Source organism: Vibrio sp. 10N.261.55.A7, from assembly GCF_002877365.1.
Taxonomy (GTDB): Bacteria; Pseudomonadota; Gammaproteobacteria; order Enterobacterales; family Vibrionaceae; genus Vibrio.
On the sequence record NZ_MCWZ01000026.1, the window covers coordinates 1 to 57,023 of the forward strand.

The 57,023-nt window shown below is 44.0% G+C and carries 36 protein-coding genes; 18 read left to right on the forward strand and 18 right to left on the reverse strand.

All coding sequences use genetic code 11. From position 1 onward, the window contains the following. A partial coding sequence (locus BCU12_RS02875; protein WP_241909732.1) for a phospholipase D-like domain-containing protein occupies positions 1-409 on the forward strand: 409 nt, incomplete at its 5' end. Between the two features lie 58 nt (positions 410-467). Here the strand turns inward: BCU12_RS02875 and BCU12_RS02880 are convergent. The 5 genes from BCU12_RS02880 to BCU12_RS02900 all read right to left on the reverse strand — a co-directional run bounded on the left by BCU12_RS02880 (position 468) and on the right by BCU12_RS02900 (position 6,221). Continuing rightward, complete coding sequence (locus BCU12_RS02880; RefSeq protein WP_102402887.1) at positions 468-1,007, reverse strand: DUF3332 family protein; 540 nt, start codon at positions 1,005-1,007, stop codon at positions 468-470. A 553-nt stretch (positions 1,008-1,560) separates the two neighbouring features. After that, on the reverse strand, positions 1,561-2,841 hold the full coding sequence (locus tag BCU12_RS02885; RefSeq protein WP_102402888.1) for a carbohydrate porin: 1,281 nt from the start codon (positions 2,839-2,841) through the stop codon (positions 1,561-1,563). Between the two features lie 89 nt (positions 2,842-2,930). Continuing rightward, a complete protein-coding gene (locus tag BCU12_RS02890) occupies positions 2,931-3,560 on the reverse strand; it encodes a DUF3299 domain-containing protein (RefSeq protein ID WP_102402889.1) in 630 nt (209 codons plus the stop codon). A 62-nt stretch (positions 3,561-3,622) separates the two neighbouring features. Continuing rightward, positions 3,623-5,002 carry an amidohydrolase family protein gene (locus tag BCU12_RS02895; RefSeq protein WP_102402890.1) on the reverse strand — a complete coding sequence of 460 codons (1,380 nt, stop codon included), beginning with the start codon at positions 5,000-5,002 and terminating at the stop codon, positions 3,623-3,625. 211 nt (positions 5,003-5,213) lie between these two features. Beyond that, complete coding sequence (locus BCU12_RS02900; RefSeq protein WP_241909733.1) at positions 5,214-6,221, reverse strand: helix-turn-helix transcriptional regulator; 1,008 nt, start codon at positions 6,219-6,221, stop codon at positions 5,214-5,216. Positions 6,222-6,401: 180 nt separating this feature from the next. Between BCU12_RS02900 and BCU12_RS02905 the strand changes: the two genes are divergently transcribed. Next, positions 6,402-7,424 (forward strand): two-component system response regulator, encoded by a 1,023-nt coding sequence (locus BCU12_RS02905; RefSeq protein WP_102402918.1) that lies wholly within the window; start codon positions 6,402-6,404, stop codon positions 7,422-7,424. A gap of 6 nt (positions 7,425-7,430) precedes the next feature. Further along, positions 7,431-12,338, forward strand: a complete 4,908-nt coding sequence (locus BCU12_RS02910; RefSeq protein ID WP_133153800.1) for a transporter substrate-binding domain-containing protein — start codon at positions 7,431-7,433, stop codon at positions 12,336-12,338. Positions 12,339-12,551: 213 nt separating this feature from the next. Here the strand turns inward: BCU12_RS02910 and BCU12_RS02915 are convergent, their stop codons facing one another. Then, on the reverse strand, positions 12,552-13,142 hold the full coding sequence (locus BCU12_RS02915; RefSeq protein WP_102402891.1) for an NAD(P)H-dependent oxidoreductase: 591 nt from the start codon (positions 13,140-13,142) through the stop codon (positions 12,552-12,554). 135 nt (positions 13,143-13,277) lie between these two features. Between BCU12_RS02915 and BCU12_RS02920 the strand changes: the two genes are divergently transcribed. Together BCU12_RS02920 and BCU12_RS02925 are read left to right on the forward strand one after the other, a co-directional pair. Next, on the forward strand, positions 13,278-14,144 hold the full coding sequence (locus tag BCU12_RS02920) for a LysR family transcriptional regulator (protein WP_102402892.1): 867 nt from the start codon (positions 13,278-13,280) through the stop codon (positions 14,142-14,144). A gap of 165 nt (positions 14,145-14,309) precedes the next feature. Then, a complete protein-coding gene (locus tag BCU12_RS02925; protein WP_102402893.1) occupies positions 14,310-14,711 on the forward strand; it encodes a thioesterase family protein in 402 nt (133 codons plus the stop codon). Positions 14,712-14,893: 182 nt separating this feature from the next. On the opposite strand, the gene BCU12_RS02930 is transcribed toward BCU12_RS02925, so the two are convergent. After that, on the reverse strand, positions 14,894-15,724 hold the full coding sequence (locus BCU12_RS02930; protein ID WP_102402894.1) for a 4'-phosphopantetheinyl transferase superfamily protein: 831 nt from the start codon (positions 15,722-15,724) through the stop codon (positions 14,894-14,896). 702 nt (positions 15,725-16,426) lie between these two features. Between BCU12_RS02930 and BCU12_RS02935 the strand changes: the two genes are divergently transcribed. From BCU12_RS02935 to BCU12_RS02960, 6 genes are all read left to right on the forward strand, one after another. Continuing rightward, a complete protein-coding gene (locus BCU12_RS02935) occupies positions 16,427-24,262 on the forward strand; it encodes a type I polyketide synthase (RefSeq protein WP_102402895.1) in 7,836 nt (2,611 codons plus the stop codon). Beyond that, positions 24,262-26,337 (forward strand): PfaB family protein, encoded by a 2,076-nt coding sequence (locus BCU12_RS02940; protein WP_102402896.1) that lies wholly within the window; start codon positions 24,262-24,264, stop codon positions 26,335-26,337. The genes BCU12_RS02935 and BCU12_RS02940 overlap by 1 nt, the downstream gene beginning before the upstream one ends. Continuing rightward, positions 26,334-32,258 carry a beta-ketoacyl synthase N-terminal-like domain-containing protein gene (locus tag BCU12_RS02945; protein ID WP_102402897.1) on the forward strand — a complete coding sequence of 1,975 codons (5,925 nt, stop codon included), beginning with the start codon at positions 26,334-26,336 and terminating at the stop codon, positions 32,256-32,258. Before BCU12_RS02940 ends, BCU12_RS02945 begins: the two co-directional genes overlap by 4 nt. A gap of 46 nt (positions 32,259-32,304) precedes the next feature. Further along, entirely contained in the window at positions 32,305-33,942 is a 1,638-nt protein-coding gene (pfaD, locus tag BCU12_RS02950; protein ID WP_102402898.1) for an eicosapentaenoate synthase subunit PfaD, read from the forward strand. Between the two features lie 196 nt (positions 33,943-34,138). Beyond that, the gene (locus BCU12_RS02955; protein ID WP_198599238.1) at positions 34,139-34,606 is read left to right on the forward strand and encodes an ASCH domain-containing protein; all 468 of its coding nucleotides are present in this window, start codon (positions 34,139-34,141) and stop codon (positions 34,604-34,606) included. A gap of 609 nt (positions 34,607-35,215) precedes the next feature. Next, positions 35,216-37,162, forward strand: coding sequence for an alkaline phosphatase D family protein (locus BCU12_RS02960; protein ID WP_102402920.1), 1,947 nt, complete (start codon positions 35,216-35,218; stop codon positions 37,160-37,162). A gap of 23 nt (positions 37,163-37,185) precedes the next feature. Here the strand turns inward: BCU12_RS02960 and BCU12_RS02965 are convergent, their stop codons facing one another. Continuing rightward, a complete protein-coding gene (locus tag BCU12_RS02965) occupies positions 37,186-38,097 on the reverse strand; it encodes a LysR family transcriptional regulator (RefSeq protein ID WP_347231974.1) in 912 nt (303 codons plus the stop codon). 305 nt (positions 38,098-38,402) lie between these two features. On the opposite strand from BCU12_RS02965, the gene fabG reads away from it, so the two are divergent. The 3 genes from fabG (at position 38,403) to BCU12_RS02980 (ending at position 42,033) form a co-directional block, all read left to right on the forward strand. Next, positions 38,403-39,137 (forward strand): 3-oxoacyl-ACP reductase FabG, encoded by a 735-nt coding sequence (fabG, locus tag BCU12_RS02970; RefSeq protein WP_102402899.1) that lies wholly within the window; start codon positions 38,403-38,405, stop codon positions 39,135-39,137. Positions 39,138-39,168: 31 nt separating this feature from the next. Continuing rightward, positions 39,169-40,374 (forward strand): acetyl-CoA C-acetyltransferase, encoded by a 1,206-nt coding sequence (locus tag BCU12_RS02975; protein ID WP_102402900.1) that lies wholly within the window; start codon positions 39,169-39,171, stop codon positions 40,372-40,374. 96 nt (positions 40,375-40,470) lie between these two features. Further along, positions 40,471-42,033: a CoA-transferase gene (locus BCU12_RS02980; RefSeq protein ID WP_102402901.1), complete on the forward strand. Its 1,563-nt coding sequence runs from the start codon at positions 40,471-40,473 to the stop codon at positions 42,031-42,033. 141 nt (positions 42,034-42,174) lie between these two features. On the opposite strand, the gene BCU12_RS02985 is transcribed toward BCU12_RS02980, so the two are convergent. From BCU12_RS02985 to BCU12_RS03010, 6 genes are read right to left on the reverse strand one after another with little or no spacing between them, the layout of a single operon-like run. Then, positions 42,175-43,827 carry a BatD family protein gene (locus tag BCU12_RS02985; RefSeq protein WP_102402902.1) on the reverse strand — a complete coding sequence of 551 codons (1,653 nt, stop codon included), beginning with the start codon at positions 43,825-43,827 and terminating at the stop codon, positions 42,175-42,177. Positions 43,828-43,829: 2 nt separating this feature from the next. Next, entirely contained in the window at positions 43,830-45,758 is a 1,929-nt protein-coding gene (locus tag BCU12_RS02990; RefSeq protein ID WP_102402903.1) for a VWA domain-containing protein, read from the reverse strand. Beyond that, the gene (locus BCU12_RS02995) at positions 45,751-46,725 is read right to left on the reverse strand and encodes a VWA domain-containing protein (protein WP_102402904.1); all 975 of its coding nucleotides are present in this window, start codon (positions 46,723-46,725) and stop codon (positions 45,751-45,753) included. The genes BCU12_RS02990 and BCU12_RS02995 overlap by 8 nt, the downstream gene beginning before the upstream one ends. Further along, entirely contained in the window at positions 46,718-47,197 is a 480-nt protein-coding gene (locus tag BCU12_RS03000; RefSeq protein ID WP_102402905.1) for a DUF4381 domain-containing protein, read from the reverse strand. The genes BCU12_RS02995 and BCU12_RS03000 overlap by 8 nt, the downstream gene beginning before the upstream one ends. Continuing rightward, positions 47,198-48,142 (reverse strand): DUF58 domain-containing protein, encoded by a 945-nt coding sequence (locus BCU12_RS03005; RefSeq protein ID WP_102402906.1) that lies wholly within the window; start codon positions 48,140-48,142, stop codon positions 47,198-47,200. 21 nt (positions 48,143-48,163) lie between these two features. Continuing rightward, positions 48,164-49,120, reverse strand: a complete 957-nt coding sequence (locus tag BCU12_RS03010; protein WP_102402907.1) for a MoxR family ATPase — start codon at positions 49,118-49,120, stop codon at positions 48,164-48,166. Positions 49,121-49,466: 346 nt separating this feature from the next. Between BCU12_RS03010 and BCU12_RS03015 the strand changes: the two genes are divergently transcribed. Further along, a complete protein-coding gene (locus tag BCU12_RS03015; RefSeq protein ID WP_102402908.1) occupies positions 49,467-49,667 on the forward strand; it encodes a chromosome partitioning protein ParA in 201 nt (66 codons plus the stop codon). Between the two features lie 133 nt (positions 49,668-49,800). On the opposite strand, the gene BCU12_RS03020 is transcribed toward BCU12_RS03015, so the two are convergent. Beyond that, positions 49,801-49,983 carry a hypothetical protein gene (locus BCU12_RS03020; RefSeq protein WP_102402909.1) on the reverse strand — a complete coding sequence of 61 codons (183 nt, stop codon included), beginning with the start codon at positions 49,981-49,983 and terminating at the stop codon, positions 49,801-49,803. Between the two features lie 182 nt (positions 49,984-50,165). Beyond that, the gene (locus BCU12_RS03025) at positions 50,166-50,669 is read right to left on the reverse strand and encodes a hypothetical protein (protein WP_133153801.1); all 504 of its coding nucleotides are present in this window, start codon (positions 50,667-50,669) and stop codon (positions 50,166-50,168) included. Positions 50,670-51,564: 895 nt separating this feature from the next. Here BCU12_RS03025 and BCU12_RS03035 point away from each other — a divergent pair. Further along, a complete protein-coding gene (locus tag BCU12_RS03035) occupies positions 51,565-52,500 on the forward strand; it encodes a DMT family transporter (protein WP_102402912.1) in 936 nt (311 codons plus the stop codon). 160 nt (positions 52,501-52,660) lie between these two features. Here BCU12_RS03035 and pyrC read toward each other — a convergent pair whose 3' ends face one another. Then, positions 52,661-53,689, reverse strand: coding sequence for a dihydroorotase (gene pyrC, locus BCU12_RS03040; RefSeq protein WP_102402913.1), 1,029 nt, complete (start codon positions 53,687-53,689; stop codon positions 52,661-52,663). 230 nt (positions 53,690-53,919) lie between these two features. On the opposite strand from pyrC, the gene BCU12_RS03045 reads away from it, so the two are divergent. Beyond that, positions 53,920-55,068 (forward strand): YcbX family protein, encoded by a 1,149-nt coding sequence (locus BCU12_RS03045; protein ID WP_102402914.1) that lies wholly within the window; start codon positions 53,920-53,922, stop codon positions 55,066-55,068. 147 nt (positions 55,069-55,215) lie between these two features. Here BCU12_RS03045 and BCU12_RS03050 read toward each other — a convergent pair whose 3' ends face one another. Then, complete coding sequence (locus tag BCU12_RS03050; protein ID WP_102402915.1) at positions 55,216-56,121, reverse strand: DMT family transporter; 906 nt, start codon at positions 56,119-56,121, stop codon at positions 55,216-55,218. Between the two features lie 99 nt (positions 56,122-56,220). Here BCU12_RS03050 and BCU12_RS03055 point away from each other — a divergent pair, with 99 nt between their 5' ends. Further along, the gene (locus BCU12_RS03055; protein WP_102402916.1) at positions 56,221-57,009 is read left to right on the forward strand and encodes a helix-turn-helix transcriptional regulator; all 789 of its coding nucleotides are present in this window, start codon (positions 56,221-56,223) and stop codon (positions 57,007-57,009) included. Positions 57,010-57,023 lie beyond the last annotated feature (14 nt).

Here is a 57,023-nt window from a genome sequence, read left to right on the forward strand (position 1 = left end):
CTTGGATTCTGACGCTTGGCAAAGCTTGGTAAAACACCCTAGAATTCATTTTTATCAGCTCGGTAAGAAAGACGCGATTGTTTTAGGCGGGGACAAACATTACGGAAAGCTGCATGCAAAGTTTTTGATTTTTGATGAGTTTGCTTTCGTAGGTACAACGAACCTGGATTTTCGTTCTCTGCTATACAATAACGAAGTCGGGTATTTCCTTCGTGGCGCAACAGTTATAGATGACCTAAATGAAGAGTTTGAATTGTTGAAGTCATACTCAACCCGCTGGGGCAGTAAAGATTGGTTAGAAATGCGCAGAATGATAAGAGAAGTTGGGGGCTCAAAAGGGCTAACGACAAGCAATCAACGAGAGCTCTATAATTTGCTAGAGTCGACAGGGCTAAAATATCAATTTTAAATTTATAATTAAAAAAGCAGAGCCATTTTTGGCTCTGCTTTTTTATATAAAATGATCGTTACGCTTTTTCTGCTTGTAGCGTTTCCAATTGGCTCATTGTGGTTTGAGAAATAAGTTCACCATCAATATAATATGACACCTCTTCACCACTTCTAACGCCCGTTAAAACTCCGGTATCACCATTGTTGTAAGTAATATCCATTTGAATGGTATTATCATCAACTTCCTTTAATACGCCAGATTCAATCGTTCTATTATTTGAAATAGGCCCAACCGGTGCTTCTGTTAAAGAAGGATCTAGATCTTGATTTATTTCAAACTGGGTATCCACTTTAGAATCAAATAGGTGAGGTTTACCGTTGATAGGGTTCTTTCCTGTCCAGAACTCTAATGAGTTAAATACCACGTAATCGACTGCTGTCGTAACACCATAAACCGGCGCAAGCAGTAAGTTTACGCCAGCTCTTGCATAGCGGTTATCAACGACTTCTACGTTAAAAGTGACGACTTTTTCAGTGACAGCATTGCTACCAACACAGCCAGTAAGCGCAGTTGCAAGAAGAGTAAGGCCGATTGTTTTCGTTACGATATTTTTCATATTGAGTTCCAAATTTTTTGTTGAGTACGTTTCGTTTTGATGTGGCTATTATGAACTTATCAAAATCTAAGACTTACCATTTTGCGCCACTGGAGTAATATGTATTGATATTCTGTATGAAAATTAAAATGTAATATTAACTAAGTGATGCAACGTATAAATAAAATAAAAGCCTTTAGTGAAGACTAAAGGCTTTATATTTAATGGATGGATTTTAGAGACTTACAGATTGGTGTGCGTCTTTACTTAAAAATATACTGATATGTTTTAACTGTTATCCAACGAATACCGAAGAATGAGTGCTTTAAAATTCCCCAAATTACTTTGGAAATGGATATTGATAGGTCAGTTGCGACATGAAGGCAAGAGTATAAATCTGAGTGTTTGAATTCGTTAAGAGTCATAGTTCATCATGAATTAATTAAAGTAGACACATTATAGTTCCCGAAGGCGCAACTCTTTTACCATTTCCCGCCACTCGAAACTATTCTGATGCAAACCTTCTTTAATCTAAGTGCGGATAGGGTTGAAAACATCAATGGATATGTTCAACCTAGATAAACAGCCTTGCTCTTATTCCGAATACCCAAGCGTGATCTTCGGATGAGAGAGCAGGGTTATCTACATACTGAATGTCAGGGGTTATTTGTAGGTATTCAGTGAGTTGCACGTTGTAGTAAATTTCTGCTGTCGCTTGATTTTCTTCGGCACCCATATAGCGCTGTAGTGTATCCCCGTTTGTTTCTGACCAGTTTATGGCAAAGCCTAGATTACTTTTCGGTGACCCCAAGCCAAAATATCCGAAACCAACACTAAGCGATTTATCGTACAAAGCAACATCACCTTCTGAAATTCCACCTCTTACAAAAGGCATAATTTGAGGGGTGACAAATTGGCTCCACGAGAAATTAATACCCTGTCCTGATTCTCCACCGACAACGGTCCCATCTGGCTGGACGCTAGAGGAGAGGCTATGCCTTGAACCTTCATCCATATGCCATAAAGTCACGTGAAAATTATCGGTATAAATTTGCTCTTGAGATGCTGTCCAGCCAAGCTCTAATGTTGTAAATAGCGTGGTGTCGTTGAATAAAGTATCGAAACCATCAAAGATGTCGTCAGACTTCCCCTTTGCATCAGCAATCCCAGCAACGGCATAAAAATTGTCGGTAATCATGTGTCCAGCCGATATGGCTAAGATACCATCATCAGGTAAGCCCATAACGCCGGCGCCCGTGCTGAAGGCAAGGTTAGTAAAACCTGACCAAGGGCTTGCAAGCGCGTACGTATCAACATAGTCAGTGACATCTTGCCAGCCCAGAATTAACGATGTTTTTCCACCATTAAACTTTTGCTTCCAGTGAAGGTTTGTTACGCGGAAACCCTGATCATTGTAGGCTGGTGCGACCATACCCACGTATCCTAATCCTTCAGGGCCTCCACCAATATCATCAATGAAGGCGAAGTTTTTAGGTGCAGTGCTTGAATAGGCATGACGATGCTCTACTTTCCAAACAATTCCACCCGTATTTCCTGACTCTTGGCCTATTAGGTTCCAAGAGCCGTAGAATCGCGCGATACCAGATGATCGATCAACAGAGTTTCCTTTAGAGCCACTTGGAGAGGTGACACCTAACGCTAAATAATCAGCCCCAAAGGTAAGTCCTTCTTTTGCAAGGTTTTCTCTCCAGCCCTGCTTTTGGCGCGTATTTTCTGCAATAGTATTTTCTACAGAATCTGGGCTTTCAAAATTAGCACCTGCAAATGTAGGATGAGTGATTAACGAAGTTGCTATTAATAACGTTAGTAAATGAGAATGTGCCATCTTGTTCATAGTTGTACCAGTATATGTATAAACCCTCGCATATTCGGTGAGTGCAGGGGTAGAAAGAGTCATTAGGCAGTGAAAATGTAAGGTGTTATTTACTGTTCGTAATAGCGCTCGATCTTGGAACCTTTCATCGAGTAGCCCATTGTTAACTGAGTTTTCCCATCGACTAGGTACACTTCATCAGTTTGTATATCGGCTTGAATGACGCCTTCAACCCAAACGGGATATTGGATATTTTCAATCTCAAACCCTTCTGGGTAGGAGAGTCTAACGATTTGATTCGCGGGTGGTGGTGGTAGGTGGATACAGGCCCCTGCATAAGGTACCAATAAAAACTCAACTGCCTTGATCCCCTTAAATTCTATTGGAACAACAAAACCAGGCATTCTTACCCTGTTGCCTGTAATTTCGGTGTTTAGAGATTCTGCCTTTTGTTTTTCTAAGGCCATGTAGTCTTCGCGAGCTTTTAGCGTTTTTTCTACATTAATGCCTTGGCTTTCTAATGCACGTACAGCTTTGTTTAGCTCAATTTTAGACTGGTCATCGGTCTGAAATTGAAGATGTAAGACTGATGCGAGTAATTGTTTTTGATCCTCCGTGATCTCTGGTAATTGAATGGTTTCTTCTGAAACTGACGGCTTAAGAGTCTGCCATGTGACTTCTTGTATCTCAGCGATTACAGAAAACGAAAATACAGACAGGAGAATGAACAATTTTTTCATGATGAGTCCTCATTAAGGTAGCCTCGAAAGACTACCTTTACTACTTAGATTGGCGTTATCGATTACAGAGTATTTTTGTAAATCTTGCCGTCTTTCATGATGAGCTTCATCGTTTCAATACCATCACGCGCAGGAGCATCGAACCATTTTTCATTTGCACCAATGACGGACAAGTCTTCAAGAGGGTTCCCTTCAACAAGTAAGATGTCGGCATATGCACCTACCTCTATAACACCCAATGAGCCTTCAAAATATGGGTCTAAGGTTTCACCAGATAGTTTAACAATCTCTCCATTTACTGAAGTCATTGAGATTAAAGTGTAGAAATTCCCAAAGAACTTACCACTTAGGAATATGGAATGATCCGCTTGTTGCTCACAAGCCGCAACACCACCAACACAGTCCACATGGAACCCAAGTTTTGGCTTGTATTCATTAACGTTGTCGATGTAGTCACTAAATGCTGCTTGAGCTGTTTTTGCTTTTCGAGCAGATGCAGGGTTCGTATTAATGGCTTCGATTTCAAATAGGTACGGCGAAAATGCGGTCATGTTCGTTGTCATATAAACATCATTTTTCTTCATCGCTTTAGCAACATCTTTGTCAAACATGAATGCGTGCTCAAGCGTCTTAACACCCGCTTCTACATTTCTTAATAAAGACACTTTACTGTACGCATGAGACATGGCGTAAGAACCATAGGCGTCAGCCACTTCAACCGCTGCTTTTATCTCTTCTAACGAGTACGCGTTTAACTGCCAAGGGTCGAAAGAAGAAGCGACACCACCGCTCGACATCAGCTTTATTTGAGTTGCACCCTGCATGTAGTTTTGGCGTGCGCAAGTCTTGATATCACCAATGCTATCAGCAGTACAGCTCATACCTAAACGAGCTCCTGCAGATTGTGGACCATTAAATGTTTCGTTGGGCGTTGTGAAGTTTCGAAAATCAGCATGAGAACCCGTAGGCCCGATGAAAGCACCAGAAGGGTAGATTCTAGGCCCTTTTAATTCACCTGAATCAATTGTTTTCTTAAGACCTGCGGCCATGCCACCAGCGTCACGCCATGTAGTAAAGCCAGACATTAGCGCAGATTCAGCACGAGCAGCTGATCGAGCGGCTAGTTCTTCCCAGTTACGATTATTTTCAATATCGGGTAACGATGAACCATTCATTTGTAGATGCCCGTGACCTTCAATTAGGCCTGGCATTAATGTCATCCCAGAACCATCAATAACAGTTGCATCACCCGCATCAATAGCTTCTTTAGAAATCTTTTCTATTTTGTTATCGACGACAAGAACATGATGATCTTCATACAGCTTATCTTCAGTACCGTTAAAAATATCAACGTTAGTGAATAGAGTAGAAGCGGCATTTGCTGAGAAAGCGGTAGAGCATGAGATAGCAAGCACTGAAAGCTTGATTGTTGTACGTTTCATTGAGGCACCTTTGAGTTTCCATACGCGTAGACAAACTACATCGCGTAACATTCCAGACTAAATATATTGTTACGAAGCTAACCAGTGGGCCCTTTTCGTTTAACAAAGGGCTTTCACTTAATTAACATTCAATAACTTAGTAGAAATATTCGCACTTTTCCACGAATGATAATTGCCATTAGGTGACAATGGGAAGCGTCATAAGATTCATCTACCGGTTCTCATTTTTAAGCTTTTTCTTATACTCCCTTGGAGTCATATCCATCAAGCGTTTAAAGGCTCGAGTGAAATGGGCGGAATCAGAATAGCCCATTTTGCTTGCCACATCGGTTATGGGAAGTTGGTCACATTTAAGTAGCTCCAATATTTGTTCCAACATGAGCTGTTCTATAACTTTTCCGTATAAAACGCCTTCTTCTTTGAGCCGCCTTTGAAGCGTTCTCACGTTCAAATCGAGAATTTCTGCGGCAAGTTTAATAGGAAGTTTCCCCATAGAAACATAGGGCTTGATTGCGAGTTTGAATGAGCCCAAAAAAGAGTCACAGCTGGGAATTGAGGGCAATGCTGACGGTTCAGAACGTTGAGGTAGGCGCACTGGCGACGCTAGAATACTGTCTGAAATATACAGGGCAGTGGTGGGTCTGCTGCAAAAAAACTGGGCAGAGTTTAGATTTGGCAGGTTTCGGAACTCATGATCGTGGCCGCTTTGTAAACCGATCTCGGTGGGTTGCCACTTTCCATCGGTCAATGCACCAAGTAACTCGCATAGGAATAGAACAGAGAAGATCTCGCCATATTTAAACCACAACTCGTTTGCTTCTGTTTTATCTCTTACTAGCCACCATTTGCCTCCTGCTTTTTGTGTATAGACCTGAGCGTTGCTTGAAGCCTTTGATAGTACTAACGAAAACTCATCCAGTGCGTCTTTTAGCGATGTGTCTTTGGTTAAATAGGAGAGAAACATGGGCACATAGATTGATCGACAGCTATCGATAATGAGTTGTCCAAAATCTTTGTTCGTTAAGCGGCTGCCTAATATGTGTATCAGGTTTTTAAGTGTGGTTTCTGGCAGGTATTGGTAGTGCACGTTATCGTCGAAAAGATCGTTGGGTACCAGTGCTTGCCTAAGCAATGGATAAATATCATCGTCAATATGGCTAAATAGACTAACAAAGTATTGAACATCAGTGCGTCTGACGAGTGGGATGCTTCTTTCCACCTTTTCTTCCTTAATCGCCACGTTAATACCTCGTAATTTTGTGCGCAATCGCACCAAAACTATGACATAGCTAACACGTTTGTAAAGTGTCTGCTTCTCTATTCGCACATTGTAATTTTCACTTCTACACTTTATTGAATCACTTTAAATTCAAAATCTTATAGATATGGGCGAATGCAAATGAGCGAGAGAGCGACATTGTTAATCGTAGATGATACTGCTGAAAATCTGGACGTTCTTACTGGGCTTTTTAAAGATAAGTATCAAGTCAAAGCGGCAAAAAGTGGCAAGGTGGCGATTAAGTTGGCTCAAATGACACCGCAACCAGATTTGATCCTCCTAGATATCATGATGCCAGAGGTTGATGGGTATCAGGTCTGCGAAACTCTAAAGTCACAACCGCATACCGCCCATATTCCAATTATATTTGTTACCGCCAAAATCTCACCTTCAGATGAGATTAAAGGCCTATCGCTCGGCGCGGTTGACTATATCACGAAGCCAATAACGCCCGCTGTCGCCTTGCAGAGAGTACAAACTCAGTTGGCACTTTATAATCAAAAGCAAGAGTTGTATCTAAAAGTAAAAGAGCAAACAAAAGAAATAAACCATAGCAAAATAGAAATGGTTAAAAGACTCGGTAGGGCAGCCGAATACAAGGACAATGAAACAGGAATGCACGTGCTGAGAATGAGCCATTATTGCCATGTGTTGGCAGTAGCTTGTGGTATGTCGCTGGAAGACGCAGACATTCTAAGAGATGCCGCGCCAATGCATGATATCGGGAAAATAGGCATACCTGACGATGTATTGTTAAAGCCGGGTAAGCTCGACAGTGAAGAATGGGCAGTGATGCAAACACACGTCGACATTGGCGTTGACATACTCGGTGATACTGCGGGTTCAAGGCTGTTAGAGATGGCAGTGCAGGTTGCTCAGTCACACCATGAAAAATGGAATGGTAAAGGCTACCCACAAGGGTTAGTGGGTGAAGACATTCCACTTGTGGCTAGAGTGGCAACGATTGCTGACGTGTTTGATGCGCTCACATCAGAGCGTCCGTATAAAGAAGCATGGAGCGTAGAACGAGCCGTATCCTTATTGAAGGAGGAAAAAGGGCAACACTTTGATCCAAACTTGGTCGATTTGTTTATCGGAAAATTGGATGAAATATTGGAAATTAAAACCAAGTTCAAGGACTAGTTAGCTATGGTTAAGGGTTTATCTAAATGTTGCCACTGGCTAGTAGTCAGCTTCGTTTATTTGTATTTCTTTGTTTCGCTACCACTTCATGCGAATTCTCTTTCCAAACTCACCCAACAAGAGCGCGAATGGCTTCTTAGCAAAGAGACAATTAAAGTCGCACTTATTGCCGATAACTTCCCATACATGTTCAAGAATGAACGGGGCGAAGTGGATGGGATTGTCAGTGACTTTATTCGCGAGCTCGCCGCGCTAAGCGGTTCTAAAATCACGTATGTACAAGCCGATAGCTGGAAACAAGCGATGGCGATGCTAGACAGTGGTGCTATCGACATCTTCCCAGTGAGCTTTCACAATAATGAAGACGAATCAAAATACCGCTATTCCGAACAATATTTACCTTATCAGAAACAACTAATTACACGATTCGATTCTCCACTCGTGCGCAATTCTACTCAGTTCAATGACTTAACACTGGCCATTGTCTCCGGGTCAGAAACGGAAAGTTGGATTTTGCAACAGCACCCTAATATGAAAACCAAAACGTACTCATCAAAAGCTGAAGCACTAGAAGCGATTGCGCAGGGTGAAGTATTTGGACTTGTCAGTGAGTTGGTATCAACAATGGCACTCGCCAATGAAGTTGGTGTTAAAGGTCTTAAATCTAACGGCGTCATACAAGATTGGTTTACTTCATTTGCTCGATTTACCATGCGCAAAAATGATGAAACGTTAGAAAGCATAATTAACAAAGCGTTAAATGAGCTTAGTTATGAATCTCAAAACTACATTTTGAATAAGTGGCTTCAAAACAACCCTTATCGCATCAAGGTGAATGGCGCATTTGATTTTGGTAATCCGCCATATATGTACGCCGATGCCGCGACAGTTGGCCTTGAATATTCATTCTTGCAAGACGTGTTTAACAATATGGGCCTTCAAATCGGGCAGTCTCACCGAGCGTCTATCTCAACTAGACAAGACATCTTAAGTACAGATGCTGATATTGACTTTAATTCGGGGATTACGATCAAGCACAGCGGTGAACACCACTATTCCGATTCGATACTTAATCTGGATTTCGTGGTCATTTCATTAAAAGCGCGAGACCTGGATCTTTCTTCAATAGCCTTGTCTGGTTCTCTTAAGGTGGGGGCTGTGATCCAAGATGGTGAATCGCCAAGTAGGAAGGCAATTGCTTTGTTTCAAGAAGAGGTGACCACTGAGTCAACCGTTGATTTTGCTTCGTTGACGCTTGCATTCTCTGCTCTTGCAGAACAAGCCGTCGATGTCATTATTGTGGAAGAAAGAGTTGCGGAATGGTACTTAGAACATGAAAGCAAGGTGAACCGGAACGTTATAGAAGTTCATCCCAAATACACATACTCTTTCCCCATTTTTCTTGAATTTAGAGACGCAAAACTAAGAGATCGTTTTAATGCCTCGTTACGCAGCATTCAAGCAAACAAACCTGAAATTAGACAGCTCTACAAGAACCACATAGAAACCGACCTGAGACCGCAACTTGAACGTGCCGACATCATTGCCGAAATCATGGCGATGTACCTGTATAAAGATGATCTTGAAAGCTTAAAGTCGACCGTTGATTTGTTTGATGTGTCGCAGGACATTGTTGCAATAGAAGTCTTCGGGAACAAGAAAGAGAGGAAACTATACAGCGCCGTTAATCTTGGAAATGGACTTGTTGACGATGAAAACTTCAATACATCAACTTACACACAAGTAACTAAAGACAGTGTCTATGCCGCAGAGAACGGAGACATTAAAGTAGGAGTTGTTACGTTTTATTTTGACTTCACGCATAAAGGAATGAACTACGCCTATCTTCCATCGTTGGAGTTATTTAGTCATCTAGAGGCAAGCGAGCAAGACTATATATCGAAGATTTACGAATCTTACCAGCTAACGGGACAGATCCTCAATCTAACTCCATCGGAGCTCCAATGGATAAAAGACAACCCTATTCAGAAAATTGCCGTTGATCCAAGTGCTTTACCTTATGAAGGCTTTGACTCTTCAAAAGCGTACATTGGAATAATGGCTGAATTTGTCGAAATCATTAAATCAAAAACAGGGTTAGTGATCGAACCTGTGTTAGTTGAATCATGGGATGAGTCCGTTGACCTTATAGATAGTAACCAAGTCACCATCATTTCTGCTGCAGTAGAAAACGATTCATTTGGTCGTACTTATAGAAGCAGTCGAGCACTGGTTACAAGCCCCATTGCGATAGCGTCAAAAGCAAAGACCAGTGGGCTGTTGCTTGATGATTTGTCTGGATGGAAAGTGGGTGTTTTAGAGGGGGGCTCCAACACTGAGAAGCTTCGTGTGAACTACCCCAATATTGGTTGGGTAAAAGTGGCTAGCACAACCGAAGGCTTGAAACGGGTAGATTCCGGTGATATCGACGCAGTTCTAGATACTGTTCATGTGCTGAATTATTTGATTAATACAGCGGGTTACCATGACATAAGAATAGTCGGACGATCCGACTTCTCAGTATCACCAACGTTTCATGTGTCACGCCATACTCCATTACTGCATTCAATAGTTGATAAAGCCATTCATTCAATTGGTCCAGAAGAGAAAAAAGAGGCGATCTCAAAGTGGTCGGCGCCAAAGTTCATTGATAATACGAACTACTCGTTAATTTATATGGTGATAGGGTTTTCTGTCCTATTTGTTTTGATTAGTTTTATTTGGAATAGACGGTTACAAACGCAGGTTGAAATAACTAAGAAAGCACAGGGTGAAGCGTTGCATCTTCAGGAGCAATTATTTGGTGTTCTAAACGCTTCGCCGATAGCTGCAGCAATTGTACAGAATGATAATGTGCAGTATTGCAATGAGCGCGCGTTGGAACTGTTCAAATTAGAACAAAACAAGCTAGGTGATGTGAATGTCGAAGACATTTATTTTGACCAAGCTGATCGTAGTGACATCTATGAAGAATTGGTTCAGAACAAAAGCATCATTAATAAAGAGCTAACGCTGAAAAACATGAATGCGGAGACGTTTACTGCGCTAACCAGTTACTACCTAATTAAACACGAAAGTCATGTCGCGACATTATTCTGGGCTTACGACATCTCAGAACTTAAAGCGCTTAATTTACAGCTTGAAGACGCAATGGTCAGAGCGGATTCGGCGAATCAAGCGAAATCGGATTTCTTGGCAAATATGAGCCATGAAATCAGAACCCCTATGAATGCGATCTTGGGCATGTCGTATCTAGCGTTACAAGAAACACAAAGCAAACAAGCGCAATCCTATGTGCAGAAAGTCCATCGTTCGGCTGGCTTTCTATTAAACATCATCAATGACATTCTGGACTTTTCAAAAATAGAGGCAGGAAAACTCGATATAGAAAATGTCCCTTTTCAACTCTCGTCGGTTATCAATACACTAGAAGACGTTACGACGAATTCTGCAAAAGACAAGCGGCTTAAGCTGACGTTAACGGTTGACAAAGAGGTACCAGATTACTTACTGGGTGATTCCGTTCGTTTGCTACAAACGTTACTAAACTTGCTGGGAAATGCGATTAAGTTTACCCCTGAAGGGCAGGTTTCACTTTTAGTTACCCTTCTATCAACGACTTCAAATGATGTACGTTTAAGATTCGAGGTTAAAGACACTGGCATCGGCATAGGAAAGAAACAACAAAAAGAACTCTTCGAAGCGTTTTCCCAGGCTGACGCCTCTATTACAAGAAAGTATGGGGGGACAGGTCTTGGATTGAACATTAGTCAACAACTCATTCAGGGAATGGGAGGGAAAATTAACGTTCAAAGTGAAGTTGGCAAGGGAAGTTGCTTCTCGTTTGAATTGTCTTTTGAGCTTGGTTCTACACCAGAACGATTATCAACACATTCTGCGCATGATACTCAATTCGATGGTGAGAAGGCGACAAACTTGCATGTGTTACTGGTCGAAGACAATGAGCTAAACCAAGAGTTAGCGCTTGCGTTCTTAGGGAAGTTAGGTGTTAACGCGGATGTCGCAACGAATGGAGAAGCAGCTGTAGAGTTGGTTAAAAATAACGATTACGATTTTGTGTTAATGGACATTCAAATGCCGATACTGGATGGCTATAACGCCACCAAACAGATTCGTCTTTTTGATGCTGAGATAACAATTGTAGCGATGTCGGCGAACCGTTCTCACGACGTAAAAGAAAAAGCAATTCAAAGCGGTATGAACGACTTCGTTGAAAAACCAGTCGTTATAGAAAAACTGGCGCAGGTTCTAGGCGTCAATTATCAGGACAACGGGTCTAAATTTCGGGATTTACCAGATTCTCATGATGAAATGACCTTTGATATTTCTTTGGCCAAAGAACGGTGTAATCAAGATGAAGTGTTGCTGTGTAAGCTTGTGAATCGATTTTTAGATCAGATAGACAACGTAATGCCATACTTTTCTCAGGAGACCGATACGACGAAACTAGAACGTTATTCGCATAGCTTAAAGAGTAACTGTGGTTCGATAGGTGCCCAGAAGGCAAGTCGGATCTTTTCTCAGTTAGAATCAATCTATTCGCTTCGGAAAAATGAAGACATCAGTAAAATTCTTATTGAACTAAAGAGCGAGCTATCTCAATTAAAGGCTGAGTTGAATAAGTATATTGAGCAAGGCCAAGGCACTCGTTCCGTTGTTGAGCCTTGTGAAAAAGAATCCAGTGACAACGAAAGTATCGACTTAGCCCTTCCAAAAGAAGAGTTGCAAGAGCTTATCACTTTACTAGAGTCGTATGATGTTGATGCCAAGCCTGCACTTGAAAACTTGGTTGAAAGGCACCCAGGCTCGAAGCAAAAGATGGCTGAAATTGAACAGCTTCTTGAAGAGTATGACTTTGAGGCGGCACTAGAAATAGTACGTCGGTATTGCTGACGTATTGTCGTTCGAGTTGAAGGTCGCTGATCGTTATCTTTGGAAGCTTTATTCACTCATAATTGGGGTAAAAGTACACGTCCAACTCTACTTACCATCAGAGATTGATGTAAATACTTTCAATCAATACGTTGTGTACTCTTTTGAGAAGAAATAGACAGAACCCATATCAATTTTTACAGGTCTGACTATTGAGCTTTAGGTGCTATGTCATTAATTCACAACATCTTTAAGCTGTTTTTTGGCTATGTTAATCGCGGAACTCTTAGTTTCATCTCCCATAGCTGTGCCTTCTGCATGAATAAACTGAACGTCTGTGATACCAATGAAAGCAAGAAACTGCTTTATATAAGGTGTTAGGAAGTCTCGATCCGTGTCTTTATGGTGTCCGCCCATAGTCAGTACAACAACTGCTTTTTTGTTAACGAGGATCCCTTTTGGTCCTTCATCTGTGTAACTGAACGTTTTACCAACGCGAGCAATATGGTCGAACCAAGATTTTAGAGTAGAGGGAATGCCATAGTTATACATAGGAACGGCCAATACAAGGCAGTCTGCATCTTCTACTTCAGCAATGAGCTCATCTGAAACATCCAAGGCCTGTTTTTGAAGTAATGTCAGGTTTACTGAGTTGTCAGAATAGAAAGCGTTAAGCGTAGATTCATCATAGTGACTGATGGGTGAAGCTGAAAGGTCACGCTCAACAACGTTTGCCGACTGTTCGTTGATCCACTCTTTTGCAAGGAGTGTAGAAGTAGAATGTTGACCTGAAGCACTGGTGTAAATCGCGAGTAAGTTTTTCATGAATTTACCTATTTGGTTCCGTTATGGTTGCGTTAAAATCAATATAGTGATTTCATGAATGCAATTAAATACCCATTTCTGCATTACGAAAATGCAAATTTGCAAAGTCGGCTGGAAAGGGCAAGAGGATAGGAAATGGACTGGAATGACTTGCGTTATGTGATAGCAATAGCTGAGCAGGGGAATTTAAAAGCCGCAGCAAGTTCCTTAGGTGTAAACCATAGTACCGCTTGGCGCAGGGTACAAGCACTTGAACAACAGTTAGGTTGCCAGATTTTCATTGCGGATCGTCAAGGCTATCGATTGACCGATACAGGAATTGAAGTTTTAGAAAGTGCGAGAAAAGTGGCGCTGCATGTTGAAACGATCCAACTAAGAACGAGTATCAATAAACAAGATATGGAAGGGCTTATTCGTATCACCGCGCCAAACACTGTCGCGTCTCGTTCAATACCGCGAATGATCGCGATGTTTAACCAAATATACCCACTCATAGAGTTCCAAATAATTGAGGATGTTGGTGACCTTGACCTTGGCAAGAGAGAAGCAGATTTGGCGATAAGAGCAAACGTAGCAGCACCAAACAATTTGATTGCAAGGAAACTAAAAAAAGCACCCTGGGGCTTCTTTGCACACCCAGACATAATACCCAAGAAACCAATGGATCTTGAGCTACTTAAACAGCAACCACTGATTGGTTACAGTGGGCTAGATACACGCGCTGTCAGGTGGCTTCGCCAACATGTATCAAGTGGTCCATATAGCATTACCTGCAATCATGTCGAGACGGCGAAGGGTTGTGCGTTGAATAAGCTCGGTTTTGCGCTGCTACCTTCGTTAATGTCTACCGAATTAGAAGAAGTGTATCGCTTACCTGATGAGTGCAGCGGTTTCATGTGGTTATTGGCGCACCCAGAGATGCGTAATGTGGTTCGGGTAAAAGCTTTTTGGGATTTCCTATTGGAGCAGAACAATAAAGATCAATTCTTAGGTCACACATAAGATATTTTGGCATAAGTTCAATCGCTTATATCGTACAGCTGATTAAGGTCATACCAGAACGATATTCTGCCTGTTTGGTTGAAGTGGTTATCTTATTTCCTGTACAGTGCCGAGAAATAGTCGGCATTAATTTAGTGCTGATCGACAGAATGAGATAGCCCGACCATGAGCAAGATTTTTCATCACCCCGTACAAATCTATTATGAAGACACCGATCACTCTGGTGTTGTTTATCACCCTAACTTTCTTAAATACTTTGAGCGTGCAAGAGAACATGTATTGGGGAGTGATAAACTTGCCCAGTTATGGAATGAGCATGGACTGGGCTTCGCGGTATACAAGGCAAACATGACTTTTCAAGACGGCGTAGAGTTTGCTGAGATTTGTGATATTCGCACATCTTTTTCATTAGATGGTGAGTATAAGACTTTATGGCGACAAGAAGTTTGGCGTAAAGACGGTAAAAGGGCGGCCGTTATTGGTGACATTGAAATGGTGTGCCTAGACAAAGATAAACGCCTTCATCCTGTCCCAGAAAAAATCCTTCAAGCGATGATCGCGGGATAGAGACTTGTTACGTTTTAGTGCCGTTGTAGCCTAATGACCCGTTCAATACTAATGAGCGGGTCAATGCTAATGAACGGCTCAATACTAATATACAGTTCAATACTAATAGAAGAGCGGTACTAAAAAACTCAATCCCGCTGACGCTGTTGGTTACCTAGGACTATATTTAATCTATGTAAAACCTAAGTAAAAGCCGCAGTCTTAATCTTTAATACTACATCATTGTCAGCCCCACCTACGGTTACCGCAAAACGAAACGTTTCATTCAATCTTCCCAGGAAACACTGCCATCGCAGTTGGGGATTTTTGCTAGAGAGACTCGACACTTGGGTTGATCCTATAGAATGGATTGATATTCCCTTATCGATACAAACTTCGCTAGGGTAACTGGCGACCAAAGCTTCATTGATAACATGAAGGTATGATTGTTCTTGATTGCTGAAGTCAAAGTAAAAGCTTTTTAACGACGTTGCGAGCCCTTGCCCCGTTGCTTTTATATAAGACTCTTTTAACGCCCACAAATCGAAAAATCGTTCTCTTTGCTCGACGTGATTCAGTGTCTTTAAAGCGTCTATCTCATCTTGGGTGAAATAGTGGTTCATGATGGCGTGAATGTCAGTTGTTTCACGTGAATGCTCAATGTCTACACCCAATAAAACGTTTTGATCCGAGCTCTTGCAAACAGCAATGATCAAGCGGTCTTGACTGTGGCTGATATTAAAGACGATACCTGTTTGAGCAAACTGTGTTGAACAAAGAACGGGCTTTCCCTTGTCGCCATACTCAAATCTCCAATAGTCTGGACTATGTATTGAATATCGGGACAAAACTGAGCGTAGATAATGACGAGTGTAGAGCGCTTTCAATTGGGCTGCAGGTTGTCGATAGCGCTCAACTTTGGTTACTTCGTCATCCGTTAAGGTCGTTTTGAGTAAAGCAACACGAATAGGGCAATCGTCTAACTCTCCCAGATGACACAACCATAAATCGACACTTAGATGACTGCTTAACATGTTACGTTTACCTACTTACAGGGAGACAGAGTAGGGCGATCTTACCTGTGTACCGCATAAGGTGAAAGGTCAAAATGGGGCGATCTTGGAATTGTTTTTGAGGGCATTGTCTTTATGTCTAGGTCATCGGTTTAATTCGAAGATCAATCGGTAACTATTTGAGTAATAACTCTATTATTTCGGTGACTTGTAAATATCTGACCTAGATCTCATTATTGTCTTATTTAGTGTATTTACTCTATTTATGTGTTTTTATGCATTGTTTATCAATGGTTTAGAGTTTTAAGGTTGTCAATTAAGAAAGTCCATAGAAGTTTAACTGGTCTGAAGAGATCGCACAGGGAGGTTAGAGGATTGTATCGGCCTGTCACCTCGGGTAGCCTGCTCAACCATTAGTCTAATTAACCATTTAACATCGCAAATATCACTTTTGATTTTTGTTTAATCTTGGACAGGGTTTAATGGATATTGCAGTCACAGATAGAGCGTTAGTATTGAAACATAAACATTGCGTATGACACACATCTTTACCTGCATGTCATTCTACCTCGTTAACCCATTTTGTAACTGGTTGCACTCTCTTTGCAGCCTGACTTCCCCGCTGTGCCTTTATAAATCTAATACAGATTTTGTTTCTATTTACCTAAAAGACCAGCATCAAAACATGATACTGCACTCTGCAGTGTCCAGTGGAGACTCACAATGAGCCAACCTGAAACAACCAAGCCTGAATCTATCGACGATACTCGTCTTAATAAACGTCTTAAAGACATGCCAATTGCGATCGTTGGTATGGCGAGTATGTTTGCTAACTCCCGTTACTTGAATAAGTTTTGGGACTTAATCAGCGAAAAAATCGATGCTATTACTGAAGTTCCTGAGACTCACTGGCGTCCAGAAGACTACTATGATGCAGACAGAGCAACGCCAGATAAGTCGTACTGTAAGCGCGGTGGTTTCATTCCTGAAGTTGATTTCAACCCAATGGAATTTGGTCTTCCGCCAAATATCCTAGAGCTAACAGATACGTCGCAGCTGCTTTCTCTGATCGTTGCAAAAGAAGTCCTTGAAGATGCAAAACTTCCAGAAGGTTACGATCGCGATAAGATTGGTATTACGCTGGGTGTTGGTGGCGGTCAAAAGATTGCACAAAGCCTTAATGCTCGTCTGCAATACCCAGTATTGAAGAAAGTATTCAAGAGCAGTGGCATCAGCGATGAAGACAGCGAAATGCTGATCAAGAAGTTCCAAGATCAGTACATCCATTGGGAAGAGAACTCGTTCCCAGGTTCACTAGGTAATGTAATCTCAGGCCGTATTGCCAACCGTTTTGACCTAGGCGGGATTAACTGTGTGGTTGACGCAGCATGTGCAGGCTCTTTAGCCGCGATGCGTATGGCGTTGAGCGAGCTTGTTGAAGGCCGCAGTGAAATGATGATCACGGGTGGTGTTTGTACTGATAACTCACCAACCATGTACATGAGCTTCTCTAAGACGCCTGCATTTACCACGAACGAAACCATTCAACCGTTCGACATCGATTCAAAAGGTATGATGATCGGTGAAGGTATCGGTATGGTTGCGCTTAAGCGTCTTGAAGATGCAGTGCGTGATGGCGACAGAATTTACTCTGTGATCAAAGGGGTAGGTTCATCTTCTGACGGTAAGTTTAAGAGTATCTATGCACCACGCCCAGAAGGCCAAGCAAAAGCGCTGAAACGTGCTTACGATGATGCTGGTTTTGCACCGCACACTCTTGGTCTACTTGAAGCGCATGGTACAGGCACAGCGGCAGGTGATGTCGCAGAATTTGGTGGTTTAAACTCGGTTTTCAGTGAAGACAACGAGCAGAAGCAACACATCGCGCTAGGTTCGGTTAAATCGCAAATCGGTCATACTAAATCGACAGCAGGTACAGCGGGCCTTATTAAAGCGGCTCTTGCACTGCATCATAAAGTATTACCACCAACGATCAATGTGTCAGCTCCGAATCCTAAGCTAGACATCGAAAACTCTCCATTCTATTTGAACACTCAAACACGTCCTTGGATGCAGCGTGTTGACGGTACGCCACGTCGTGCTGGTATCAGCTCATTCGGTTTTGGTGGAACAAACTTCCACGTCGTTTTAGAAGAGTACACTCAAGAACATGCTCGTGGTGACAAGTACCGTCAACGTCAAGTTCCGCAGTCGTTCTTATTTAGTGCTGAAACACGTAGCGCGTTAGTTGCGAATTTGAATCAGGCAAAATCAACAATTTCAGACAGCACTGATCTAAGTAAATTAGCCGAAAACTACGCACTGCGCGAAATCGATGCATCTCACGCTCGTCTTGGTTTAGTGGCAAATGATCACGCTGACCTTGAAGCAAAGCTGACGAAAGCTGTTTCAATGATTGAAGCGCAAGACAAAGCACACTGGCAGCTGCCAAACGGAACCACTTTCCGTGAATCTGCGCTAACGGGCGATCACAAGGGCAATGGCAAAGTTGCAGCACTGTTTGCTGGTCAGGGCTCTCAATACCTAAACATGGGTCGAGAGCTTGCCTGTCATTACCCTGAGATGCGTCAACAATTGGCGAAAGCGGATCAGGTATTTGGTCAGCATAAGAAGACAGCGTTGTCTCAAGTGCTTTTCCCAATCCCTACATTCACTGCAGATGCAACTAAAGCTCAAGAAGCGGTACTAACCAATACTGCGAACGCTCAAAGCGCGATTGGTACTGTCTCTATGGGTCAGTTTGAAATAATGACTCAAGCGGGCTTTAAAGCAGACATGGTTGCAGGCCACAGCTTTGGTGAGCTAAGCGCGCTCTGTGCATCGGGTGTTATCTCCCAAGATGATTACTACCAACTGGCATTTGCTCGTGGCGACGCAATGGCAGCAACACCAGAAGAAGGTGACAGCGGTACAATGTACGCTGTGATCTTGGATGCTGATAAATTGGCGGATGTTGAAAGTTGTATTGCTGCCTTTGAAGGTGTGAGCATTGCTAATTACAACGCGCCAACTCAGCTTGTTATCGCTGGCCCAACAGAGGCGGCTAAACAAGCAGCGAATGCACTAACCGAGCAAGGCTTTAAAGCGATTGCTCTTCCTGTATCTGGTGCATTCCATACACCGTTGGTTGCTCATGCTCAAAAACCATTTGCATCTGCAATCGAAAAAGTCACGTTTAGCGCACCAACAGCACCGTTGTACTCAAATGCGACAGGTAAACTGCACGGTAAAGATGGCAAAGCGATTAAGAAAGCGTTTAAGCAACATATGCTGCAATCTGTTCATTTCAGTACTCAACTTGAAGAAATGTATAACGCGGGCGCACGTGTGTTTGTTGAGTTCGGACCGAAAAATATTCTGACCAAGCTAGTAGAAAAAACCTTAGCAGATAAGAGTGGTGAGCTTTGCACAATCAGCATCAACCCAAGCCCTAAAGGCGATAGCGATCAGCAGCTACGTTTAGCCGCTGTTCAATTGTGTGTTGCGGGTATCTCTCTTGAAAATGTTGATCCATACCAAGCGGATATCGCAGAGCCAGCGGTAGCGTCGCCAATGAACATCAAGTTGAATGCGACAAACTACATCAGCCCTTCAACTCGCAAGAAAATGGACACGTCATTGTCCACTGGTCAAGTGACTGAGAAGACTGAAATCGTTGAAGTGAAAGTTGAAGTCGAAAAGATTGTGGAAAAAGAAGTGATCAAAACAGAAGTAGTAGAAGTTCCTGTTGCTGTTGCTGTGGCAGCAGAGCAGGTACCAGCGACAGCACAAGTTGCGACTCAAGCAAATCCAGTTCAGGCATTTAACGTACAAGCTACGTCGCCTGTTTCTGTTGATGAGACGTCGTTACAGTCGTTCTTTAATGCCCAACAGCAAGCCGCTGAAGTACATCAGCAATTCTTAGCGATTCCTCAACAATATGGCGATACGTTTAATACGCTAATGTCTGAGCAAGCGAAAATGGCGACAGCAGGCGTTCCAGTTCCAGAAAGCCTACAACGTTCAATGGATATGTTCCATCAACACCAAACTGAAACGCTAAAGGCTCATGCACATTATTTAGAGATGCAAGCTCAAAGTAGTAATTCAGCATTAAGCGCTCTTGGCTCTCAAAGCGTAACGCCAGTAACGGTTTCTGCTTACACGCCAACGGTTGTTGCACAAGTTGTAGCACCAGAGGCAAAAACGCAGGTAGCTCCACAAACCGCTCCTGTTAAAACACAAGCTGCACCTGTTGTCGCGCAAGCGCCTAAGTCTGTAGCTCCAGTTGTTCAACAACAAGCTCCTCAAGCAATGGCAGCCAAGACTTCAGCACCTGCAATAGTGGCTCAAGCGGCTCCTGTACAAGTACAATCGGCTGATGCTGAAAAAGTCATGCTAGAAGTGGTTGCTGAGAAGACGGGCTATCCAACCGAGATGTTAGATCTTGATATGGATATGGAAGCAGATCTTGGCATCGACTCTATCAAACGTGTTGAGATTCTTGGAACGGTTCAAGATGAAATGCCAAGCCTTCCAGAGCTTAATCCAGAAGATCTAGCCGAGTGTCGTACGCTTGGTGAAATCGTTTCTTATATGAACACCAAAATGCCTTCAGGCGTTTCTGTAGAAAACAGCATGCCAGTTCAAGCTGCCCCTGTTTCAAATGGTTTAGTTGCCGCTAGTTCTTTGAGTGCTGAAAAAGTTCAAAAAACAATGCTTGAAGTGGTTGCTGAGAAAACGGGCTACCCGACAGAGATGCTTGATCTAGAAATGGATATGGAAGCAGACCTTGGTATCGATTCAATCAAGCGTGTAGAAATTCTAGGTACCGTTCAAGACGAGCTCCCAACACTGCCTGAGCTTAACCCTGAAGATTTAGCTGAGTGTCGCACACTGGGTGAAATCGTTAACTACATGAACAGCAAGTTATCTTCTGTTCCGACTGTTGTTGCAACAGCAGTTCCTACATCAGCACCAGTAGGAAGCGCTCTTAGCGCAGAGACAGTTCAAAAGACAATGCTAGAAGTGGTTGCTGAGAAAACGGGTTATCCAACAGAAATGCTTGATCTAGCGATGGATATGGAAGCAGACCTTGGTATCGACTCTATAAAGCGTGTTGAGATTCTAGGTACCGTTCAAGATGAACTACCAACGCTTCCAGAGCTTAACCCAGAAGATCTCGCTGAATGTCGTACTCTTGGTGAAATCGTCGCTTATATGAATAGTAAAGGCATGAACAGAAAATTATCTGCTGTATCTGTAGCGGCACCTGCTGCTCAACAAGTTCAAGTAGCATCGACAGGTGGACTTAACGCAGAGACCGTTCAAAAGACAATGCTCGAAGTGGTTGCTGAAAAAACGGGTTACCCAGTTGAGATGCTTGATTTAGCTATGGACATGGAAGCAGACCTTGGTATCGACTCAATTAAGCGGGTTGAAATTCTAGGTACTGTTCAAGACGAACTGCCAACGCTTCCAGAGCTTAACCCTGAAGATCTAGCAGAGTGTCGTACACTAGGCGAAATCGTTTCTTATATGAACAGTAAGCTTGGATCACCTGCTCTTGTAGAAGAAGCGGCAGTGGCGCAAACTGAAGCTGCTCCAACAACTAGCGGTTTAAACCCTGAACATGTTCAGTCAACAATGCTAGAAGTGGTTGCAGACAAAACAGGTTACCCAGCAGAAATGCTAGACCTAGCAATGGATATGGAAGCTGACTTAGGCATCGACTCAATTAAGCGTGTTGAAATTCTAGGTACGGTTCAAGATCAACTGCCAACGCTGCCAGAGCTTAACCCTGAAGATTTAGCAGAGTGTCGTACACTTGGTGAAATCGTTACTTATATGCAAGGCAAACTGTCTGCATCAGCGCCAGCCGCTAACGTTGAAAAAACTGCAACTCCAACAGTGGCACCGATTTCTGAATCAGTAGAGCTTCCACCACATAACGAGGTAGCGCTAAAAAAGCTACCTGCGGTAGATAAACTGGTCGACTGTTTTTCAAAAGACGCGTGTGTCGTGATCACCGATGATGGTCATAATGCAGGTGTTCTAGCAGAAAAGCTGACTGCTAACGGCGTTCAAGTTGCTGTAGTACGTAGTCCACTATCTGCCGCATCTCCACTAAACAGTGAAATCGCAAGCTACACGCTAGAAAGCATTGATGATGCAGGTGTAAGCTCTGTTATCAATTCTATTGAAGCAGACCTAAAATCTTCAAACAAAGTGATTGCAGGTTTTGTTCACCTACAAGCGTTAGTGAATTCGAAAGATGAGCAGTCGACGTCAGGCGTTAACTTGAATGTCGATTCTCAACTGTCATTTTCAATCGCGTTCTTATTCGCTAAGCACCTAAACAGCCAACTTAATACCGTATCTGGTCGTAGCGTGTTCTTCACACTAAGCCGTATCGATGGTGGTTTCGGTTACCTAGATCCAGAACAGTTGGTGAATGCAGAGCTAAACCAAGCAGCACTTTCAGGTTTAACAAAAACGTTGAGCCATGAATGGTCAAACGTGTTCTGTCGTGCGCTAGATGCAACGCTAGCACTTGATGCTCGTCACTTAGCTGAAGCAATTACCGCAGAGCTTTTCGACATTGATACAAATACTGTTGAAATTGGTCTTACGTCGACAGAGAACAGCGAAGCGGCTGAAGGTGAATCGGGTCGTGCAACCTTGATTGCAGCAGCTCCAGGTGAAGCTGTAACAAAAAATACAGCAGCAAAATTGGGTAAGAGCGACAAGGTTCTTGTTACTGGCGGCGCTAAAGGCGTCACTTTCGAGTGTGCTTTAACGCTAGCTAAACAGTGTCAATCTCACTTCATCTTAGCTGGTCGTAGTAAGCATGTTACTGCAAGTGAGCTTCCACAATGGGCTCAAGGTAAGCAAGAAAGCGAGCTAAAGCCTGCAGCAATTTCACATTTACAAGCGACAGGTGATAAACCAACACCTAAGAAAGTCGACGCGTTAATTAAGCCTGTATTAAGCAGCCTTGAAATCAATGCCGCACTAGCAGCGTTTAACGAAGTTGGCGCTAGCGCTGAATACCTAAGCCTTGATGTATCGAACAGTGAGTCAGTAGTAACTACACTGGCGAACTTCAATGACATCACAGGCTTGATTCACGGTGCAGGTGTACTGGCTGATAGACATATTCAAGACAAAACGCTAGATGAACTGAACATGGTTTACGGAACGAAAGTCGGCGGATTAGAAGCAGTACTTAGCGGTCTGGATAGCAGCAAGCTGAAGTTGATTGCGATGTTCTCATCAGCAGCAGGCTTTTACGGAAATACAGGGCAAAGCGATTACGCAATGTCGAATGAAATCCTGAACAAAGCAGCTCTGCAACTTTCTGCACGTAACCCAGAAGCAAAAGTCATGAGCTTTAACTGGGGGCCGTGGGATGGTGGTATGGTCAATGCCGCACTGAAAAAAATGTTCGAAGAGCGTGGTGTTTACGTGATTCCTCTACAGGCAGGTGCTGAACTGTTTAGTTCTCAACTGCTGAGCGAAACTGGCATTCAACTTCTTGTCGGTACAAGCATGCAAGGCGCTGAAGAGGGAGCTTCTGTAAAAAAGCTTAATGCGGAGTCTGTGCAAATTGCAAAGAGTCCGCTGAAAAAAAGCATCACTGTGACACGTATCCTTGATCCAAAGGCTCTGCCTTTTATCAAGGATCACTGCATTGCCGGTAACCCAGTGTTGCCGACAGTGTGTGCAATCCAATGGATGCGTGAAACAGCGCAGCAATTGATAGGGGCGAGCGTTAGCGTTCGCAACTACAAATTGCTCAAAGGCGTAATCTTTGACACTGATGAAGCACAAGAATTAACGGTGACGCTGTCACCTGTGGTATCTAAAACGGATTTGGAAGACGGCGTGATAAAAGCGTTGATCAGTTGCCAAGGTCGTCCGCAATACCAAACTGAATTGTTGGTTGCTGATGCTCAGATAGAGAGCGATGTACCTGCTTCATTAGTTAAGCATTTTAATGTTAGTTCAGCCTCAACAGTCGCGACTGCAGAAACGTTGTACAGTGATGGAACGTTATTTCACGGACCAACACTGCAAGGTATTAAGACTGTCGAACGTTTTGATGACGAAGGCTTATTAGCTCAATGTGAAATGCCGACAATTGTTGATAGTGACTGTGGCTCTTTCATAGCAAAAAATGGGTTTGGTGATAGCCAACCATTTACAGAAGACTATCTGCTGCAAGCAATGCTAGTTTGGGCTCGTCTAAAGTACGGTTCAGCAAGTCTTCCTTCTGCAATTGGCGAGATGATCTGTTACTCACCAATGCAATCAGGTGATAAAGGCTATTTAGAACTTGAAGTGATTAAGAGTACCGCTCGTTCATTGCAAGCGAATATTGCTCTTTACCACCAAGATGGTCGATTAAGTGCGGTTATGAATGGGGCAAAAGTGACCATCAGTAAAACGCTTAATGATGCCTTCTTAGCGAATCAGCCTGAAACTAAATCGGTATCGAAAAAGACAAAAAAGTCTAAGACAGCTGAGTCCAAGAAAACACAGGAGCTCTCCTCATAGTGACTGTTCCTTCTAATAAAGCGATGCCTTTGCGCATCGCTCTTTTAGCTCAGCCTGCAAATGCCGCTGGGCTTTCTGCCGAATTATTATCCTCACTGCCTACTGTTAAAAAAATAGTGGTCGGTGATGATTTCAATCTATCGATTAATAGCGCTATTGACGCGGTGACTCAAGGTCATGTCATTGAGTTAACGACAGCAGATATTCATGGCATGCCCGCCAATAGCATCTTCATGCTAAGTGCATTGAGTGCAGCGAAAAGCAAGATTCACCCGCATGCGTATTTTTCTGGTTTCAGTGAAAACAGCGACACGAAAATCGAGAGTGTCAAAAACGCACTCTCGCATGCTCGACGCCTATCTGAAGACCTCAGCTACGATCAAGATTTCGATACAACTTCTTCTACACAGCAGTTCGCCGAATTGTTTGCAGTCGTTACCGCCATTTCAGGTCGTACACTGAAAAATCGTTATTGGTTCACTGAGCAGAATAAAGCTCGCGTAGCTTCGCTAACGTTTAACAGTGGGAGTCTGGGCTCAACAAGCCTAATTTTGACTCAAGCGACGGGGCTGAAGCCCGCCAAACCATTACTTTCTGAAGAGAGAGTGATGTTTGTGATCAGTGGGTCAACTGAAATTGAACTTACGTCAGCATTGGCTCAGTTAAAAACGAAGCTAGCTAACGAAATATCAGCTTTGAATCTTGAAGCGCAACCCCAAGCATTGATTGATCTGATGCATTCGAACCTTAAACGGTTTGAGCTTAATGACTATGACGCCAATGCACTTGGCAATATCGTTATTCAAGCCGTTTCTGTTGAGAGTGCTATAAAAGAGATAACTGCAATAGAAGGGACACTTTCTAAAGTTATCGCAGAAAAATTGCACTATAAAACGCCTGCGGGAAGCTGCTTTTCACCAACACCAAACAGCAAAGGTGGTGTCACGTTTGTTTACCCGGGTGTTGGTACTGTCTATCCGGGCCTGCTTCAAGAATTTCATCACTATTTCCCACAGCTTTTTGCGCGTTTAGAGCGTGAAGGCGATTTAGAGGAAATGCTGCAAGCGAGTAAAACTTACGCTGATGAGCCGCAAGAGCTGTCATTGAGTGAACTTGCTATAGCGGGTGTCGGCAGTAGCTATATTCTAACTCAATTGTTGTGCCAGGACTTTGGCGTGAAACCGGACTTTGCGTTAGGTTACTCCAAAGGTGAAGCATCAATGTGGGCTAGTTTGGCAGTGTGGAAAAACCCGCATGCGCTGATAGAAATGACGCAAACCAGCCCTATCTTTACCACCGCGATTTCAGGTGAGTTAACGGCTGTGCGTCAAGATTGGAAACTCGGTGATAGTGAAGATATCAAGTGGAATAGCTTTGTCGTTCGTAGCGACTCCGCTTCTATTGAAGCGCTTTTACCTGAATTTCCACGTGCTTATCTAGCCATTATTCAAGGTGATACTTGTGTACTAGCAGGCTGTGAAGAGACATGCCGTGCATTACTTAAAAAGCTAGGCAAGCGTGGAATTGCGGCTAATCGAGTCACTGCGATGCATACGACTCCAGCCTGGAGCCAGCATGAGCAGATACGTGACTTCTACACTCAGCCCGTATTTGATGAACTGCCAGAGCATATTCGCTTTATCAGTGCCGCGGAAAATCGTCCGGTGGATATAGACAGTGAAAGTATCGCACTTTCTATTGCTGATACGTTTTGCTCGACATTAGATTTTACTTCATTGATTCGTAGCGCCCGTACACAGGGTGCTCGACTATTTGTAGAAGTAGGAGCCGATCGTCAAACCAGTACCTTAATCGATAAGATCAATCGCACCGACGAAGTTTCTCACGGGTACTGCACAGTTGCCAGTAATGCGAAAGGTGGCGAAGACATTACGACACTGATCAAGTGTATCGGTCAGCTAATCACTCATCAAATTCCTCTCTCTGTTACGCCACTTATTGAAGGGCTGGAACAGCAGATAAATGACGCGAAATACCAATGCCATTTATCAACGACACAAGGATTGTCGGTAACAGGTAGTGAAGCGAATAACCATCAAGGGGAGCCAGTATGAGTTCTCAATCAAACGCTTTAAAATGCAATAAAATTGCGATTGTCGGTATTGCTAATCAGTACCCACAATCAGATACGCCAAACGACTTTTGGCAAAATTTACTCGATAAAAAAGATTCTCGGACTACGTTAAGCGCAGAAAAGCTTGGCGCGACGCCGCAAGACTATCAAGGTGTTCAAGGTGAGTCTGACCGTTTCTACTGCGATAAGGGCGGTTACATTGAAAACTTTAACTTCGATAGTTCAGGTTACCGCGTAACGGAAGAGTCGTTCCAAGGCGTCGATCAAAGCTTTTTATGGGCTTTAGATACGAGCCGAAAAGCGCTAGTCGATGCTGGCGTCAATCTAAGTTCGGATGTGTTAGAACGCACCGGGGTTATTATGGGGGCGCTTTCGTTCCCAACAACTCGTTCAAACGATCTGTTTTTACCTATGTACCACTCAGTGGTAGAGAAGGCGCTGAAAACGAAGTTATCCAACGAGAACTTCCAGTTATTGCCTACCAATGAACAGCCTCAACCTCTTAATGCAATCAACGGGGCCGCCGCCCATAACGCGTCAAAGCTGGTTGCTGATGCATTGGGTCTTGGTAATGTTCAGTTAAGCCTAGACGCAGCCTGTGCAAGTTCGGTTTATTCACTGAAGCTTGCGTGTGATTACCTCAACACTGGTAAAGCTGACATGATGTTAGCGGGTGCCGTGTCTGGCGCCGATCCATTCTTCATCAACATGGGCTTTTCAATATTCCACGCTTATCCAGATCATGGCGTATCAGTGCCATTTGATAGCAACAGCAAAGGTCTATTCGCTGGTGAAGGCGCGGGCGTGTTAGTGCTAAAACGTCTTGCTGATGCTGAGCGTGATGGCGACAATATTTATGCTGTCGTTAGTGGTATCGGCTTATCAAACGACGGTCGTGGCCAGTTTGTATTGAGCCCAAACAGCAAAGGACAAGTTCAAGCATTTGAACGTGCTTACGAAACGTCAAATCTAACGCCAGAAAGCATTGAAGTGATTGAGTGTCATGCTACGGGTACGCCACTGGGTGACAAAGTAGAACTGACCTCTATGGAGCGCTTCTTTACGGATAAGTTGCAAGGTTCAAACGTACCGTTGATTGGTTCTGCTAAATCAAACCTTGGGCATTTGCTTACAGCGGCGGGTATGCCGGGGATCATGAAAATGATCTTTGCAATGAAAGAGGGTGTTTTACCGCCAAGTATTAATCTTGAAACGCCTTTATCTTCTCCGAATGGATTATTTGGCACACAAACTTTACCGAAACAAGTTCAGTCTTGGCCAGATAAGGCAGGCAACTCAGAGCGTTGTGCAGGGGTGTCCGTCTTTGGTTTTGGTGGTTGTAACGCTCACTTATTACTTGAAGCTTATTCAGAAACTGGCGCTGCTCAGGCTCCAGTAGTATCAAAGGCACAATCAGAAACATCCGCATTGAAGATCACTGGGCTTGCTTCTCATTTTGGCTCCCTAAAGAGTGTGTGCGAGTTTGATAGTGCAATCAAATCAAACTCAAATGCCTTCATTGAACTGCCGAAGAAACGTTGGAAAGGTTTAGATCAACACAAAGAGTTGTTAAGTAAGCTTGGTTTAGATGGCGTCCCAAGCGGCGCGTACATTGATCAGTTCGACCTTGATTTCTTACGCTTTAAAGTACCGCCAAATGAAGATGATCGTTTGATCTCTCAGCAGCTTTTGTTGATGAAAGTTGCCGATGAAGCGATTCGTGACGCCAAGTTAGAAGCTGGACAGAAAGTCGCTGTATTAGTGGCGATGGAAACTGAACTGGAAATGCATCAGTTCCGTGGACGTGTAAACTTGCACAGTCAGCTAGCTGATAGCCTTGAAAACATGGGCATTGATTTAACGGAAGCGGAATACAAATCGCTAGAAACCATTGCGATGGACAGTGTGATGGATGCGGCGAAGCTGAATCAGTACACCAGTTTCATTGGCAATATCATGGCGTCTCGAATTTCATCATTGTGGGATTTCAATGGACCAGCCTTCACTATTTCCGCTGCGGAGCAATCTGTTGCCCGTTGTGTCGATGTTGCTGAAAACCTAATGTCACAAGAATCAATCGACGCCGTTGTTATTGCCGCTGTTGATCTAAGTGGTAGTGCTGAACATGTATTACTACGAAACAGCATTACGCCAGTCGCTTTAACCGCCAACGTCCCTAGTTCAAAGAATTCGGGTTGGAAAGTCGGTGAGGGCGCTGGTGCGCTCGTTCTGGTCGACCAAGCTCACGCGGAATCAACCCAATGCGAAGCCTACGGCGAGATCAGTGCGTTAGCCTTTGGTTCTAGTCAACGTGAACACGTGGTGACTGACGAGCTACTGACACGCGTAGGAGTGAGTTCTAATGAGGTTTCACTGCTTGAGCTAAACGAAGCCGCGGAAAATAAAACGGCTAGCCAACTAACGAATACGTTAACTACTGCAACACCAATTCATGCGAGTGAGCGTGTTGGACATTGTTCATCTGCATCTGGTATGGCGAGCCTTATTCATGGTTTATTGAGCCTAAATGTTCAATCGCCTGTGAATGTAAGCGCACCGAAAAGAGCGGTTGTGGCGAACATCAGTGAAGGGCAGTGTTCTCAATTACTGTTAACCCAATCAAACGCTGAATCTCAATCTTTGAATGGACGTTTAAGTAATGAATTGCCAAGTGACAGTAAGCGTCAATTAGTTAAGTCAGTAGCGCTGGGTGGACGCGATATTTATCAACACATCACGGAAACACCGTTAGCTGGTTTGAATCAGATCCAGCAAAAGTCAGCGGGTAAATCTGCGAAGAGACAAGCAACGGTCGCGACATTAGCGCAATCGAATATTGTGACGCTACAACACGCTGAAGTTCCACTGCTAGAGACGGCACAGATTAATACGCCACAAGCTGCAACGGCACAGCCTTTACATTCTTCTGCAACTTTGGCGACGACTTCGCCGAATTCGATTACAGGTAATCACAGCAATATGACTACAGTCCTATCCGCTAAAGAGAACGCACCACAGGTTTCAGCGTTCAATCAAAATCAACAATTGACTCAAGAAGTGCACAAAGCGTTTCTACAGACTCGAGCTCAAGGTCTTCAAATAGCTGATGCACTACTAAAGGCGCAATTAAATGCCGTTACAACGGGTATTGATAATGCTCAGTTAAGCAGCAGTGTTCAAACATTGGAAATTCAAAACGGCGTGGCTAGCGCTCCTGTAACACAACCCGTGAATGTACTTTCTACTCCTGAAGAAACCGCACCAGAACAAGCAGCGTCTGTTAAGCCAGCTCTTAAACCATGTATTTGGAATTACGATGACTTAGTTGAATACGCTGAAGGTGACATTGCGAATGTATTCGGCCCTGATTATGCAATTATTGATAACTACTCTCGCCGTGTAAGACTGCCAACAACCGACTACCTTTTGGTATCTCGTGTAACCAAACTGAATGCGACAGTAAACGAATACAAGCCGAGTACAATGACAACGGAATACGATATTCCTGTTGATGCGCCTTACCTTGTTGATGGTCAAATCCCTTGGGCAGTGGCCGTAGAGTCAGGTCAATGTGACTTAATGCTTATCAGCTACTTAGGTATTGATTTTGAAAACAAAGGCGAGCGCGTATATCGTCTACTTGATTGTACGTTAACCTTCTTGGGTGACTTACCTCGTGGTGGCGATACGCTACGTTACGATATTTCAATCAATAGCTTTGCTCGTAATGGCGACACACTGCTGTTCTTCTTCTCTTACGAATGTTTCGTTGGCGATAAGATGATCCTGAAAATGGATAACGGCTGTGCAGGCTTCTTCACTGATGAAGAGCTAGCTGACGGCAAAGGCGTGATTCACACTGAAGACGAAATCAAGGCACGTAAATTGGCGACTAAACAGCATTTTGATCCAATCTTACACTGCCCTAAAACTCAGTTTGATAACCAATCACTGCGTCATCTTCTTACTGCAAACATTGCGGAATGTTTTGGCCCGACCCACCAATCCGATCGTCATCAACCTTCACTGTGCTTTAGCTCTGAGAAGTTTATGATGATTGAAAAGGTTAGCCGCGTTGAACCACAAGGAGGTACATGGGGACTTGGTCTAATTGAAGGTCACAAGCAACTAGAGCCTGAGCATTGGTACTTCCCATGCCACTTTAAAGATGACTCAGTAATGGCTGGCTCATTAATGGCAGAAGGCTGTGGCCAGTTGCTCCAGTTCTACATGATGCATTTAGGTATGCACACGTTAGTGCAGAACGGTCGTTTCCAACCGTTAGAAAATGCACCACAGCAAGTGCGCTGTCGTGGTCAAGTTCTCCCTCAATCTGCTGAACTAACGTACCGTATGGAAGTCACAGAAATTGGCTTAAGCCCACGTCCATACGCGAAAGCAAACATAGATATCCTGCTTAACGGGAAAGTCATTGTTGATTTCCAAAACTTGGGTGTGATGATTCGTGAAGACGAAGAGTGTACTCGTTACATTGGTTCTAGTGATTACGTAGTCACGGATGAGACTACGATTCCTTACGCAAAAAACACTTCAACGGTTTCTAGCTCAGTAAAAGCGGTTGTTGCAGATAAATCGATAAGCCAACAAGCGTCAGTAAATGCACCGCTAATGGCGCAGATCCCAGATCTAGACACTGCTCCAAATAAAGGTGTGATTCCACTACAGCACGTTGAAGCGCCAGAAACGCCTGATTACCCGAACCGCACTGCTGATACTGTACCGTTCACGCCTTATCATATGTTTGAATTCGCAACGGGCGATATTGAAAAATGTTTCGGCCCTGACTTCTCAATCTACCGAGGTATGATCCCGCCGCGTACTCCGTGTGGCGATCTGCAACTAACAACTCGTGTTGTTGATATCAAAGGTAAGCGTGGCGACTTCAAAAAGCCATCTTCGTGTATTGCGGAATATGAAGTACCTGCGAATGCTTGGTATTTTGACGAAAACAGCCATGAGTCATTGATGCCGTACTCGGTATTAATGGAGATTTCTCTTCAGCCAAACGGTTTCATTTCAGGCTACATGGGTACAACCCTTGGTTTCCCAGGTGAAGAGCTGTTCTTCCGTAACCTCGATGGTAGCGGCAAGATGCTGCGTAATGTCGATTTACGCGGTAAAACAATCACCAACGATTCTCGTCTACTTTCTACAGTCATGATGGGTACAAACATTGTTCAGAGCTTTAGCTTCGAGCTAAGTACTGATGGCGTTCCTTTCTACGAAGGTACAGCTGTATTTGGTTACTTCAAAGGCGCGGCGTTAAAAGATCAACTTGGTCTTGATAACGGTAAAGTGACTAAGCCTTGGCATGCAGATAATAATCGCACGCCGGATGTTACTATCGATCTTCTCGATAAAACTAGCCGCTATTTCAATGCACCAGTATCAGCAACAGGTGAAAAACAGCCACATTACCAACTAGCAGGCGGTCGTTTGAACTTCATTGATAACGTTCAAATTACGAGCGATGGTGGTAAGTCTGGTCTTGGTTACCTATACGCTGAGCGAACTATCGATCCAAGTGATTGGTTCTTCCAGTTCCACTTCCATCAAGATCCAGTAATGCCAGGTTCTCTAGGTGTTGAAGCGATTATTGAACTAATGCAGACCTACGCGCTTAATAAAGATCTAGGTGCTGGCTTCCGTAATCCTAAGTTTGGTCAAATCCAATCTGAAGTGAAATGGAAGTATCGTGGTCAGATTAACCCGTTGAACAAACAGATGTCTCTTGATGTACACATCACTGCAATCAAAGATGAAGACGGCAAGAAGATCATTGTTGGTGACGCGAACCTAAGTAAAGACGGTCTTCGTATCTACGAACTAAAAGACATCGCGATCTGTCTTCAAGAAGCCGACAGTATCGAAGAAGCGTAAGCCAAGCTCATGTTGATAAGAAAAAGAATTAGGAAGAAAAACTAAAATGACGACACAAATAACAATGAACAACGAAAAGCTTTCTCCGTGGCCTTGGCAGATTGAAGAGCGCACAACGCATTTCGATACAGCAGCAATGGCGACAGCACTTAAAGACATGAGTCTTGGTTGCTACGTTATTAATCACCCGGAAAAAGGCTTAGGCGTTAGCCAGAAAGCTGAAATTACATCTGGTGATAAGGCAAGTGCAGCAAACAGTCACCCAGTAAGTGCATTTGCTCCAGCGCTGGGTACGCAAAGTTTAGGCGATGAAGATTTCCGTCGCTGTCACGGTGTTAAGTATGCGTATTACGCAGGTGCAATGGCAAACGGCATCTCTTCTGAAGAGTTGGTTATTGCTCTTGGTAAAGCGGGTATTCTATGTTCGTTTGGCGCAGCAGGGCTTATTCCTTCGCGTGTAGAGCAGGCGATTAACCGTATTCAAGCGGCACTGCCAAACGGCCCTTACATGTTTAACTTGATCCACAGTCCGAGCGAACCAGCTCTAGAGCGTGGTAGCGTAGAGCTGTTTTTGAAGCATGGCGTCCACACCGTTGAAGCGTCAGCTTTCTTGGGTTTAACACCTCAAATCGTTCAATATCGTGCTGCGGGTTTGAGCCGTGATGCAAAAGGCGAGATCGAAATCGCTAACAAAGTGATCGCGAAAGTCAGCCGTACCGAAGTAGCCAGTAAGTTTATGCAACCTGCGCCAGTTAAAATGCTACAAGGTTTGGTTGATGAAGGTCGCATTACCGCAGAGCAAATGGAGCTAGCACAGCTTGTTCCTATGGCGGACGACATTACAGCAGAAGCGGATTCTGGTGGTCACACGGATAACCGTCCACTGGTTACGCTTCTACCGACAATTCTAGCGCTTAAAGACAAGATCCAAGCTGAATACAACTTTAAGACACCACTTCGAGTAGGTTGTGGTGGTGGTATTGGTACGCCGGACGCTGCACTTGCTACGTTCAACATGGGCGCAGCATACATTGTAACGGGTTCAATCAACCAAGCGTGTGTAGAAGCAGGGGCAAGTGAGCATACTCGCAAGCTACTTGCAACAACCGAGATGGCGGACGTCACCATGGCACCAGCGGCGGACATGTTTGAAATGGGTGTTAAGCTTCAAGTCGTTAAACGTGGAACCTTGTTCCCAATGCGCGCGAACAAGCTGTATGAGATTTACACACGTTACGACTCAATCGAAGCTATCCCTGTCGCAGAACGCGAGAAGCTTGAGAAACAAGTCTTCCGCTCTACGTTAGATGATATCTGGGCCGGTACGGTTGCCCACTTCAATGAACGTGACCCTAAACAGATCGAGCGTGCTGAGGGTAATCCTAAGCGTAAAATGGCACTGATCTTCCGTTGGTACTTAGGTTTATCTAGCCGTTGGTCAAATACGGGTGAACAGGGGCGTGAGATGGATTACCAAGTTTGGGCTGGCCCTGCGCTTGGGGCGTTCAATGAATGGGCGAAAGACAGCTACTTAGATGACTACACACAACGTAATGCAGTTGATCTAGCGAAACACTTGATGCACGGCGCTGCTTATCTTGCTCGTGTGAACCTGTTGACTGCTCAAGGCATTAAACTAGACCCTGAGTTAGCGCGTTGGACTCCGAGTCAAAGAATGGCTTAATGCTTATATAGCTCGCAGCTCAGTATAAACCTTAAGGCGACCATAATTCATGGTCGCCTTTTTAATACTTTAAATTACGACTGAGCCCTTAAATGCATCTTTCTACAGTATTTTGCCAAATGATTGGCATTACCCTAGTATACGAAACATAAAGACAGAGACTAAATCTACGGACAAGATAATGCTAGATTCAAACATGGATAAAAAGAGCCAACAATACTTAGAAAGCTACCTATCATCCCTCCCTGACAACGTGGCAAAGCGCTATCACTCTTTCAGTTCAGACTACTTCTGCGCAGACGAGTACAATGCCAACGTCTGTGCTGATCTCATTCTACGAGGTGAAAAACGCGCCTCTTGTAGCATGGAGTACTGGTACAGCAATGAAGGTGAAGCAATGCCCGAAGTAGGCCACTTGCAGGTAGTAACAGATTGGAATGGTAACCCGATCTGTATCATCGAAATTACGGAGGTTTCTTTGTGCAAATATAACGAAGTAACGGCTGATTTTGCGTCCGCAGAGGGCGAGGGTGACAAAACACTGGATTGGTGGCGAAAAGCACACTGGGATTTCTTTTCAAAAGAGTGCAGTGAGTTAAATATTCAACCGAAAGAAGACATGTTACTCGTCCTAGAGCATTTCAAAGTGGTGTTCCATGACTAAGTTTGTGATTCTCTTAATTGAAAGCAATAGCAACAAGAAAAAACAACGTTGCCTGGTTCAAAGGGTACACATTCGATAAGTAGATCGATGTCAATTCGCGTAAGTGGATTGCAATGAATCAAGAGCTTAGAATTTAATACTATTCTTTTATAACCCGATCTTTAGTGGAACCTCGCTCTTACAATGAGCAGTTAACAGGTGTTTTAAAGCACCGTCAATCTTGTTACAAAATTGTGTTTACCTATCGGTGATTTCTGTTCATGTTCAGTTATATACTGAGCTGATATAACTATAGTCACTTATAGTGTGCGACTAAAAACACATTGACGCCTTGAGAGCTGAAACCGGCTGACATGTGATTTAAGCGAAGCGAATCAAGTCGTTGAGTTATACAAACGGGCAAAATTATCTTTGGGTAACAAGTAGAACGAGAATAATAACGAATTTTGGGTTTGAGGTTCAGCAATTAAAAAATAGTTTTATTGCTGGCTGGTAGACAATTGAAATCTATAATATTGTCAGTGAATTATACGCAGTAAGGTTAGTTAAATAATGCATTCGGAGTCTTCTTCAGTTAACAATTCTTTGGGTCAACACCATTCCCAGTCGATGTCCAGCGTGTCTCTTCCACTGATCCTAGCTGGCCCTATCCTCCGAAAATGCACAAAAAATGAAATTACGCTTTGGCTGTCAGTATCGTCCAAGCTCTCGGGGCAATTTGAGTTATTCAAACGAAATGAAACAACGCCATTCTTTACGCACGATCTCGAACTCGGTAAGCACATTCAAGTTGGGGAAAGGGCCTGGGTTTATCAACTCAATGTGCAAGGCGATTTTCCTACCGATACGCCACTAGAATATGAAATTTCTACCGCTGACGGAAAGCTGAATGAACTTGTCTCTGATCTCATGTACGAGTCCGAAACGAGGCCGCAATTCGAAATCAAAAGTAAAGCCGACTATGTTCTGCATGGTTCATGCAGAAACCCTCATTATCCTAGCCAAGATGCGTTAGTGACCGCCGATAGAAAAATAGCGGATCTACCGATTGAAAAGAGGCCATCGCTACTAATGATGAGCGGAGACCAAATCTACGCTGACCATGTTGCTGGGCCAACCTTAGATGCCATACAGCAGGTCATTCAACTACTTGGTTTGTATGACGAAGAGTTCGAAGATGCGCCGGTAAAAAGTGCTATCGAGCTCTATAGTAACGAGAGCAATTTTTATACTCGAGACAAGATCTTGCCTCAGTACCTTGACGGTGGAGAAGGGGTATTAAGCCGCCATGCAGGGTTCAAAAACTGGTTGACTCGTAAAGTGCCGGTATTCAGTTCGAGAGAATCTGGCAACCATCTAATTTCACTTGCTGAATTTGTTTCAATGTATCTGCTTGTTTGGTCACCCACCTTATGGCGTTTCGTCGATCATAAAGCGCTGCAGAAGAACCAATTTAAACATGGTGGAAAAGAGCTTGCCCCTAAATGGCAAAAGCTATGGCACGAAGAGCTGTCACCAATAGAGGGTTTTGTTGAGGGGTTACCTAACGTTCGTCGCTTACTAGCGCATATACCCACTTATATGATCTTCGACGATCACGACGTGACCGATGATTGGAACTTAACTCGCGGATGGGAGCAAGCGGCGTATCAGCACGCGTTCTCGAACCGTATCATTGGAAACGCGTTAATCGGGTATTGGTTATTCCAAGGGTGGGGAAACGAGCCACAGCGCTTCAGTGAGGAATTCATAGGCGATGTTAAAGGGGTATTCGACGAGAGAAGTCTCGAACAACACAAGACTTTAATAGCTAAGCTATACAAATTCGAGCAGTGGCATTACACCATAGAAACGACACCCAAAATGTTGGTGCTCGACACAAGAACCCGTCGCTGGCGATCGGAATCTAAAATGAACAAGCCGTCAGGGCTTATGGACTGGGAAGCACTGACTGAATTACAACAGTCACTCCTAAATGAACCCGCTGTTGTTATCGTTTCACCAGCCCCCATTTTTGGCGTTAAGTTTATTGAAGCTCTACAAAAGGGAATGACGACCATTGGCCAGCCGTTATTGATTGATGCTGAAAACTGGATGGCGCATCCTGGGTCTGCCAATACACTGCTCAGTATATTTACTCACTCTAAAACGCCATCGAATTTCGTTATTTTGTCTGGTGATGTTCACTATTCGTTTGCGTATGACATTCGCCTTCGTTTTAGCAAAAGCAGCCCAAGTATTTATCAGATAACGGCGAGTGGAATAAAGAACGAATTCCCTGATCCACTTTTGAAGATATGCGATGTGTTAGACCGAGCATTATATAGCCCAAGATCGCCACTTAACTGGTTTACAAAGCGAAAGAACTTAAAGGTGTACAAGCGTGACCCTAACTATTGTGGAGAACGAAGACTGGTCAACAAGAGCTCGATAGGCGAACTCTACTTAGATGAAAGCGGTAGGCCCTCTACTATCCAAATTTTACTTGCTGAAGGTGATACTGTCACTTTTCCTGAGATCAAAAACTTAAGACAGAAACTAAGCCTAAGTAGCTGATTATAAATTAAGAATGGAATTTCTTAAATTGAGCTGCGCAGTTCCTTTGTCCTCTTTATTAGAAAATCTTTGAAGTCTAGGCATCGCTCAGGCATTTGATTTCGACGTTTGTAATAAAGACTCAGTTCGAATTCGCTTTTGACGTATTCGTTTAGAATCGAAACAAGCGTGCCATTCTTAAGCTCATGACTTACCAGCTTCTTTGGAAGGTACGCGACTCCACACCCCTGCATAGCAACGGTTTTAACAAATTCGCTGTTTTCTATTTCAACGGTTTGGGCAATTTCTACCGTTGTTATCTCGCCATCCTTTTCGAACTGCCATCGGTTTCCCCCAACAAGAGTCGACGTGTAGAGACAGTTGTGATGTTGCAAGTCATCGGGGGTTTCAGGCTCGTTATATTGAGCGATATAGTCTGGAGAGCAGCAGGCCACTAACGGATATTTCAGTAATACTCGTTTACTGAGTAAGCTGTCTTTCTCTCTATGACCTTGATAGGTCGCGTGTGCTTTTATTGAAAAATCGACGTCTTTGACGTGGTCAACTTCTAAGGCCGTTTCCATGATTTTAAAGGTGGCTTTCGGATTCAAAACAAGATACTCCCCAACAATCTTACTTAAGAATCGTTGTGAAAATAGAGGAGTCGCCGCAATTCTAATGACACCACCCATGCTCTTCTCGTGGTTTTGTATCTCGGTATAAATATCAGTCGCCTCAGCACTTAGCTGACTAAAGCGTTCGAATAGCTTTTGCCCTGAATCCGTCGTTTTTATCGCTCTGGTTGAGCGCAGTAACAAACTTACTCCAAGCTCGTCTTCTAGTTCTTTAATCCAGCGACTACCAGCAGAGCTCGAAATGCCAAAATTCTTAGCACCGTCCGTTATCGATTGAGTCTTAACAACCTCGACAAAAAAAGCAGTTTTATCCAACAGCATGATAGGCCTTTGCAATCCGATATCTCAATATTGAATTTCATAATCCCATATACAGGAATTAAAAACCTGATAATGGGCTAAATGTTTGAGCTGAGTAACGCGTAAAGCCCTAAAAGAATAATGATGAAACAACGTATCTATCTGATATTTAATCATTAATTCAAGTCAATAAGACGAATTAAATCATCCGTTCGTGATTGGCATCTTTAGCATTTCAGTGTTTGAGCAGATTCGAATGAATTGCTATACCTATCTCATATCATTCGTATCTAAAACACGTAAACCTTAAGGAAGAGGCAATAACTATGTTATCCAACAAGATTTGTATAGTGACGGGCGCGGCGCAAGGGATTGGGAAAACCATCGTCGAGCGTTTTGCAAAAGAAGGGGCCGCTTGTGTTTACGCTTGCGATGTGAATGTTGGCAACATGGAAGAGTCATACTCGAAAGATAAAAACATAGCCGTCAGACAACTTAATGTCTGTGACAGGCAAGCAATACAAACATTGATTGAGACAATCACGCAAGAACACGGACGCGTTGATGTTTTGGTTAACAATGCTGGCGTAACACGAGACAACCTAATTGACCGCATGACAGAAGAAGATTGGGATATCGTCTTAGATGTAAATCTAAAAGGGGTTTTTAACATGACCCAAGCGATAGCGCCTCTCATGATAGAGAACAATTCTGGTTCAGTGATTACAATGTCTTCCGTCGTTGGAACAGATGGCAACATAGGCCAAAGCAATTACGCGGCGACGAAGGGCGGAGTGATTGCAATGACAAAAGGCTGGGCGAAGGAGTTTGCACGTAAAGGCGCGCAGGTGAGAGCCAATTGTGTGGCCCCTGGTTTTATTGAAACACCGATGACGAAAGATCTCCCGGAAAAAGTGCTGGAACATATGAAGAACAAAACGCCGCTAGCACGCATGGGAACGAGTACTGACATCGCAAACGGGGTGACATTTCTTGCGAGTGAACAGTCAAGTTTTATCACCGGACAAACATTAAAGATTGATGGCGGCTTGGTTATTTAATAGCCGTGTTTGGTTTATATAGGGATTTATAATGACTCGAGTTTTCATAGTTGGGGCAAAACGTACGCCTATTGGTCGTTTCGGTGGCAGCCTTTCAGATGTCTCTGCTGCAAAGCTTGGTGGCATTTCAATATCCGCCGCGCTTTTGCAAAGTAACGTACCAGCAAACCAAATTGACGAAGTTATCGTAGGAAATGTCCTTTCAGCTGGACAAGGTATGGGTCCAGCTCGGCAGGCTTCAGTACACGCCAATATTCCCCATGAGGTGCCAGCGTTTACTTTAAACATGATCTGCGGATCGGGTATGAAGACAATCGTGGATGCGTCTAGCAAAATAAAATGTGGTGATGCGAATATTGTTGTAGCGGCGGGTATGGAAAATATGTCTCAAGCGCCTTACATACTGGACGCTAAGAATCGCTTTGGTTCGAAAATGGGCCATCAAGAGGTGAAAGATAGCCTTATCAAAGATGGGTTAACCGATGCATTTCATGGTTATCACATGGGCGTTACCGCCGAAAATGTCGCGTCGTATCATAAGATCACTCGAGAAGAGCAAGATAGATTTGCTCTCCGTAGCCAACACCGCGCATTAGACGCAATAGAATCACAACGATTTGAAAATGAGATTGTCGCGGTGGAAATAGAAAATCGTGGTTCGACGGTGTTATTTTCACACGATGAATACCCTCGAGAGACGACGACTTTTGCAACACTGTCCAAGCTGAAGCCTGCATTCGATAAAGCAGGTACGGTCACTGCGGGGAATGCGTCTGGCATTAATGATGGCAGCGCTGCCTTTGTTCTCGCGTCTGAACATGTCATCGATGAACTGTCGTTGGAGCCTATCGCCGAGGTTATTTCTTATGGACAGGGTGGCGTTGACCCATCGGTAATGGGATTAGGACCTGTACCCGCGATCAGACAGGCGCTCAAACGGGCAAGCCTTCAACTCACTGATATGGACTTACTAGAACTCAATGAGGCATTCAGTGCTCAAGCATTAGGAGTGATGAAAGCCTTGGCCGAAGAACATGATGTAACCATGGACTGGTTTGATGACAAGACCAACCTAAACGGGGGCGCTATTGCGCTAGGTCACCCACTCGGAGCGTCTGGTGGCCGAATATTAGTAACGCTTCTCTATGAGATGATTAGACAGGATAAGAAACTGGGGTTGGCGTCACTGTGCATCGGCGGAGGTATGGGGACGGCTGTCATCTTAAAACGCCCCTAACTCTTTCTGCTCAACGTTATATCGCTGTGAGCAATTAGTGGATCCCGCATTCGTTTATTTAGTGTTTATGTAGTCAACATAGCAAAAGGTTAAACCATGTCGAAAGTTCAACAACTTACGCCCAAACAAGCCGCAGAACTCATTAACGATGGGGATAAAGTCGTGTTGGGTGGTTTCATCGGTGCCGTGGTACCCGAGGCACTTGAAAGAGCCGTTGGCGAGCGTTTTGTGACGACTGGCCATCCAAAGAATTTAGATCTTATATTTGCTGCAGGACAGGGGGATGGTAAAGGGAAAGCGGTCGATCATTTGTCCCATGAAGGCATGGTTAAACATGCCATTGGTGGGCACTGGGGACTCATACCTCGATTACAAAAACTGGCTAATGACGGGAAAATCACCGGTTTCAATCTTCCTCAGGGCATTATCTGCCAGTTATTTCGAGATTCAGCGGCAGGTAAGCCGGGTTGTATTAGCCATGTTGGTCTAGGTACTTTCGTCGACCCAAGAATAGAAGGCGGGAAAATCAACACGCAGACAAAAGAGGATCGCGTTCGTTTAATGGAAGTATCAGGGCAAGAATTTCTTTTTTATTCACGGTTAGATGGCGATGTAGCCTTGCTACGTGGAACAACGGCTGACGAAAACGGAAACATCTCAATGGAAGATGAATGTTTGGTGCTTGAAAATCTCGCGATTGCTCAACTTGTACATAACGGCGGTGGAAAGGTGATTGTTCAAGTTAAAAAGATTGTGCCTACAGGTGAACTTACTCCGCACACGGTTAGAATTCCGGGAATCTTTGTCGATGCGGTTGTTATCTCGACACCAGAGACGCACATGCAAACATTCGAAGAGCCAATGAATCCTGCGTACGTCGGGAGAGGAGCGGCGTCGGATCTTAAACGACAAGTCCCGACTCCACGACCATTAGATGCAAAAAAGATCATTGCACGAAGAGCAGCAATAGAGCTGAAAAAGGGAGCGATTGTCAATTATGGTATTGGCGCACCAGAAGTCATTGCCGAGGTGACAGACGAAGAAGGTATAAGCGATTCTATCATTAGTACCGTAGAGCCGGGTGCGATAGGCGGAACTCCATCAGGAGGACTATCGTTTGGCGCTTCTGCTTTTCCTGAGGCCATTATTACACAAGATCAAATGTTTGATTTTTATGATGGGGGCGGGTTAGATCAGGCATTTTTAGGTTTAGCCGAAACCGATACTAAGGGAGATATCAACGTATCGAAATTTGGGTCTAAAATTGCTGGTTGCGGTGGATTTATCAACATAACCCAAAACGCGAAACAAGTGTTTTTCTGCGGCACATTCACCGCTGGACGCAGTGAAATCTACGCTGAAAACGGCGCCCTAACGATCGTTGAAGATGGGCCTATCGACAAATTTATAGAACAAGTGCAACAAATCACATTTTCGTCTGACACTGCAAGGTCAAACCAAAAGCCTGTTATGTATATAACGGAAAGGGCAGTCTTCAAACTCACTGAATCTACAATCGAACTTGTTGAAATTGCCCCTGGGATTGACCTAGAAAAACATGTGTTAGCACGGATGCAATTCAGGCCAAAAATTAGCATGGTTCTCAAACTCATGGAAACAAGAATATTTGTAGAGGAGGAGATGGGGCTTACCTTATAAACCAAGTCGATAGACCAAACGTCATTTCTCTTTCACTTCTTAAAGTGGATACGCCCAGTAGAATCACTTGAAAACTTTATTGAATGATTCTATTGGGCTATATCCATCTATTTCCATTAATGAATTCTTTGAACCTTAGTCCTAGAGGCGAGATAAAGTCTCTGGGGCTGACTGCTTTCGCTTCTCTACTTTTTTCATCAATGCAAATAGCCCCTTTTTGTCGGAAGACGACAATGGTGCGGAAGCATTATTACGGCAAGAAGTTTCAATCCACTGTTTGAATTGGCCTATTTCATTTTGGTCTTGCGTTGATAATGACGAGTGTTCCTTCAACCAGTTAGATAAGTGGAACTGACTTTTAATCATATCGTTTGTATTCATAGCATGTTTAAACGCTTCGAATGAAGAGCTTTCGTTGTACTCAATAGTAGCTTCGAACTGCTGACTCATTTGGTTTCGGTTGCGCAAGATATACAACACTGACACAAACCAAAGCACGGCGAATAGGGCAGTTAGATACGGCCAAATTCCTCGGTCATGGACGACACTGACAGATTGAGGGAGAGGTTTATTAGGCGTAACGATTTGGCTATTGTTCACTCCAACCGCTTCTACAATGGAAAGAACTAGGCCATTGATCGTTGATGTTTTCTGTTTCTTCTCAGCACTGTTCCACCAGTTCACATTCACATCGGAAAGTGTCTGCTCCCCTGACTTCTGGGGAATAAGCACCTGCTTAATCGTCATTACCGTGTCACCACGATCATTTTGAGTGAACTGTGGCTTCTCTTCATAGACTCGAAATTCTGATGGACTCGCGATTGTTAAATCGGGGAATTGGTTTGGGTTGAGCCCTTCTATTTGCAGTGTCACTATTCTCGTTAGCGCGTCACCCACGCGCATCTGATGCGGTGACGAGCTGCTGATAGATTGGCCATCTTGATCTAACCACTGCTGCTCTAAGGTCAGTTTCTTGCTTGGTAACCAGCTACCGGTGTAGCTTGCAGGTTTTGGGAGCACGGTCAGTGTGAATTGCTCAGCGGCTGTATCCGCCGTAATCATCGTAGTGGTGCCTGTTCTATTGCTTCCGTGTATAACGGTGCCCGTAAACGCTGGTGCAATCAAGGTGTATTCGCCACTTTCAACGGCTTCTATGCGGTAGGTTTGGTCAACTATCGTTACCTCTACGCCATCTTTAATGGTCTGATACTGATAGGGTTCACCCTCTAGCTGTATGTTCATCCCTTTTATCGTTGGCTGGACTATCTGAGCATTTTGCAGCCTTCGAGGGTCCGCTTTAATGATCAACCTGAAATCGAGCGTAGCACTCTCTTTTGGGTAGAGTGAGTTGGTCGACAATTTGGACTCAAGCTCAATAAAATCGGATGGCTTTGGTTGGTTCTCATCCATACGAACGGTGATTTTAATCGGTTGAGTTTTTGCACCCGCTATCTCAAAGCTAGGGATCGTTAATGTCCCCAGCTTTTGTGCGGCGAGTGAAACATTCCACTCACTGCGCGTGTTTCGAACACCGTTAATACTGTTAAATGAGGTACCAAAGCTGGGCCTCCCCATGTAAAAGTCGCCCTCTAGCACACTGAAATCAATCTCATCTTGAGAGACTCTATGGTCGACAACGATTCTCATCTGGAAAACTTCGTTTTTAACCACCTGATTTTTGCTTACGCTCACAACGGCTTGCACCGCATTATTGGCCGCGAAGCTGAACGGGCTCATCATTAGTAGAATCAAGGTTACGATTGCTGATGAGTATCGAATTAGATTGGAATGCATCTTCACCATTTCTTACCTGTGTTTTGAGGAGGTTGCTTTTGTTTGGCTTGCAGGAGCATTTGCGCTTGCAGTAAACGGCTTGGGTCGCGCGCATTTTCTACTTGCTCTAACTTGCGGATATCTGGGTCAACCTGATTCTGGCTATCTTGAGTCGTCGCCATTGAGTCAGACTGACTGTCAGCATCATGGTCTTCAGTGTTGTCACGTTCAGTTTGCTCTTGTTGTGCGTGTTTTGAAGTTTGGTCTTGTTCAGAAGCACTCTCTTGATCCTCTGGAGAAAGGCTCTCTGCTGACTCCTTATCTTCTTTGGAAGAGTCAGTTCCGTTTTGCTCGCCAGATTGGCTCGATGATGCTTCGTTTTTGTCGTTGTCGTTGTCGTTACTGTTGCTATTGTCGCTATCATTCTGAGAGGATTCGGAATCGTTCGATTCACTGTTTTCATCCTGAGTACCACTCGATTGACTGCTGTCGTCTGAATCCGATTCCTTTGACTCTGAATTGTCTTCTCCGCTCTGATCATCACCATCGTCTTGCTGTTGCTGTTGCTGTTGCTGTTGCTGTTGGGCTTGTTTTACAATCTCAAGGTTTTCAGTGGCTTCCTTCACGTAGTGGCCTTGCTCGATGAGCTTCGTATAGTTGGAAATCGCTTGCTCAAAGTCTCCATTTTGAGCCTGTGCGTTGGCTCGATTGTATTGTGCACGCTCGCCCTCAACACCTTCTAGGCTTTCAATTGCGGCTTGAAAGTTCCCCGCCTGATAGTGCGCTACACCTTGCCATTCTTTATTTATAAAAGCGTCCGCCGCTTGTTGGTATTCTTTAGCGTCATACAGCGCCTTAGCGTGCTGATCACTTGTTTGCCATGGGCTTGAGTTTACGCTGGTATGCGCATTTTGGTTCTCATTTGCACTCGCATTCACATAGTTAGGTTGCAGTAATACAAAACTCAGTGTCGCCACACTGAATATTACGCCTCTTCTAAACAACATAACTGCGGGAATGAGAAGGAAAGGTAGCAACCAGAAACCACTATTCACACGCTCTTCTAGTTTTTGCTGTTGCATCGACTCGGCATCAGTCACGATTTGCGTGGTGTAGGCGGTGATTAATTCGACATCTTTGCTGTCTGCTTGAACGGCAGTAAACAAACCGTCTTGGCTACGTGCCAGAGATTTCATGTTCGAGAAATTAGATTGAGCGATCACAGTCGTGCCGTTGTTGTCACGTAATAGTGTGCCGTCCGATAGTCGAATAGGCGCGCCAGATGGGGTTGCAATGGCTAATAGGGTCAATCGCCACTGCGTGTTATCCAAAAGGTCACGAATGGCATTTTTTTCGGAGTCATCCATGTCATCAGCGACGAGGATGACATCACCTTGATTCAAACCTGAGTTAGTCATCATCTCGATAGCAAGCTGAACGCCGGCAGCCGCGTCAGCACCAGGATAGGGCATAATGTCTGGAGAAAGGTTAGGGAGTAGATTCAACAGTGTTTGGTTATCTGTCGTCATTGGGCTAACGGTATAGGCATCACCCGCGTAGGCGATTAGCCCCGTGTTTCCTTCTTGCCAGGCTTTTAGTAGATCGGTAACTTTATATCGCGCCTGCGTTAAGCGATTCGGCTTAATGTCGGTTGCGTACATAGAAAAAGACATATCCATGACGACAACGCGCCCACCTGAATTGCCATAAACAGGGCGCTCAGATGAATAAAAACTAGGCCCAGAGAGCGCGATAACAGCGCATATTAGGCTTGCTCCTATGAAGTAAATAAATCCTTTACGTCGTGGCATGCTTTCAAGCCCTATCGCTTTGGCCAAATGAGGCGCAACGAGTGATGCGTGTTGGTTATTCTTACTCAACCAGACAATTAGGCCTATCGTTGGCACAAGCGCCAATAACCAAAATGGGTATAGAAAGGTAAAACTAGACAAACCCTCTCCTTAGAACGATAACGAACAGCGAAAGAATAAGAGATAACCCTAGAGGATACGTGAACCACTCTGTTTGCGGGCGCCACGTTTGGACGGCTTCGCTAACCGGTTCGAGTCGGTTGATGGTGTCATAAATCGACGCCAAATCTTGGCTATCTCGAGCTCTAAAGTACTGCCCACCTGTCAGGTCAGCAATATTTTTCAGCGTCACTTCATCTAGGTCATGCGCGGTATTCACTTTTCGGGTCATGAAAAACTCTTTGACCACCATCTCGCCAGCGCCAACACCGACTGTGTAGATTGTGGTATCGAATTTCTTAGCAATTTCGGCGGCTTCCATTGGGTCAAGTACGCCTGCATTGTTGCCGCCATCACTGAGTAGAATCATCACCCTTTGCGGGGCATCGCTATCCACAAACGTTTTTGTTGCCACGGCAATGCCATCACCAATGGCGGTTTGAGAGCCAATGAGCCCAAGAACGGTTTCGTTGAGCTGGTCTGACACCGTGTGTCTGTCAAGTGTCAGTGGTGTTTGAAGATAGGCATGGTCAGCGTATACAACCAAACCAATACGGTCACCGTGACGTTTTTCAATGAAATCTGAGAGGACATGTTTAACCGCTGACAGACGATCAACATAGTCGTCGCCTTGGCCTTGCTTCATGTCTTTTTGTGACATTGAGCCTGATAGGTCAACAACCAGCATGAGGTCTCGGTGTTCTGGTTGATATGTCACGGGCTCGCCATACCAAACAGGGCGAGAGAGAGCCGTAATCAAACTTATCCATATCAAAGCGGATAAGATTCGCAATAATGTTTGTTTCGGCGCCATGTTGCTGGTCGAATTAGGCAAATAGGGCAACTGTATAGGCGCGGCCACTTTTACTGGAGGCGCGAAGCGGTAAATGATGAATGGAAGTGGCAGGAGGAAGACCGTCCACCACCAGACAAATTCGATGTTAGCCAAGCTTACGACCTCGTTTTGGCGGTAGTGCTTCGTTCACCCATTGGTAGCAGTGTTCGATAAGCACTTGAGGATCTTCAACGGTGTTCTTTTTATAAAGGGCTTGTTGCCATTTACTTGCGTTATCAACGAAAAGCGGCGCGTCTAATTGTGAGTCTAAGAATGCATACCACTCCCCGCCAGTAAGGTGAGCAATACGTTCACGAGGAAAATAACTCAAGGCCGCTTGTCGCATTATCTCAATAGCAGCCGACGGCGATTCGTTGTGTAGCCCGGGCTGTAACAGTTTTAGCGCTGTTTTTTTCGGCGCTAGGCGCTTCTTATTCCACTTCGCTATAGCCAAGATGAACACAATAACGAAGAGCACACCTAAGACGGTTGCCCACCATCCCCATGCCATAGGAAACCAGGAAGGCAGTGGGGGAAGCTTCATTTCGTTAAGAGCCAAAAGAGCTGAGTTCGTTGAGTCCGTCATTTAGTGTTGTCCAGAAAGTTGTTGTAATAATGGTTGATGACTAGAAATAGCGGTAAAGGAAATTCCAAGTGACTGGCAGCTTTGCTTTAGTCCGTTAAAGTGTTGATTGTATTCTTTTTCAATGTTTCTTCTGTTTGTTTTGGATGAGAAGTCGATCCATTGAGATCTATCGTTGTTTGCGACTCTCTCTACACCTCTAAATGATGTTTTTCCGTATTCCAAAGGATCAGAAAAATGCACCATGCGGAGTATGTTGTGTTGGCGAAGCCGTTTAATGAGTGGGTCGCTTGGGTCTTTTAGCCTCACAAAATCACTCAGCAAAATGATTTCACTGCCTTTTGGACAAAGGCGGTGAAGCGCTTGTAATCCTTCAGACATAGAGGTGGTGTTTAATGCACTCGAGGCATGTTTACCCTCAAGGTATTCATTGTGAATCTTAATAACTTGTTGAAGCAGTGTTAATGGCCCACGATCACGCGCCGTTGGCTTAATATCAATGAGTGTGTGGCCTGTATCAATCACGGCCCCAATTCTGTCGTTGTTCGCGATACAAAGCCAGCTCAATAAGCTTGCCATGTGCGCAACCTGAACCGATTTTAGTTGTAAGGTTGAACCGAAAAAAAGGCTAGGGCTAAGATCAATGTAAAGCACGACTGGTTTTTCACACTCTTCGGTAAACAACTTGGTGTGCGGCTTACCAGTACGCGCAGTGACACGCCAATCGATACTTCGAATGTCATCGCCAACCTGATATTGGCGAACTTCGGCAAAATCCATCCCACGACCTAGCTTACGGCTTTGATGTTGCCCCGCGATTTGTGCCCAAAGGTTTTTGGCTGGTGGCAACCAATGGATGCTCTGCTGTTTGTAATAAAGCAGTTCATCTAGGCTAAGTGTGACACCATTCGCCTTTGGAGATAATGTCGGCTGTTTATTTATTGCCATACTATTACTGCCACCGCTCGCTTAAGCACTGCCCACTAAAGACAGTAGGTGATTAATGACCTTGTTCGGGTGAATGCCTTCGGCTTGTGCTTGGTATGAAAGTAACAATCTATGACGCAACACAGGAAAAGCCATTGCCTGAACATCTTCAGGTGAGACAAAGTCGCGCCCAGATAACCAAGCGTGCGCACGAGCACAACGATCAAGGGCAATTGTCGCGCGAGGGCTAACACCCATCTCAATCCATTCAGCTAACGTTTGATCGTAGGCTTGAGGCTCTCTTGTCGCCATCACTAAACGAATAATGTATTGCTCAATACTGTCGGCCATATGGATATTCAGTACATCCTGACGCGCTGCGAAAATATCTTGTTGAGACAGAGTTTGAGGAGCCACAGGTTGTTCACCTTTTGCTTCGCCTCGGTTAAGTCTTAATATCTCAAGCTCACTTTGCGCATCTGGGTAACTAACGTCCAAATGAAGCAGGAATCGGTCTAACTGCGCTTCAGGAAGAGGGTAGGTACCTTCCTGTTCAATTGGGTTTTGTGTCGCCATCACAAGAAATAGCTCAGGTAGCTTATAAGTGTTTTTACCGGCCGTTATTTGTTTTTCAGCCATCGCTTCAAGCATTGCGGCCTGAACTTTTGCAGGAGCTCGGTTGATTTCATCCGCCAAGACCAGTGAATTGAAAATAGGGCCAGGCTGGAAGCTGAATTCGCCAGTCTCTTGGCGGAAGATATCTGTGCCTGTTAGATCCGCTGGCAATAAATCAGGCGTAAATTGGATACGGTGGAAGTCACCTTCAATGCAATCAGCTAAAGATTTTACGGCACGCGTCTTAGCGAGACCGGGAGGGCCTTCAACCAATATGTGTCCGTCCGCTAAAAGAGCGACTAACAACTGTTTGACTAGATTCGATTGACCAATAACTTGGCTTTCAAGATAGGTTTGGAGTTGTTGTATAGCTAATATGCTCATCGATAGTTCTCTCCTAATTTTTCAATTAGTGAGCCAAAATTTAAAATAGTTCCATTAACAACGCTCTTGGGGATGCTGTTTGACGCAAAATTAACCAATGAGAAGTCGTTAACAATCAGATGATTACATTATGGGGTTGTTTACGCTTGTTCCAAGCGTTTGTAAGACGAAAAACAGGGTCTATATTCCATTTTTGGTTATTGGTGGATAGTTTGGTTGGGAATTAGGCAATTTCGAATCGTTATAGTGTGGGACAAGGGTTGGGCTAGAATAACGTAGATGAAATAGGTACACTTCAACGCAGAGATTCTGAATTCAATTTGAAATATTTGGGTAGGTAAAGATTATGAGTGATTTTGAAAAAGAATTGGAGCAAATGGCTCAGCAAACAGCCGATGAACCAGAGGTAAAACTGCCTACTCTTGATGAGCAAAAAGCAGTGGTTGCTGAACTCAAAAAACTAGAAGCTGAAGGTAAATTAACGCCAGAAATACTCGAAGCGCATTTTGGTCAATTTTACGCAAAAAGTGATGCGCCAATTCACTAAAACATTACCTATTAATTTAGGTTGTTGTTATTAAATATATTAAGGTTGGTTCTTCCAACCTTTTTTCCTTTCTGTCTTTAAGGTTACGAATGGTCATCGTTACATTTCTCTAAGCCACATAGAATAAAAAAGCTCAAAACGCGTAGATGATATTCTCTAAACTGTTGAATGTGATTTGAGGTAGCCATGGAATAGCAATTGTATTGGTGGTGAACTCAACACCGACAAAGATTTTAACTACACCAATCGTAGAAAGAGGAAGTAACCCTTTTGAGCTTTTTGTAAAACCATCGTCCGCGATTTTATCTAGAGCCATTTACCAATCCTTTAAGATGAATATGTGCTAAAAAAATCTACTTGCTAGCACTGGCACACCAAATCAAGCGAGTGCTATTACAGACCATGGTGGTGATTGTGGCTAGCTTAAGGAGAGGTTGGATGTCATTTCCTTATCTAGTTCATGCTAGCCATTAATGGAGATATCAGTTTTTACAAAGTTTAGATGTCATTGCGAACTATCGTGTACATCTCACCGCCACGAGATACATGAGTAATGTACATCTCATAATCTCCATAGTAAGCAGTGAGTTTACTGATACGCTTGTTATCGTTGTTACCTCGATAGCTAACCTCATAGTCAATGTTTTTCAAGTCTAAGTCTTTCATTACCGTTTTATAGAAGATGGGACCATATGACCACTTAGTATCCAGTGGCGTCGAAACACGGCACCATTCCGATGTAGCGGAATATTGCCTTAAATACATAGCGACAGAACCATCTGAATTAATACCGACTAGGTAATCTTCATCGCCACCGACATGACCATAATTATCGATACCCATGGATTTAGCTTTGTCTACAGCAGTATTGAAACTGGGTAAGGTGTCCATACAAATGTCCATGAATGCCTCGGCACCTTCAGGGGTAGTGGTTGCAGGGGGCACTGTTGCACATCCGGTAATAGTTAACGCTAATGGGATAGCCAATAGAAACCTATTCATTCTTTATGTTTTCCTTATAATTCTTATCAATAATAAAATGGGCAAGCCTTGCTTGCCATTCATTGATCTTTTGTATGTCAAAAGTAACTGATCACCTAAATTAAAACCTTGATGCATAACCCATAAGTTGTCAGCTTGTAGTTAGAAAGTACTAATTGTGATGCTTATCAATCAAAGCTGAGTAATCTGTCTAGTTGATCCAGTCACCCACAGAATCGATACTTCCCTACACCCGCCTGCGATGTATTGTGAACGGTTTTTTCGCACAAACTTAAAACCCAAGAAATAGCCCTTAAAACAGCCAAATAAAATTTCATTCAATGATCTGTTTTGAAAGAACAATCACTCTAAACGATCTGGAAAGATTGCGAACTTGTTTGTAAGTTATTGATGAATAGTGAGTCAGATAGATTTAGTCATGTTGTATAAGGATCTAATGCAATACTTAATGATCACGTTTAACGGGCCAAAACCCTTATGGTATAAAGCATTGAAGCAAAAACTAGAGGCAACGTACTTTCTCAACATTGAAAACTGATATAACTGATATAACTGATACATTAAGGAAGAAGTAGCGAAATGGAGTGATGTTTATGGCGAACCCAATAGAACTAACTGACTATTTTTAGAACAGGTTTAATGGTGCGATTGACTCAGTTGAGGCCATCACATAAAAAAGGACAACATTAAAGCAATCGTATTCAATAAGGTGCGATGTTCGAAAAATGCATTTGCAGTTCAAGAAATATTGGTCACTCATTACTAACTTCAGATCTTTTTGTTCCAATCTAAAAATATTGTCCACCTTGTGTGGGCTTTTGTTTTTGATGGTTCTTTCGTCCTATTTCGTTGTAGAGTAGCGATAGTTTAATAAAACCATCAGTAAAGGATTTACGTGCCGATTTACCTAGCTACTGCAGTTGCGATGCTTGCTTTCGCCGCTAATTCAATTCTATGTCGCCTCGCGTTAGCTCAAGGCTCGATTGACCCTGGTTCATTCACTGTTGTTCGCATTGTTTCCGGCTTAGTTACTCTGGTTTTTATTCATTTTCTTGTGTCAGTGTTGTCTCGCGATAATTCAAAACCGACAACAGAGTCTTTAGGCAAAGAAGAACAAAAACGAAAACACGAATCGGAGCATCTATTACCAAGAACGAAGCCCAGCATTATCATGGCTATCTGGGGTGGACTCTCTTTGTTTACCTATGCGATTGGCTTTTCTTACGCCTATGTTGAATTAGCTGCGGGAACCGGGGCGCTTCTGTTGTTCGGTGCGGTGCAGATGGCAATGATAGGATTCCATATCTGGCAAGGTAATGGGCTCAACCGCTACGAAACCATTGGGCTAACAATATCGCTATTGGGTTTTGTTTTGCTGATGCTACCTTCATCTACGACCCCTGATTTATTCTCAGCGTTGCTGATGATTCTTGCAGGCGTAAGCTGGGCAATACTGACATTGTTGGGTAAACGCAATTCAGGGGTTGCTCCGAGAGTGGGGATGACAAGGAGTTTCTTGGCAGCAACTATGCTCACGATATTGGTTGCGCCTTGGCTGATTAATATCGATGAAATAACACCGTTAGGGCTCATCTGGGCGATACTGTCAGGGGCGTTTGCTTCAGGTGTTGGGTACGTGATTTGGTACTTTGCTCTTACGAAGCTTTCTGTGCTGAGGGCTTCCATCGCTCAACTCTCTGTCCCTATTATTGCGCTTGTTGCAGGGGCAATGCTGCTGGGAGAGTCACTGTCTTTAACCGTCGTCATCACCAGTTTGATGATTCTTGGCGGGATAGCTCTAGTCTTTCTCGCTAAGAATAAACAGGGTTGAACATAAATCTCTTGATTGCTGAACAAGCTTAATAAACACGGCCACAAACAAAAAACACCGCTCATTCTATAGAATTTGCGGTGTTTTATTTCTTATGAAAGCCCGCAAAACTGCGTTCAGCGCGGGTAAATAGAGTTGCTATTTAGCGTAGCGAGTTTCTCTATTTCACTTTCCATTCAATGTTTTCGCCAGCGCGAATAGGGACAACTTTGTCTTGGCCAAACGGCATAATCTCATCAACCAACCAAGACTCTTTCACCATGGTGATCGTGTCTGAATTACGTGGTTGGCCGTAAAAATCAGGGCCATTGTGGCTAACGAACGCTTCTAAGTTTTCCATCTTACCTTCAAGTTCAAACACTTCAGCGTACAGTTCAACAGCAGCGTGAGCCGTGTAAGAGCCCGCACAGCCACAAGCCGCTTCTTTTGCTTCTTTTGAGTGAGGAGCAGAATCTGTACCAATGAAGAACTTTTTGCTACCACTTGTTGCTGCTTCTATAAGGGCCTGTTGGTGTGTACCGCGCTTTAGAATAGGTAAGCAGTAGAAGTGAGGCTTAATACCGCCAACCAGCATGTGGTTACGGTTATAAAGCAAGTGGTGTGCTGTGATTGTTGCCGCAACGTTTTCATTCGCGTTTTGAACGAAAGTGGCTGCGTCAGCTGTGGTTATGTGCTCTAAAACAATCTTAAGGTTTGGAAAGTCATTCACGATTGGCGCTAGAACGGTATCTAGGAATTTCTTCTCTCGGTCGAAAATATCAACATCGTGTGTTGTCACTTCGCCGTGAATAAGAAGCAACATACCGACTTCTTGCATGGCTTCGAATACTGGGTAAATGTTCTTCGCTGAAGTCACACCTGAGTCAGAGTTGGTAGTCGCACCTGCAGGGTATAACTTAGCGGCCACAACCGCGCCTGAAGCTTTCGCTTTGCGTATTTCATCAGGTGTTGTGTTGTCTGTTAGGTATAGCGCCATGAGTGGCTCGAACTGCTCACTTGGCTTTTCTGCCATGATGCGATCGCGATAGGCTATTGCCATTTCAGTATCGGTTACAGGTGGGACTGTATTTGGCATGATGAGTGCGCGCCCATTATAACGGCTGATGTCGCGAACAGTGTCGGTAAGAACGTCGCCATCGCGTAAATGAACATGCCAGTCGTCTGGACGAGTGATAGTAATTGTTGTCATTGAAAAGCTCCCACCAATGAGTTGTTGTGTGATTGGAGCCCAGACAGAGCAATGAGGCAAACGCTTCCGTCTAGGCGACAGGATGATAGTGGAAAAGCGGAATGAATTCACCTCATTTCTTATCATTCATGCACTAACACCGATTACAGACTTGATTTGATTGTTTGATACGACCTTACTTGGTTATAATTTTGCTCCTCACTCGCGTAACAGACAATTTAAGGGAAGCAATGTCACTCGCTCATCTTTCTCAAATCAATGTATACCCAGTTAAATCGGTTGGCGGTGTCTCGCTGTCGAGTGCTTGGGTAGAGCTTCAAGGGCTAAGTTTTGACCGTCGATTTATGCTCGCGACGTCTGACGGCACGATGGTCACCGCCCGAAAATTCCCTCAAATGGTAAAAGTGAATACGAGTCTGTTACCACACGGGTTCATTTTTACTGCGGAAGGAAAGTCACCATTAACGATCAGTTATTCCGAGTTTAAGAAGCAAGAGACACTCGCGACGGTTTGGAATGACAGTTTTACCGCCTATACCACAACCGATGAAGCCGATGATTGGTTTAGTGACATTATTGGCCAGAACGTCGAGCTTCTTTACTGCGGTGAACAATCGAATCGGGTGCGTGAAAAAATTGGTCATAACGTCAGTTTTGCCGATGGCTATCCGATGCTTTTGATCAGCGAAGCCTCACTTGAAGAGCTTAACCGTCGCAGCGATGAAGTTCATTCGATGACGCAGTTTCGAACAAACCTTGTCGCCAGCGGCACGGAGCCATTTGAAGAGGATCGCTGGAAAACGATACGAGTCGGTGAGGTTATTTTCGACATCGTTAAGCCTTGCGAACGATGCATCTTAACCACAGTCGACACAGAAAAGGGCACGTTTCGAGGCTCTAAAGAGCCATTAAAGACTCTCATGACGTTTAGAGCCGATGAAAATGGCGGCGTGTTTTTTGGACAAAACTTAGTCGCTAGAAATGAGGGCGTGATAACTCAAAGCGACAAGATAGAGGTGCTGGAGTATCAAGATGGTCAACGTTATAACGAACATGATGAAGAAGAGGCCACAGCTTCCAATGCTCGCGAAACAGCAGCTGAAGCCATTAAGGTGGAAGAAAAGAGCTTAACCTTAACGGTGAATGGCAAAGCCTTTGTCGGTAATAATCAGCAAACAATACTAGAACAAGCGGAAGCACAAGGTATTGATCTGCCCAATAAGTGCCGTGCTGGCTCATGTGGTGTGTGTAAGGTTTCGCTTCTTTCTGGCAAGGTGACTCATGAAGATGTTCCAGCGTTGAGGTTGATTCAAGAGGGAGAAAGATCCGCCATCGCGTGTTCTTGTGTTCCTCAATCGAATTGTGAAGTCAGCGCGTAGCGATTCGTTCATTCCCTTACATAGAAATGAATAGCAAAAAGACGATCAAAAAAGGTAAGCAATCATTGCTTACCTTTTGTATTTGCGTTGCCTTTAACATCAACACAATAGTGCACTCTTGTCTTATTCTCTTGAAATAATCATCAACTAAACCTGAGCCTTAGACAGCGCAGAGTCTAGTGGGATTGGGAACCTTCTTTTTTTAATCTGCGAGAGAATAACGCCAAAGATCACCATCAAACCACCAATGAGGTGGTAGTTGTGAATGGTTTCATTTAATAGCCAGGTCGCCAGTGCCACTGAGATAACAGGCATGAGGTTCATGAACATCGCAGTTGAGTCTGCGCCTATCACATCGATCGCTTTGATCCACATCCAGGGCGCTAATATAGAGGCTGCGACGGCTGCATAGCCGATCAAAGGTAATGATTCTTGCGTAGGCATTAGCTGTGAACTTGTTAGCCATAATGGCGTTAACATGAGTACAGCAAAAATACCTTGGCAATAAATCAGTGTCACGTTCCCAAGTTGCATTTTCCATCGCTTCAGCAAAACGCAATACGTTGCGTAGATCACTGCCGCGAGAAGCACTAACCCATCTCCCTGAGCAATATCCTGGTTGATGAAGAAACCAATGTCCCCGTGCCCCAGCATAAACGTAAGCCCTGCTAATGAAATCACACCACCGATGATACTGAAGGCTGATATCGATTTTCCAAGCAGTGGTACACTAATGAACACAGAAATAAGTGGAACAAGCGAGATGATCAACGACATATTCGACGCCGTGGTCGTGAGCCCAGCATAGTAGCCAAGCGACTGGTTTAAGACCATGCCAAGCAAAGAAAGGAATGCAAGCTTTGAAAGATAGGGCTTAATGATTTTCCATTGACGAATTACCGTTGGTAGGCAAAAGGGGGTCATGATCAACATGGCGAAAAACCAACGATAAAAGCTCATGGCACTCGGTTCAATCGCCGTAGCAGCCATCTTATTTACGATTGAGTTACCACCCCAAATTAAGACGGTAAAAAAAGGCAATAGATAAATCATGTGAACCTCATCGCAAGTAAGTGTGTGGAATTAAGTGTGACAGGTCGGTATGATTATATGTATCGTCAAAAAGACACGTTAAGTGATAGGAAGACAAGATTGAAAAAACCGGCTCGAATACTTCACCCCTCGTTATCAATTGCCCGCGCACCATCCGATGTATTTATGAATTTCGAAGCGTTCTTATCTAATACTGAAACACGGGTGCATAGCCATCCATGGGGCCAAGTTCAGCTGATCAGTGGGGGAATACTTGAGATGGAAGCAGAGAATACTCGTTTTCTGGCACCTCCTCATCTTGCGATTTGGGTACCTGCGGGCGCTGAGCACTGTAGCTATAATCGAAAGCCCCTCGATTATTGCTCACTCAATGTCGCACAAGAACTCACTTTGGGCTTCCCAAAACAAACGAGCTTGATCAAGGTAACACCAATAGTGTCGGCCATTATTGACGATTTCCGGAGACGAAAGATTAATGTCGCTGAATCAGAGCAGGACAAACGCTTAATTCAGGTACTCTTAGATCAACTTGCCACGGAAGAAACAGAAAGGCACTTTTTACCGACAACCAACAATAAGTATTTAGCGACTATATTGGAATCGGTTGAAGAAAGCCCAACAGACACAACGTCACTCGGTGAGTGGGCAGAGCGTGTGCATACAACAGAACGGACTTTGGCACGCCATTGTCAAACCGAGCTTGGTATGAGCTTTACTGAATGGCGTTTAAGAGTGCGTTATCTCTACTCAATGGATCTGCTAAGAAAAGGGCACTCAGTAAAAGAAGTCGCGTTGACGCTCGGTTACAACCAAGCCAGCCCTTATATTTCAATGTTCAAAAAATACTCGGGTCAAACGCCAGAACAATATAAGAATCGATTGTTGTAGATTTGTACTTTCTA

What these genes read in the sequence shown, in the direction of transcription:
- BCU12_RS03005 (WP_102402906.1), bottom strand. Translation starts at nt 48,142, where the DNA reads ATGGCAATAAATAAACAGCCGACATTATCTCCAAAGGCGAATGGTGTC.
- BCU12_RS02935 (WP_102402895.1), top strand. Translation starts at nt 16,427, where the DNA reads ATGAGCCAACCTGAAACAACCAAGCCTGAATCTATCGACGATACTCGT.
- BCU12_RS02890 (WP_102402889.1), bottom strand. Translation starts at nt 3,560, where the DNA reads ATGAAAAAATTGTTCATTCTCCTGTCTGTATTTTCGTTTTCTGTAATC.
- BCU12_RS02975 (WP_102402900.1), top strand. Translation starts at nt 39,169, where the DNA reads ATGACTCGAGTTTTCATAGTTGGGGCAAAACGTACGCCTATTGGTCGT.
- BCU12_RS03020 (WP_102402909.1), bottom strand. Translation starts at nt 49,983, where the DNA reads ATGGCTCTAGATAAAATCGCGGACGATGGTTTTACAAAAAGCTCAAAA.
- BCU12_RS02945 (WP_102402897.1), top strand. Translation starts at nt 26,334, where the DNA reads ATGAGTTCTCAATCAAACGCTTTAAAATGCAATAAAATTGCGATTGTC.
- BCU12_RS03050 (WP_102402915.1), bottom strand. Translation starts at nt 56,121, where the DNA reads ATGATTTATCTATTGCCTTTTTTTACCGTCTTAATTTGGGGTGGTAAC.
- pyrC (WP_102402913.1), bottom strand. Translation starts at nt 53,689, where the DNA reads ATGACAACAATTACTATCACTCGTCCAGACGACTGGCATGTTCATTTA.
- BCU12_RS02925 (WP_102402893.1), top strand. Translation starts at nt 14,310, where the DNA reads ATGAGCAAGATTTTTCATCACCCCGTACAAATCTATTATGAAGACACC.
- BCU12_RS03010 (WP_102402907.1), bottom strand. Translation starts at nt 49,120, where the DNA reads ATGAGCATATTAGCTATACAACAACTCCAAACCTATCTTGAAAGCCAA.
- BCU12_RS02880 (WP_102402887.1), bottom strand. Translation starts at nt 1,007, where the DNA reads ATGAAAAATATCGTAACGAAAACAATCGGCCTTACTCTTCTTGCAACT.
- BCU12_RS02885 (WP_102402888.1), bottom strand. Translation starts at nt 2,841, where the DNA reads ATGAACAAGATGGCACATTCTCATTTACTAACGTTATTAATAGCAACT.
- BCU12_RS03045 (WP_102402914.1), top strand. Translation starts at nt 53,920, where the DNA reads ATGTCACTCGCTCATCTTTCTCAAATCAATGTATACCCAGTTAAATCG.
- BCU12_RS02905 (WP_102402918.1), top strand. Translation starts at nt 6,402, where the DNA reads ATGAGCGAGAGAGCGACATTGTTAATCGTAGATGATACTGCTGAAAAT.
- BCU12_RS03015 (WP_102402908.1), top strand. Translation starts at nt 49,467, where the DNA reads ATGAGTGATTTTGAAAAAGAATTGGAGCAAATGGCTCAGCAAACAGCC.
- pfaD (WP_102402898.1), top strand. Translation starts at nt 32,305, where the DNA reads ATGACGACACAAATAACAATGAACAACGAAAAGCTTTCTCCGTGGCCT.
- BCU12_RS02915 (WP_102402891.1), bottom strand. Translation starts at nt 13,142, where the DNA reads ATGAAAAACTTACTCGCGATTTACACCAGTGCTTCAGGTCAACATTCT.
- BCU12_RS03000 (WP_102402905.1), bottom strand. Translation starts at nt 47,197, where the DNA reads ATGACGGACTCAACGAACTCAGCTCTTTTGGCTCTTAACGAAATGAAG.
- BCU12_RS02980 (WP_102402901.1), top strand. Translation starts at nt 40,471, where the DNA reads ATGTCGAAAGTTCAACAACTTACGCCCAAACAAGCCGCAGAACTCATT.
- BCU12_RS03025 (WP_133153801.1), bottom strand. Translation starts at nt 50,669, where the DNA reads ATGAATAGGTTTCTATTGGCTATCCCATTAGCGTTAACTATTACCGGA.
- fabG (WP_102402899.1), top strand. Translation starts at nt 38,403, where the DNA reads ATGTTATCCAACAAGATTTGTATAGTGACGGGCGCGGCGCAAGGGATT.
- BCU12_RS02895 (WP_102402890.1), bottom strand. Translation starts at nt 5,002, where the DNA reads ATGAAACGTACAACAATCAAGCTTTCAGTGCTTGCTATCTCATGCTCT.
- BCU12_RS02920 (WP_102402892.1), top strand. Translation starts at nt 13,278, where the DNA reads ATGGACTGGAATGACTTGCGTTATGTGATAGCAATAGCTGAGCAGGGG.
- BCU12_RS02985 (WP_102402902.1), bottom strand. Translation starts at nt 43,827, where the DNA reads ATGCATTCCAATCTAATTCGATACTCATCAGCAATCGTAACCTTGATT.
- BCU12_RS02965 (WP_347231974.1), bottom strand. Translation starts at nt 38,097, where the DNA reads ATGCTGTTGGATAAAACTGCTTTTTTTGTCGAGGTTGTTAAGACTCAA.
- BCU12_RS02960 (WP_102402920.1), top strand. Translation starts at nt 35,216, where the DNA reads ATGTCCAGCGTGTCTCTTCCACTGATCCTAGCTGGCCCTATCCTCCGA.
- BCU12_RS02930 (WP_102402894.1), bottom strand. Translation starts at nt 15,724, where the DNA reads ATGTTAAGCAGTCATCTAAGTGTCGATTTATGGTTGTGTCATCTGGGA.
- BCU12_RS02955 (WP_198599238.1), top strand. Translation starts at nt 34,139, where the DNA reads ATGGATAAAAAGAGCCAACAATACTTAGAAAGCTACCTATCATCCCTC.
- BCU12_RS02910 (WP_133153800.1), top strand. Translation starts at nt 7,431, where the DNA reads ATGGTTAAGGGTTTATCTAAATGTTGCCACTGGCTAGTAGTCAGCTTC.